Annotated in this window: 39 protein-coding genes, 1 tRNA gene and 1 pseudogene; 24 read left to right on the forward strand and 17 right to left on the reverse strand. The window is 56.2% G+C overall.

Annotated elements, in window-relative coordinates; all coding sequences use genetic code 11:
• Window positions 1-95: 95 nt before the first annotated feature.
• From QN377_RS15235 to QN377_RS15250, 4 genes are all read right to left on the reverse strand, one after another.
• The gene (locus QN377_RS15235; protein WP_095001623.1) at window positions 96-1397 is read right to left on the reverse strand and encodes an NAD(P)/FAD-dependent oxidoreductase; all 1302 of its coding nucleotides are present in this window, start codon (window positions 1395-1397) and stop codon (window positions 96-98) included.
• A 66-nt stretch (window positions 1398-1463) separates the two neighbouring features.
• On the reverse strand, window positions 1464-1637 hold the full coding sequence (locus tag QN377_RS15240; RefSeq protein ID WP_088378952.1) for a DUF3094 family protein: 174 nt from the start codon (window positions 1635-1637) through the stop codon (window positions 1464-1466).
• Between the two features lie 54 nt (window positions 1638-1691).
• A complete protein-coding gene (locus QN377_RS15245) occupies window positions 1692-2219 on the reverse strand; it encodes an MOSC domain-containing protein (RefSeq protein ID WP_095018261.1) in 528 nt (175 codons plus the stop codon).
• Complete coding sequence (locus QN377_RS15250) at window positions 2216-2845, reverse strand: DUF1780 domain-containing protein (RefSeq protein ID WP_095001620.1); 630 nt, start codon at window positions 2843-2845, stop codon at window positions 2216-2218. The genes QN377_RS15245 and QN377_RS15250 overlap by 4 nt, the downstream gene beginning before the upstream one ends.
• Before the next feature lie 109 nt (window positions 2846-2954).
• Here QN377_RS15250 and QN377_RS15255 point away from each other — a divergent pair, with 109 nt between their 5' ends.
• Window positions 2955-3644 carry an energy-coupling factor ABC transporter permease gene (locus QN377_RS15255; protein ID WP_095001619.1) on the forward strand — a complete coding sequence of 230 codons (690 nt, stop codon included), beginning with the start codon at window positions 2955-2957 and terminating at the stop codon, window positions 3642-3644.
• A gap of 112 nt (window positions 3645-3756) precedes the next feature.
• On the opposite strand, the gene yacG is transcribed toward QN377_RS15255, so the two are convergent.
• Genes yacG through QN377_RS15275 form a run of 4 tightly spaced genes read right to left on the reverse strand, consistent with a single transcriptional unit; the run spans window position 3757 to window position 6662 of the window.
• The gene (gene yacG / locus QN377_RS15260) at window positions 3757-3960 is read right to left on the reverse strand and encodes a DNA gyrase inhibitor YacG (RefSeq protein ID WP_016779444.1); all 204 of its coding nucleotides are present in this window, start codon (window positions 3958-3960) and stop codon (window positions 3757-3759) included.
• The gene (gene coaE / locus QN377_RS15265; RefSeq protein WP_095018262.1) at window positions 3957-4580 is read right to left on the reverse strand and encodes a dephospho-CoA kinase; all 624 of its coding nucleotides are present in this window, start codon (window positions 4578-4580) and stop codon (window positions 3957-3959) included. Before coaE ends, yacG begins: the two co-directional genes overlap by 4 nt.
• A 1-nt stretch (window position 4581) precedes the next feature.
• Window positions 4582-5448, reverse strand: a complete 867-nt coding sequence (locus QN377_RS15270; RefSeq protein WP_176464272.1) for a prepilin peptidase — start codon at window positions 5446-5448, stop codon at window positions 4582-4584.
• Window positions 5445-6662, reverse strand: coding sequence for a type II secretion system F family protein (locus tag QN377_RS15275; RefSeq protein ID WP_095018264.1), 1218 nt, complete (start codon window positions 6660-6662; stop codon window positions 5445-5447). Before QN377_RS15275 ends, QN377_RS15270 begins: the two co-directional genes overlap by 4 nt.
• A gap of 211 nt (window positions 6663-6873) precedes the next feature.
• Between QN377_RS15275 and QN377_RS15280 the strand changes: the two genes are divergently transcribed.
• The 6 genes from QN377_RS15280 (at window position 6874) to trfA (ending at window position 10840) form a co-directional block, all read left to right on the forward strand.
• A complete protein-coding gene (locus QN377_RS15280; RefSeq protein ID WP_095001615.1) occupies window positions 6874-7281 on the forward strand; it encodes a pilin in 408 nt (135 codons plus the stop codon).
• A 157-nt stretch (window positions 7282-7438) separates the two neighbouring features.
• Window positions 7439-7514 (forward strand) — tRNA-Thr (locus QN377_RS15285).
• A 165-nt stretch (window positions 7515-7679) separates the two neighbouring features.
• Window positions 7680-8900 carry a tyrosine-type recombinase/integrase gene (locus QN377_RS15290; RefSeq protein ID WP_048359254.1) on the forward strand — a complete coding sequence of 407 codons (1221 nt, stop codon included), beginning with the start codon at window positions 7680-7682 and terminating at the stop codon, window positions 8898-8900.
• Entirely contained in the window at window positions 8893-9642 is a 750-nt protein-coding gene (locus tag QN377_RS15295) for a hypothetical protein (protein ID WP_323567639.1), read from the forward strand. The genes QN377_RS15290 and QN377_RS15295 overlap by 8 nt, the downstream gene beginning before the upstream one ends.
• Before the next feature lie 106 nt (window positions 9643-9748).
• Window positions 9749-9952: a helix-turn-helix transcriptional regulator gene (locus QN377_RS15300; protein WP_074836734.1), complete on the forward strand. Its 204-nt coding sequence runs from the start codon at window positions 9749-9751 to the stop codon at window positions 9950-9952.
• A 15-nt stretch (window positions 9953-9967) separates the two neighbouring features.
• Window positions 9968-10840, forward strand: a complete 873-nt coding sequence (trfA, locus tag QN377_RS15305; protein ID WP_322213603.1) for a plasmid replication initiator TrfA — start codon at window positions 9968-9970, stop codon at window positions 10838-10840.
• 224 nt (window positions 10841-11064) lie between these two features.
• Here trfA and QN377_RS15310 read toward each other — a convergent pair whose 3' ends face one another.
• Entirely contained in the window at window positions 11065-11988 is a 924-nt protein-coding gene (locus QN377_RS15310; RefSeq protein WP_322213602.1) for a phage integrase N-terminal domain-containing protein, read from the reverse strand.
• 1606 nt (window positions 11989-13594) lie between these two features.
• Here QN377_RS15310 and QN377_RS15315 point away from each other — a divergent pair.
• From QN377_RS15315 to QN377_RS15330, 4 genes and pseudogenes are all read left to right on the forward strand, one after another.
• Window positions 13595-13753 (forward strand): hypothetical protein, encoded by a 159-nt coding sequence (locus QN377_RS15315; RefSeq protein ID WP_322213601.1) that lies wholly within the window; start codon window positions 13595-13597, stop codon window positions 13751-13753.
• Between the two features lie 237 nt (window positions 13754-13990).
• Window positions 13991-14854, forward strand: a complete 864-nt coding sequence (locus QN377_RS15320; RefSeq protein WP_322213600.1) for a hypothetical protein — start codon at window positions 13991-13993, stop codon at window positions 14852-14854.
• Window positions 14855-15147: 293 nt separating this feature from the next.
• Window positions 15148-15579 (forward strand): hypothetical protein, encoded by a 432-nt coding sequence (locus QN377_RS15325; RefSeq protein WP_322213599.1) that lies wholly within the window; start codon window positions 15148-15150, stop codon window positions 15577-15579.
• A gap of 120 nt (window positions 15580-15699) precedes the next feature.
• Window positions 15700-15848, forward strand: a pseudogene (locus QN377_RS15330) (integrase); the annotation flags it as partial.
• A gap of 232 nt (window positions 15849-16080) precedes the next feature.
• Here QN377_RS15330 and QN377_RS15335 read toward each other — a convergent pair.
• Entirely contained in the window at window positions 16081-16209 is a 129-nt protein-coding gene (locus QN377_RS15335) for a hypothetical protein (RefSeq protein WP_272880781.1), read from the reverse strand.
• Between the two features lie 866 nt (window positions 16210-17075).
• Here QN377_RS15335 and QN377_RS15340 point away from each other — a divergent pair.
• The gene (locus QN377_RS15340; RefSeq protein WP_237146871.1) at window positions 17076-19418 is read left to right on the forward strand and encodes an AAA family ATPase; all 2343 of its coding nucleotides are present in this window, start codon (window positions 17076-17078) and stop codon (window positions 19416-19418) included.
• The gene (locus QN377_RS15345; protein ID WP_323567640.1) at window positions 19415-21361 is read left to right on the forward strand and encodes a UvrD-helicase domain-containing protein; all 1947 of its coding nucleotides are present in this window, start codon (window positions 19415-19417) and stop codon (window positions 21359-21361) included. The genes QN377_RS15340 and QN377_RS15345 overlap by 4 nt, the downstream gene beginning before the upstream one ends.
• A 253-nt stretch (window positions 21362-21614) precedes the next feature.
• Here the strand turns inward: QN377_RS15345 and QN377_RS15350 are convergent, their stop codons facing one another.
• From QN377_RS15350 to QN377_RS15360, 3 genes are all read right to left on the reverse strand, one after another.
• Complete coding sequence (locus QN377_RS15350) at window positions 21615-22394, reverse strand: DUF3987 domain-containing protein (RefSeq protein ID WP_169716048.1); 780 nt, start codon at window positions 22392-22394, stop codon at window positions 21615-21617.
• Between the two features lie 239 nt (window positions 22395-22633).
• Window positions 22634-23164 (reverse strand): hypothetical protein, encoded by a 531-nt coding sequence (locus QN377_RS15355; protein ID WP_016779380.1) that lies wholly within the window; start codon window positions 23162-23164, stop codon window positions 22634-22636.
• A 372-nt stretch (window positions 23165-23536) separates the two neighbouring features.
• Window positions 23537-24463, reverse strand: a complete 927-nt coding sequence (locus QN377_RS15360; RefSeq protein WP_016779374.1) for an alpha/beta hydrolase — start codon at window positions 24461-24463, stop codon at window positions 23537-23539.
• 121 nt (window positions 24464-24584) lie between these two features.
• Between QN377_RS15360 and QN377_RS15365 the strand changes: the two genes are divergently transcribed.
• The gene (locus QN377_RS15365) at window positions 24585-25523 is read left to right on the forward strand and encodes a LysR family transcriptional regulator (protein WP_016779375.1); all 939 of its coding nucleotides are present in this window, start codon (window positions 24585-24587) and stop codon (window positions 25521-25523) included.
• Window positions 25524-25703: 180 nt separating this feature from the next.
• Here QN377_RS15365 and QN377_RS15370 read toward each other — a convergent pair whose 3' ends face one another.
• On the reverse strand, window positions 25704-26615 hold the full coding sequence (locus QN377_RS15370) for an AraC family transcriptional regulator (protein ID WP_016779376.1): 912 nt from the start codon (window positions 26613-26615) through the stop codon (window positions 25704-25706).
• 110 nt (window positions 26616-26725) lie between these two features.
• Here QN377_RS15370 and QN377_RS15375 point away from each other — a divergent pair, with 110 nt between their 5' ends.
• The 4 genes from QN377_RS15375 to QN377_RS15390 all read left to right on the forward strand — a co-directional run bounded on the left by QN377_RS15375 (window position 26726) and on the right by QN377_RS15390 (window position 30304).
• Window positions 26726-27067 carry a carboxymuconolactone decarboxylase family protein gene (locus tag QN377_RS15375; RefSeq protein WP_016779377.1) on the forward strand — a complete coding sequence of 114 codons (342 nt, stop codon included), beginning with the start codon at window positions 26726-26728 and terminating at the stop codon, window positions 27065-27067.
• A gap of 177 nt (window positions 27068-27244) precedes the next feature.
• A complete protein-coding gene (gene rclC / locus QN377_RS15380; RefSeq protein ID WP_016779378.1) occupies window positions 27245-27820 on the forward strand; it encodes a reactive chlorine resistance membrane protein RclC in 576 nt (191 codons plus the stop codon).
• Window positions 27821-28319: 499 nt separating this feature from the next.
• Window positions 28320-29810 (forward strand): DNA-3-methyladenine glycosylase 2, encoded by a 1491-nt coding sequence (locus QN377_RS15385; protein WP_095018265.1) that lies wholly within the window; start codon window positions 28320-28322, stop codon window positions 29808-29810.
• A 2-nt stretch (window positions 29811-29812) separates the two neighbouring features.
• Window positions 29813-30304, forward strand: a complete 492-nt coding sequence (locus QN377_RS15390) for a methylated-DNA--[protein]-cysteine S-methyltransferase (protein WP_095001608.1) — start codon at window positions 29813-29815, stop codon at window positions 30302-30304.
• Between the two features lie 122 nt (window positions 30305-30426).
• Here QN377_RS15390 and nadC read toward each other — a convergent pair whose 3' ends face one another.
• On the reverse strand, window positions 30427-31275 hold the full coding sequence (gene nadC, locus QN377_RS15395; protein ID WP_322213594.1) for a carboxylating nicotinate-nucleotide diphosphorylase: 849 nt from the start codon (window positions 31273-31275) through the stop codon (window positions 30427-30429).
• A gap of 402 nt (window positions 31276-31677) precedes the next feature.
• On the opposite strand from nadC, the gene QN377_RS15400 reads away from it, so the two are divergent.
• The 3 genes from QN377_RS15400 to ampE all read left to right on the forward strand — a co-directional run bounded on the left by QN377_RS15400 (window position 31678) and on the right by ampE (window position 34600).
• Complete coding sequence (locus QN377_RS15400; protein ID WP_416194590.1) at window positions 31678-33120, forward strand: DUF1631 family protein; 1443 nt, start codon at window positions 31678-31680, stop codon at window positions 33118-33120.
• An 83-nt stretch (window positions 33121-33203) separates the two neighbouring features.
• Complete coding sequence (gene ampD, locus QN377_RS15405; protein ID WP_095001605.1) at window positions 33204-33767, forward strand: 1,6-anhydro-N-acetylmuramyl-L-alanine amidase AmpD; 564 nt, start codon at window positions 33204-33206, stop codon at window positions 33765-33767.
• Window positions 33764-34600 (forward strand): regulatory signaling modulator protein AmpE, encoded by an 837-nt coding sequence (gene ampE / locus QN377_RS15410; protein ID WP_095001604.1) that lies wholly within the window; start codon window positions 33764-33766, stop codon window positions 34598-34600. The genes ampD and ampE overlap by 4 nt, the downstream gene beginning before the upstream one ends.
• 57 nt (window positions 34601-34657) lie before the next feature.
• Here the strand turns inward: ampE and QN377_RS15415 are convergent, their stop codons facing one another.
• A complete protein-coding gene (locus QN377_RS15415) occupies window positions 34658-35440 on the reverse strand; it encodes a TatD family hydrolase (protein ID WP_095001603.1) in 783 nt (260 codons plus the stop codon).
• Between the two features lie 2 nt (window positions 35441-35442).
• On the reverse strand, window positions 35443-36438 hold the full coding sequence (gene cra / locus QN377_RS15420) for a catabolite repressor/activator (protein WP_095001602.1): 996 nt from the start codon (window positions 36436-36438) through the stop codon (window positions 35443-35445).
• Between the two features lie 339 nt (window positions 36439-36777).
• Here cra and ptsP point away from each other — a divergent pair, with 339 nt between their 5' ends.
• The 3 genes from ptsP to QN377_RS15435 are packed head-to-tail and all read left to right on the forward strand — an operon-like array spanning window position 36778 to window position 42328.
• Window positions 36778-39639, forward strand: a complete 2862-nt coding sequence (gene ptsP / locus QN377_RS15425; protein ID WP_322213592.1) for a phosphoenolpyruvate--protein phosphotransferase — start codon at window positions 36778-36780, stop codon at window positions 39637-39639.
• Entirely contained in the window at window positions 39639-40580 is a 942-nt protein-coding gene (gene pfkB / locus QN377_RS15430) for a 1-phosphofructokinase (RefSeq protein WP_095020326.1), read from the forward strand. The genes ptsP and pfkB overlap by 1 nt, the downstream gene beginning before the upstream one ends.
• 11 nt (window positions 40581-40591) lie before the next feature.
• Window positions 40592-42328, forward strand: coding sequence for a PTS fructose-like transporter subunit IIB (locus QN377_RS15435; protein ID WP_095018269.1), 1737 nt, complete (start codon window positions 40592-40594; stop codon window positions 42326-42328).
• The last annotated feature ends 84 nt before the right edge of the window (window positions 42329-42412 follow it).

Raw genomic sequence — 42412 nt, forward strand, 5'->3', positions numbered from 1 at the left:
AGCCTGCTCGCGAACGACCTTCGCGAGCAGGCTCGCTCCCACAGTTGCAGTTTTTACTGTCGCAGCCTTCGGCAGCGACTACAGAGTAGTCGCACTTAGTGCAGTTTCAGGCGCGGCTCGGTGCCGCGTCCGATCCTGCTGCCCAGCATCAGCATCAAGGTGCGGAAGGTGCCGTACAGCGCCATCTGGTGCATGCGATATAGCGAGATGTAGAACATCCGCGCCAACCAGCCTTCCAGCATAACGGTACCCATCAGGCTGCCCATCAAGTTACCCACAGCCGAAAAGCTCGACAGGGAAATCAGCGAGCCATAATCGCGGTAGGTGTAGTCCGGCAGCTGAGTTTTACCTTCAATGCGCAATTTCAGCGACTTGGCCAGCAACGACGCCTGCTGGTGAGCAGCCTGGGCGCGAGGCGGCACCAGCTTGTCGGTGCCGGGTTGCGGGCAGGCGGCGCAATCGCCAAAGGCAAAAATATTCTCGTCACGGGTGGTTTGCAGGGTAGGGCGTACCACCAACTGGTTGATGCGGTTGGTTTCCAGCCCGGCAATTTCCTTCAAGAAGCCAGGTGCACGAATGCCCGCAGCCCAAACCTTCAAACTTGCAGGAATCACCTGACCATCTTTGGTTATCAAGCTGTCAGCAGTTACTTCGCTGACTGCGGAGTTGGTCAGCACGGTGACCCCGAGTTTTTCCAGGGTTTTATGCACAGGCCCGCCGATACGGTCCGGCAGGGCAGGCAATACCCGTGGGCCCGCTTCGATCAGGGTGATATGCATGTTTTCCGGCTTGATCCGGTCCAGGCCATAGGCTGCCAGTTCGTGGGCGGCATTGTGCAGTTCGGCAGCCAGCTCGACTCCGGTTGCACCTGCGCCGACAATGGCCACACTGATCTGTTCGAGCGTATCGCTTTGCCCTGCGTGGGCACGCAGGTAATGATTGAGCAGTTGCTGATGAAATTTCTCGGCCTGCTTGCGGGTATCGAGGAACAGGCAGTGTTCGGCCGCGCCTTTGGTACCGAAGTCATTGGTGGTACTGCCCACCGCAATCACCAGGGTGTCGTAACCCAACTCGCGGGCAGGTACCAGTTCCTGGCCGTTTTCGTCGAGGGTTGCCGACAATGAGATCTTTTTCAGTTCACGATCCAGCCCGCTCATGCGGCCCAGCTGGAACTGAAAGTGATTCCATTTGGCCTGGGCGACGTAGTTGAGCTCGTCTTCCGATGAGTTCAATGAGCCGGCAGCAACTTCATGCAGCAGCGGTTTCCAGATATGGGTCAGGTTGGCATCGACCAGCGTGACGCTGGCCTTGCCGCGCTTACCCAGAGTCTTGCCCAGGCGGGTCGCCAACTCCAGGCCGCCGGCGCCGCCGCCGACGATAACAATACGATGGGTCATGGATATCACTCACAAGGCTTGAAAAAAATTCTGTGCCTGAGTGGCCCCGGGCGAGCGCAATGCAGCTCATAGCGCCAGGTAACTCAGGAGGCGGCTCAAAAGGCCCATGCCGATCACCGCGATCACCACTATGGCAAGGAGCAGCCAGGGCCTGAAAGGGCGGCGCTCAACCTGATTTTGTGGCAATTGAAGGTACTCTTCGACACGCTTCAGATCATCGGGGTTCAGGCGACTGGGCATATTTTTGGCCTCGTCAAATAGACGTTGCTGGGTGTGTAAAAGCTACAGCATTGATCAACCGGGATGAAATGAAGCATAGCCGTGCGGGCCTAATGGCTCGACCCGCAGTTCGTCGTCTAGACGAATGATCCCGCTTTCGATTACCCGGGCCGTGATTCCGCCGTGGCCACGTACCGCCTGAAAAGTCCCCTGGCCCAGACGCTGCTCCAGTCGGGCACAAGGCTGACACCAGCCAGTGGTTTCGAAAATGGCCTGGCCAACCTTGAAGCGCCGGCCTTTGAGGCTGAACAGGTTGATTCCGCGGATCACCAGGTTACGGCGCAAGTCCTGCGCCAGGATCGGCTGATCCTCCGTGCGCCCCAGCAGTGAGCTGATAACGGCCAGGTGTTCCCATTGTATCAGCGTCACCTGGCGGGCATTGCGGGCGCCGGGCCGGGCATGATCTCCGGTCAGCCCGGCTTCGCGGCGGGCTTCAACCGCGTCGAGTTCGAGCATGTCTGCCCGGGACTCGGGGCGTACGCCGATCCAGCACACGCGCCCGGTTTGCGGCACATTGGCAATAAGCGCCTGCAACGGGCTCACAGGCTGATACCCACATCAAAAATAATGCTGCGTCCCAGGTTGTTGCGCAAAAAATCCGGTGCGTCCGGTTGGGCAAACAGCACCCGGGCAAAGGTCGGCCCTACCAGCGACAGCGAGCGCCAGCCCTGGCGCAAATATTCAGTCGGCGGCGGAAAGTGGCTGTTAAGGTCCAGCACTTCGCGCTTGAGGCTGGAAAACGCAATGATATCCAGCTGCCCCAGGTCGATATCGCGCTCTTTGTAGTTAGTGGCTTTTTTATGCAGGGTGGGGCCCAGCCGCTGCAACAGCTTGCTCGCCGGAATCCGTTTGGGCCGTGCTTCGCGACGGACCAATTGGCTCAGGGAGTAGGCGCTGCGCCTGCGCTGCAGTTCCGCGCGCCATTCATCGTTCAGGCGCCGGCCCTCATCGAGGACAAAGAACACCTCAAAGCGTGCATCGCCGAACAGCACATCGGGAGGCTCCTGGCCCGCCTGCCGGAAGTCTTCACTGTGGTAGGGGATATTCAGGCCTTGCAACAGGCGCTGGCAGACCCAACGCTCACGCTCCCATTTGCGGGCATTGGATAAAAAGGCATTGGCTTGCTCGGCCTGAATGGTGAGCAGGCGTAAATAATCTGAGTCGTCCATGCACGCAGCTTAGCCTTGAAACAGGTGTTACTGAAAGTCCGGGTGTAGACTCAGTCGCATCCGACAGGGAGGGTTGAACGGTGTGTTTTGACAAGGCAGGGCAAGGCCGATGATAAGTACACAGGTGTTATCCACACAAACGCTGGTCATCGGCTGGCTGATCTATGTTCCCGTTGTGCTGTGGGCCATCTGGCGTGCTCCCTGGGTTGAGCTGTTTACCGATACGCGGCGCCAGCACCTGTTGTTTGGCACGGTGTTCGGGCTGTTTTTGCTCTGGCTGGTACGGCGTGACTTTGAAGGCGGGGTGTCTTACCACTTTATTGGCCTGACGGTGGTCACGTTGCTGCTCGACTGGCCGCTGGCAGTGGTCGGTGCGCTTCTGGCGCAAGTCGGACTGGTGTTGCTGGGGCGTCAGGAGTTGGCCGCGATGGGTGTCAACGGCGTGCTGCTGATTCTGTTGCCGATAGCAGTGACCGAAGGGTGTGCGCGTATGGTCGAGCGTGCGCAACCGCGTAACCCCTTTGTGTATATCTTTTGCTCGGGTTTTTTTGCCGCAGCGTTGGCGGCGTTGCTGTGCATAGGGGCGGTGCTGGGTGTGTTGTGGCTGGACGGGTTGTTCGTCATGCCGTATTGGCTGGAGGACTTTGTCGGCTATCTGTGGCTGATCATCTTTCCCGAAGCGTTTATCAACGGGATGCTGGTAACGGCACTGGTGGTGTTCTGCCCGGAGTGGCTTGAGACCTTTAACCGCACCCGCTACCTGGCGGCGCCATGGAAGGATGATGGAGAAAAGCCGTAATCGCCGACGCAGGCTGCGAGATGGACCGCAGGGCCTGTGCTCTTTAAAAGCACGACCCCTTCGGGCTCGATCGCAGCCTTCGTACCTAGTCAGCGACTACAGGATTTGGCTTTTAATGTAAGCGCTCGCTCAGGTCTTCGGAAAACAGATCATCTTCAGCATCCGGGCTGACCGGGATCTTGTGTTCCTCGCTGGCCCAGGCACCCAGGTCGATCAGCTTGCAGCGGTCCGAGCAGAACGGGCGAAAAGCGTTGGTGGTATCCCATTGCACGGCTGTGCCACAGGTCGGGCAGTCGATGGTCATAGGTTTGGTCATGGTTGGCCTCCACGCAAAGTTAAATAAAAGTGATGCAGGCGCTCGACCTCAGTCTGCAGCGCCTTCAGATCCTTGTCATTGACCAGCACATCGTCAGCGTGACGAAGGCGATCTTCGCGGCTGGCCTGTGCCTTGAGAATGGCCTGGACTTGCTGTTCGGTGGTGTTGTCACGCACAAGGGTGCGCTGCATCTGCAGGGCTTGCGGTGCATCGATCACCAGGACACGTTGAGTTGTGGTGTATTGGCCGGACTCGATCAGCAGCGGCGAAACCAGAATGGCGTAAGGCGATTTTGCCTGTGCCAGATTGTTTGCGATCTCTTCACGAATCAGTGGGTGCAGCAGTGCTTCAAGCCAGCGGCGTTGCTCGGGGTCGGTGAAGATCAGATGGCGCAATGCGCCACGATTGAGTTGCCCGTCGGCTTGCAGCACCTGTGCTCCAAAGTGTTCGGCAATACTGGCCAGCGCCGGGCGTCCCGGCTCAACGACCCAGCGCGCCGCATGATCGGCGTCCACCACATGTATGCCCAACGCGGCAAAGTGCTCGGCAGCGGCACTTTTACCACTGCCGATACCGCCGGTAAGCCCGAGAATCCAGGGTTTGGAGGGTGGAGTCATCATGTCAAACCGAAACCTGCCAATAGAAGCCGGTTATTTGACCACCCCAGAGCAATGCAATCCAGCCGGCAATTGCCAGATACGGCGCAAAGGGGATCGGGGTACTGGTTTTGGCCCGGCGCATGGCCAAAAGCCCCAGCCCCACCGTCGCCCCCAGCAGTGAAGAGAGCAGGAGGGTTAGCGGCAGAACCGCAACCCCGCCCCATGCCCCGAGTAGGGCCAGCAACTTGAAATCGCCGTAGCCCATGCCGTCCTTGCCGGTGACCAGTTTGAATATCCAGAACACCGACCACAGGCTTGCATAGCCAAGCGCGGCCCCCCATACGGCCTGCCCCAAAGTGGTGAACAGGGAGAAGCTGTTGAGCAACAATCCCAGCCACAGCAGAGGGAAAACCAGCACGTCAGGCACGATTTGATGCTCGATATCGATCAGGCAAATGCCGAATAACCCCCAGGTCAGCAGAAGCATCCAGCCCGCCTGGGCGCCAAAACCGAAATGCCAGGCGACAAAAGCCGACAATACCGCGCAGGTCAGTTCCGTAAGGGGATAGCGCAGGCTAATGGCACTTTTGCACTGCGAGCATTTGCCACGCAAAAACAGGTAGCTTAGTAGCGGGATGTTCTCCCGGACGCGCAGCGAATGCCGGCAATTGGGGCAGTGAGAGCGCGGGCGCAGCAAGTTATACACAGGGCCTTTGGCTGGCTCGGGCAAATCCAGCACCTCGCGGGCCTGGGCTTGCCATTCCTGTTCAAGCATTTTTGGCAATCGCCACGCCAGCACATTGATAAAACTGCCAACCAGCAAGCCGAGTATCAGCGCGCAGGCAATAAAAGCGTCGGGGTGACGGCTCAGCAAATCAATCATGCTCATATTACCCGGCCAAGGTTGAATATCGGCAAGTACATGGCGATGACCAGCCCGCCAACCATGACTCCAAGTACCACCATGATTATCGGCTCCAGCAAGGTTGTCAGGTTGTCGACCAGAGTGTCGACCTCGCTTTCATAATAGGCGGCAACCTGGTCAAGCATGCTGTCCAATGTGCCGGATTCTTCGCCAATAGCTGTCATCTGGATTGCCATGCCCGGGAATACTCCGGCAGCGGCCATGGCCACATGGATCTGGCTACCCGTTGCAACCTGCTTCTTCAGTCGTAGCACCGCGTCTTTGTACAGGCTATTGCCAGTGGCGCTGGCTACGGAGTTCAGCGCTTCGAGCAATGGCACGCCGGCAGCCAGGGTCGTCGACAGCGTGCGGGCAAAACGGGCCATGGCTGACATGTGCAGCAGATTGCCCATGACGGGCAGTTTCAGCAGCCAGCGATCAACGCGCTGGCGCCAGGTTGCGCAGTGCTTGTAGCGATGGTGAAGGCCTGCAAGGGTAATGCCGCAAAAAAGCAGCAGCCATAGACCATGCGCCTGGAGGCTGTCAGACAGGCCGATCACCCACAAGGTAAGCACTGGCAGTTGCGCGTCGAATGAGCGGAAAACGCCCTGGAACTGCGGAACCACTTCGATCAGCAAAATGCCGCACACCGCCAGCGCGACCACGAGCACGGCGCTGGGGTAGGTCATGGCTTTTTTGATTTTCTTTTTCAGAGTGGCGGTCTTTTCCCTGTAGGTCGCCACCCGTTGCAGCAACACGTCCAGAGCTCCGGCCAGTTCGCCAGCTTCGACGAGGCTGCAAAACAGAGGATCGAAATGTGCCGGTTTTTTGCGCAGCGCCGCCGACAGGCTGGAGCCTGCGCCGATGTCTTGCTGGAGTTCGGTGACCTGCTGGCGCATGGCACGGCTCTCGAAACCGTTGGCGATAACCTTCAGAGCTTGCTGCATAGTTATGCCCGCGCTGATCAGGGTAGCCAGTTGGCGGGTGAACAGGGTGATATCCAGTGCCGTGACCGATTTGCCCGCATTTAGTGTGTGACTGTAATGGCGGCGGATTTTACTAACGGTAATACCTTGGCGGCGTAGCTGGACCCGAATCATTGTGTGGTGTTCCGCCGTGATTTGCCCGCTGGTTTTAATGCCATTTCGATCGGTGCCTTCCCACCGGTAAAGGCTGTATTTAACGGCCTGTGTTGCCATGCATCGATCCTTGGAGCGCGGCGCGCCCGGCTGTGCTGTAAGTCCAAAGACTAGATGCACCGAGCCTTGACCCGGCAAGTTGAGAGTGACCAGAAGTGTCAGCGATGCAGTTGTGGAGCAACGGCCCACTAACCTTGATAGCCTGTGCGCACTTTTTTGCCTGCACAGCACTGCCTGGCACCTGTGGGTGCCCCTTTTCTGGAGACTTCATGTGAAACAACAACAAGGCTTCACCCTGATCGAACTGATGATTGTGGTTGCAATTATCGGTCTGATTGCTTCGTTCGCATTTCCGGCTTACCACGAGCACGTGATGAAGACCCGTTTTGCCGAGGTGAACACCATCAGCAATACCTACAAGACTGCCGTCGCCCTGTGCTACAGCCAGACCAATGATCTGATGGCCTGTGATGCGGGCACCAACGGCATCCCGGGGCCGGCCGAAGCGACGGAAAACCTGGCAGCGGGCATGACGGTGGTCGATGGTGTGATTACCATGGCGGGGACCCAGGCAGCAGGCGGCTGGGTCAGCGTATTGGTGCCGACCCCGAGCAATTCGGGGGGCACCCTGAACTGGACGCAAAATGGTACCTGCCTGGCCAGCGGTGCGTGCAAATAGCCCGCGATGGTCGTAATGCCGAGTGTGTGAAGCCTGGGCGCCAAGGGCTCAAGAATATCGCGATTTACCAACAACCTTGGTCAGCAGGCCCGCTCCTGCAGCGGCACACATGCGGCAATTGCCGGTTTTTGCCAGCGCTGCTAGTTTTACTGATACCGCCGGTGTAGCTCAGTCGGTAGAGCAGCGCACTCGTAACGCGAAGGTCGCAGGTTCGATTCCTGTCTCCGGCACCAGTTAATAGGTTTAGGCAGTGCCAGGCAGTATCATGTAACCCCAAGAAGCCCGCTTAATGCGGGTTTCCTGTTCAGGCTGGTGCCACCTAGTCCAGCCCGAGCGCTTGTCTTATGAGTGCCCTAACGAGTACCTTTAGATGGTTCAATAATCTATGGGTACTCAGGATGTCTTTGACGGCTTTGCAGGTAAAGAATGCTGCGCCGCGCGAGAGGGACTATGGCCTTGCCGACGGCGGTGGTCTCTTTCTATGGATTCGCACGGTGGGCGGTAAGTCTTGGCGTTTGCGATTCCGTCTCGATGGCAAGCAGTCGCACATTTCTCTTGGCACTATCGATAAGGTAACCCTCGCACAGGCGCGGCAGCTTGCTTCTGACGCTCGCCAGCTTGTGGCACAAGGGCGGCATCCTGGGGTCGAGCGTAAGGCTACGCGAGCCCAAGCCGCAATCTCTCGCGCCAATACGTTCAAGAGCCTTGCGCTGGAGTGGCATCAACATAAGTCGCCACGCTGGTCAGCAGGTTATGCTGATGACGTTACAGAAGCCTTTGAGTTAGATATTTTCCCCCATGTGGGAAGTTTCCCCTTAGCCGAAATCAAGCCCATGCAGTGGCTACAGGTTTTTCGCCGCATAGAGTCGCGAGGTGCTTTGGAGAAGCTGCGCAAGGTCCGGCAGCGCTGCCAGGAGGTCTACCGCTTCGCGATTGCCACTGGTCGCGCGGACTACAACCCAATCGCAGACATCGGAGGGGCTCTTCAAACCCCTATATCTCGACACTATCCCTTCTTGCCTATTTCAGAAATCCCGGCGCTCATACGCAGTTTTCAAGCTTGCTCTGGCCATGACGTAGTTAAGATCGCAACCCGCCTGCTAATTCTCACTGGAGTGCGCACGGCTGAGCTCAGAGGCGCACCTTGGTCGGAGTTTGATCTCGACAAGGCGCTGTGGCTGATCCCAGCTGTGCGTATGAAGATGCGCCGCGCCCATCTGATACCGCTCTGTAAACAGGCAGTAGCTGCACTGCGTGAGTTGGAAAGCATTACTGGTGGTTACACGCTTGCACTACCTGGTCGTAATGATCCGGCAAAACCCATGAGCGAGGCCGCCATCAACCAACTGCTCAAGCGTTCCGGTTACGACGGTCGTGCTACGGGTCATGGATTCCGTCACACGATGTCTACCACTCTGCATGAGCAGGGATACCGCAGTGAGTGGGTCGAAACTCAATTGGCGCATGTGGATAAGAACAGTATTCGCGGTACCTACAACCATGCCCAGTATCTGGAGGGGAGGCGCGAGATGCTTCAGTGGTATGCCGACCATTTAGATATTTTGTCATGCCGCGCTACCGGAGCATCCTCTGAAAGTGGGGAGAGCGCGTATGAATGATGATTTGATGCGTCTGTCTGATTTGGTTCCAGAGTACGTTCGTTGCTACAAGGTCAGCACCCAAGAAGCTGCATTTGCTCTCCATGAACTAATTGAAGAACTATATGTTGAATACGGTGTTAACCAGTGGCTCCCCAGCTCAGTCAATAATTTTTTTTGGGTCGGAAAGTCGGGGAGTGCGAAGCGCTCTCCTAGGTCATACGTGTTCTATTTTCAGTTGCTTAGTAAGTATTTCTACGATCTTTTTGATTCTCCAGCTGAAATCGATAAAAGCCTGGTGAATTGTTACTGTGAGGACGATCAGCAATCTAAGAATATCCCAGCAAGTATTGTATATTTTTCTAAAGCTGCTCTTGGTAAGTGGGCTCTTGATGCAGGAATTGAAGTTCCGAGTTTTCTGCTGAATGGTATCGCAGGTGAGGAAAATGAAGGCGGTGACGAGCGGAAGGGGTTTCAAACAAAAGAGTTAAACTCAATTAGCCTGATCATCAACGGTTTGATTAGCCTGATAAAGGAGGTTGATAAAGTCCATGTCGAGCAGCCCCTTGATGATGCGGCTAGAAGACGTGCAACTAGTATTAAACATCGTGCTTCAAAGCTTCGCTCGTCTCGTAAGAGTTTTGATTTGGGTTTGGCAGTTTTATCTCTCGCAGATGCAGCAGACATTGACATGCCCAAAACTCAAAAAACCCTTCGAAAATATATGGGGGATGATTTTTCCTATGGTGAAGATGAGTCATAGGAAAAATTGGAATTTCCTCTGAAAAAATAGCAATTGCCACGACTCACCGCCCGAGGTGCCATTAAATCCTTAGCCATCCAATCCGGTTCTTAGGAGACCCGTCCAGATGGCTACTCAATTCGCCTCACCTTTACTGCTTCGCCTTCCTAATGTCTGTGCCCAAGTGGGGCTGAGCAAATCGCAAATTTATCGGCTTATTCGGGCGGGCGAATTTCCCGCTGGGATTTCTCTCGGAGCGAATTCTGTAGCATGGCCTTCTGAGCAAGTTAATGCTTGGGTTGCTGAAAAAATCAGTGCATCCACTCGTTAATGATGGCATACCAATATGCCAATTTCTCCCCGTACCTCTGCCATACTAGCAAGGCATGTAAAACGCTCTTGTACAAAGCCGAGAGATGTTGAGGCGGCACATATTCGTAGTGTACTACCGAACTGGTCAGACTCGGTTCGGCGCGTGCCGAACCTTGTTCTTCGTTCAGCGCTATTTAGTGCAATGGGCAAAGATCCACGCCCATATGTGGTGCAACTTGAAATCCATTCACAAGGTGGCATCAGCATCATGTACACAGGAGTTTTGCTTGATCAGCTTGATTTGGATGTATGGGAGGCAGTGCTGCATATTGCGCGCTTTCAGGAGCTCGGCGCTGAATGCAGGATAACAGCCTATCAACTACTGAAAGTACTCGGTAAAACTGATTCTGGGAAAAATCGTAAAGTCCTTAATGGGCAACTTAGTCGAATTACGGCGACCGCACTACAGCTAAGAGTCGGTGACTATGCATATGAGGGAAGCCTGATTGATGAGATATATCGTGATCACGGCGCTCGTAGTAAAAGTTATGTGATTCGACTAAATCCAAAACTCCTTAAATTATTTGAGGGCGACCAGTTCACTGATGTTGATTGGTCTATTCGTCAGGAACTGCGTGGAAAACCAATTGCGAAGTGGTTGCATGGTTTCTATGCATCCCATGCCAATCCATTTCGTTTAAAAATCGAAACGCTGCACCGACTATGTGGGAGTAGAGCCAAATCTCTAGATGACTTCAAGACGGATCTGGTCAAAGCGCTCGATTCCTTGGCACGAGCAAGCAACGCCGCAGGTCAGCCCTTCAGCTATGCAATTGAGGGTGCCTTGGTGCGAGTCAAAACTACTCCGAGCTCTTCGCAGCGTCGACATCTAGCCAATAAGTGCTGATGCCGTTCCAGCGCCCGTTCGATACCGTTCTAGCACCCGTGACTACCGTTCCAGCACTCCGACAATACAGTTCTTGCCCCCCTATGGTTACCGTTCCAGCACTCCTGTATCACGGTGCTGAGATCGGTCCGGAGCCCAGTAGGAATAGGCGTTGCACAGATTTTTGCAGGAGGCACTAATCAGTTTTTAATCATTCTTAATCTTCAGTCCCTAAAGCGCTATTTCTAACGTCCGAGATAATGCGTGGACACGTCCTCACGAGAGTGTCCCAATTCTTCGACAACCGCCATGCGTGCAAAACGATCCAACTCCCAGTTATGGGATCTGAGGTTTCCTCCTTCAATCGGTGAGATGCTACCTGAGTAGTGGGTATAACGCTCATTGGCGAAGGCGTGACGCAGGCCATGTGAGGTAACGCCAAGCTGAGCCTTGGTCAGCCCAGCTTTGGCGACAATACGGCTGTAGTGGCCCAGCGCTTGTTTCAACGACTTGGTTGGATCGGAAGTGCTCGCGGTACGGCAATCTGCATAAGCCTTAGCTCTATCAATCAGCTCTCTGCGCTCAGGAGTATCGATGGGTACTGTACGGTCCCGACCGCCTTTCGTGCCGATGCTGACAGCCAAGTAGCTGCCCTTGTCCGCCAGGTGAGGGCGCAGCATGATTGATTCCTTTACCCTGAGACCAAACCGGAGCTGAAGCTCCACCTGAAGTGCTACACGTTCATCCAGGGCGCGTAGGTCATCCAGTTTTTGCGTCGCACTCACTCCGTTTGCCTCCCAACCCTTGTCCTGAGTATTGATCGAAGTTCTGGCTGCCTCATGGTTCGGAAAATAACGCTCGGTGCTCTCCACCATGCCTTCTTTACCAATCCAGGAGGTGAATGTTCTTAGAGTGGAGAGGCGGTTTTGCAGGGTTGAGGAGGAAAGTTCCCTGCTCAGCCAGTGTCGGGTCAGCGCCTCCACATGTCGGCCTTTGAGCTGACTGACACTGTCGAGCTTGTAGCCCATTTCTCTCAGATCGGTGAATGCCTGATAAAGCACGGTCGAGCGCTTGTGCTGCGTCTCATGACTGGCAACTGTCCCATCTGAGGCCTTGATGCTGTTGTGCTCTTTGAGCACGGATGCCAGTGAGGATTTCCATCCGGCCATAACTGCTCCTGGTGTTTCCAATGAATATGTAGTTGCGCGCAGGGGGATACGTGAAAGCGAACTTGCTGCCAGTAGCACGGTTTCCCGCACACAAAGGCACCCCGGAGGGCGGACAACCCATTTTGGGTTCCGGCCAGCCTGCTGGGCTGGTTTTGCATCGTTGATACGGTCTGCAGTGTGACGAACCCTGTTGCGTCATCATCGAGCCGCGAGCAATGCTCAAAACGTGCAGCGATGAAAAGCGCGATGGGGATTGCCTGCACTCTAACTTCGCACCTGGATGCGGTTACTGCTATTTACGTAACGTGCGCTCCAGGACTCCAACCGCCCTGGTCGTGACGTGATGTGTGCCAGTGAAGCAAGTACGGTTTGCACCCACGTTCACTGTCTGCCCCCGCTGGCAGACCACACCTTGGGCGGGAAGCGCCAGGCGCTCTCAATGGATCATCACTACTGCATCAAGCTCGAACCGAGATCCCAAGCCAAGCGTTGAGATCCACCTCCTTCGTAGATTGGCACCCGTCCAAACTACGACCCAGGGGCGTTGGTACGGACGCCTTTGGTCTGTAGTTGCAGGTCAGGCTGATGACAGCCTCAACCCACATCGACCTTCGCCCTCACTGCGATGACGCGGTGAGGGCGAAGGCGGTTGTTCCAGAGAATCAAACAACCTGTAGCACGAGACTCGTTGCCACGAGTTTCGCCCTTTGCAGGGCTCATCAGTCGTGCGCGAAAATTTTCTTCACCTGCTGTGATCATTTCTCGCAGACCATCAAACCCAGTGCAACCGAACTCGGTGCAGTTGCTTCACCCCACTCTCTTTTCTGGCTTTCAGCTCAGAAAAGAGAGTGGGGCGCCCACACGACGCGCGATGATGGGGATGAGCACACAGGGGCTCAGTAGAGGCAGACCTGACGCTCGTTATCTCGGCTGGTCAGATCAACAATGATGGGACACCATGAGCAGGTTTTTCTCCCCGCCAAATACGCTGGGTTCTGGATAGACTTCCTCAGCGATTTGGTTGCAGCGCGGGCTAGGCATCAACCGATGCAGGAGAGCATGTGAATACTTTTGACGTAGTGCTCTACAGCTCACACGGCGCGTACTCAGGCGGAGAGTAAAAGTTCAGAGCCTTCAGATTTGAAGGGCGAATAGTTTCAGGGCAAGAGGGGCGGCAGCGACCGTCCTGGTGTCGGCGTTGACGTCAGATAGTTGGGGCTCACCGGCACGGCCCACCATATCCAGAAACCTCAGAAACCTCAGAAACCTAACGGCAAACCGCTCGGTAGCATCGTACTGCGTCTGCGCGGCTGCAGAAATGCACTGAGAAATACTGCATTCACACTTCCCAGACGCTGGGAGTTCATCGTGAATCCGCCGCAGCATCCTGGCGAACCCCCCCCCAGCCATTGGGAAACCCGCAAAAACCACTGAGAAGTAAGCGGCCTTCACTGCTTCACCATCAGGGTGCCGTGGTTATTCCCTTCAACCCCGCTGCGGCGCTCTCAAATCCCAGTGCGGGAGCCGACGATTTTTCCCTGCTGCTCGATGACACATAGGGACCACGGGGTAGCGTGGCGACTCATTACGAGCGGAGGTGATCTGTATGGGGCGAATTTTTGTGGGTGTTACCTGCGTAGGCGCGGGCTTCTGGTTGGGCTCCCATCGTCAGGTGCCGTTGTGGGCGATCTTGGTGTTGGCCTTTATCGGAGCTGGCCTGTGGTTGCTGGCGAAATGGCTAGAGCGGCGGGAGAGTGACCGATGATGCGGGCTGATCTTGATGAGCTGATGGTCGTTAGCTGTCTGTGTCCAGCTATGAAGTGGTCGTCCTCCGTGACGCGGCCTGTACTCATCTCTAGAGAAGGCAACGTCCTGCGCCTGTACTGGATGCCCTTGTTGCTGTGCCTGGATGAATATCGCGCCGGGATTTTTATCGGGCAGCTCAACCGAAATGGTGATGCGTTAACTGAGTGAGCGATGCCAAAATGAGATCAATTCGTAAGTGAAGATCACTGCGCCGAAAAAATTAAAAGTAATGAAGGACGTTATGCATACGCTAATAAAATTTGCCACAGCTGCTGTTACTGGAGCTCTCCTCTCTGGCTGCGGAGCCGAAGACTTCACTGGTGCATACCGATTCAAAGACTCAAGCATGAATGGAACCATGGTTCTCAATATTCATGGCTCTGAAGCAGAAGTCTTCGGGGACTTTGGGAAGGGCGGCATCAAACCGCTCGGTAAAATGAACGTGTCGGTTAAAGATGAAAAACTACTTCTTGATGCTGTTAGTGGCACGACTCGTCTGGTTATGAAGCGTAATGTCGATGAGCGGAATCTTGACTGCCTTAATTGCAAGGTTCTAGGCATGAGTGCGGATGAGCATGTTTGGCAGTATGACCCCAAAGGGCCGTATGACGTGGGTCAGATGCTTGAGGAGCAAGCCCGTAGAAAAGAGGAAGCCCTGAATGTCGAGTTGGAAAAAATGCAGAAGAAAACCCTGGAAAAGATACGCCGGGATTCCGAGGCCCCGAAGCTGACACCATATGAAGGTGATTGGGTATATCAGCGCACTACGAAGCATGATCCTTTAACCATCATGGGCATCTGGCGTGCAAAACAGATCAGAGTCTGGTCGTTCAAATTCGAGAATATGGATCGGCTGGGGTATGAGGCTCCAGAATTTGAGGTGACGGATACTGGCTTGAAGGTCGGAGCTGGTTCTAGCGCTGCCCTGTATACCCTTAGCGCGGACAACAATGTACTGATCTGCATGGGCTGTAGTAAACCAGTGAGATGGGTCAAGGCTGATCCGAAGAAGGATCTCAGTGATCGTTATTACGCCCGGAAGATAGCTGGAAACCCGTAGCAACACTTCCAGGTGACCGGCGTCGGTGAATGCTTGCGGGAGCTCGCCGACGTCAGATTAACCCAAGGTACGCAGGTAGATTGGGGGCAATTCAACTACTTTGCCCCATCCGCTGCCCATGCCCATTGACCTACCTCTGCCAGTGCCGGTTGGTACTAGATGCTGGTCGAACTGCGGCAATCTGACGCGAACTCGTGGGTGTGCCGCCGAGTACACGAAACTGCATCAAGTTCGGTGGAGGGCAAGAAGGAAAGTTGATAGGGTTATTTTTACAAATAACTGTGAGGTTTATAATGCTTTTACTACCTATCGATTATGCCGGTTGTATTGAAAATCCTCATTTTTCAAGTATGGATGGACAGTATTATAAAAGAGGTTGGAGTGCTCTTGTTCATAGATCAAATGCAAGAGTAAAGGTTGCAGCATTCCTGCCAAAGGATAAAGAAGGATTAAAAATAAATGTTGTTGGACTTCAGCAAGGTTTGTATGTCGCTTTCGGTGCCACTGATGGTTCTGAAAAGTTACGCTCGTTATATGTCGTGGAAACGGTTACTGCTACTGAGATTTCGCTCAAGCCTATAGAGGAATGCAATGTGCCAGCTATCTACGAAATAGATATTGCTGGGCGATACAGCCTGTATTTGTTGGAGGCCAAGCAGGCTATGCTTGAGGCGCAAATTAACGATATTAGGAAGTGGTTGTTAGAATACAAGGGGAGCAAATAGCGAAATGGATTCGTTTTTTCTAGAGGCTTTTTGGTCTCATCTAAAGTTTATATGTAAAAGAAAATTACTGTGTATGGAGTTTAAGCAATTAGGACGTGTATGGCTGCTAATTTAGATTGTATGAGACGAGCGGAGGCATCACTAATCTATCGCAGAGCGAAGAACCTATGGGCTGTTCAGTTGCTGCTCGGCCATACGAAGCTGCAGAGCACTTTTCGATATCTGGGGGCGATGACGCCTTGGAGATGGAGGAACAGACTGAGGTTTGATCATGCATAGCGACGGTCGAAGTCAAGCCGTCGCTAACCGGCCATAAGTGGTAACTCAGCTTCTTTGCGAAACAAGGGAAACTTAGTCGCCTGTAGTTGAACAAAACTGTACGCAGTAAATCTGGAGTGTCTCTAAAGAAAATAGGGGAATTCAACTCTCAGGCTATATGTTTATCGGCTACAGCCTCCAACAAAAAAAGCTACCATTGCAGTAGCTTATTCCGGCGACAAATTATTTTTTAGAAGATTTACTAGGCTTCAAGTCAGGATTATTACCTGGCGTATCTTTATTGTCACGACGACGCTTATCTACTTCGCCGGTTGTTTTAGCAATAGGTTTCGGTCCTGGTTTAAGCGCCATAAGATTCCCCTTCATATTGAAGTTATTGTTGGTTGTTGCAGAATGGTGCTATTGCCATTGGTATGCGCTTTCAAGATGCGTGAGATACTTGATTTTAGCTACGTGAAAAATGTAACTATATATTACAGCATCCAAGGATTATTTACTGGCAGCCAAGTTTTTGGTTTGCGTCCATTGATGCAGCGTTGCAAGTGCCATAGCGTTTTCAGAGTAATTGCTAGCTCTGGCGCTTTTCTACCCATTTACCATTTCATGAGGCATATAGCAGCATGCGCACGCGGTGGTCAGTTCCAAGGCAGTTAGTCCGTGGCACTGGTAGGTCAGCGACCTCTGGCCCGGTCGTTGCGGTGGCCACCCAAGATTGAGTGCCCGTTTCTGGCCCTTAACCGATAGCCACGAATGACTGCTTAGGGTCGATTCTGTTGAAAAAGTCGCTTATCCAAAACTGCCTCATGATTAACCGGTGAAAACGTCTTTTTTGCACGCTGCTGCGTGAAATCTGTGTCTGGAAACCTCAGCCGAAAGTAAAGATTTTCAATCTCCGACGCGTAGTTTTCAGCGGCGGAAACCATGGCCGACTTTTTCAACAGAATCGGTCGAAAGCGGCCATCCGCTCCATCATGGTGCTCTCCGCCCCAGTCAATAGAGCGGCAAAAGCTCTTGAGTGGGCTCCAGTTGCAGAACGTACGCATAGGTCGAGGCTTGACCCCCGTTCAAGTTGTTGCGCCGCTAAACACTTGTGGAACCGATCTATTGATAGCGGCTAAACGATGGCACTATGGAGGCATGCTCAGTTATGAGCCGCACGACAGATACTGACCAATATAGTTAGCAGCGGCCCAGCGGGCTGGTCGCACGGAGGCACAATGGTTACGAATGACCGATCTACCCTTCAAAAAGGCGCACTGGTCTCGGACTCAGCATCGGAAGCTGTAACCGCAACTGGCACTCCCCCAATTCGGTTGGCCTGTGTCGAGGTCTGTAATTTCCGACGCTTGGCAAAAACTCGACTTGAGGTTGATAAAGACACCACCATCCTGGTGGGAGCGAACAACAGTGGCAAGACCTCTTTACTTACAGTCCTTCGCAATTTCCTGAGCGAGTCCCCAGGATTCCGTGCTTTTGACATCAGCCTCTCCCAATGGAAAAGGTTGCGCCAACTAGGCCAACTCTGGGAGGCGCTCGAAGAAGATCCTACTACCGACTCAAAGGAGAATGAAAAATGGGAGGAGCAGTACCAGCAGCTTCTCGCTAGCATGCCGTTCATCGACCTTTGGTTTGATGCGCAGAAAGGTGCCTACAGCCATGTCGCCCCCTTCATCACTTCGCTGAAATGGTCTGGTGGTGCCGTTGGAATAAGGGTAAGGCTTGAGCCCGTATCAGATGCCAATGACCTTCGGGAGCTGGCGTGGCGCTACCGCGAAGCACGCTCCTCCGTACGCAATCTCCCGAAAGATGGCCATGCCTGGCCGGTGGACTTACTTGACTACTGGCAAAGGCACTCTGCGGAGCTACGTCGTATCGCCGCTTACCGTCTCAACCCCGCACTTGGTCCTATGGTCGACAAAAAATGTCGGGACCCGCAAGAACTGCCGCCAGGCTCTCAGCCGGTGGAGCTATCGCTTTTGCGCAAACTCATCCGTGTGGATTTTGTGCCAGCCCAACGCGGACTTGGTTCCGAGGAGGATGAAGTAAGGTCGGAATCTGCGAACTCACGCCCGGGGCTGTTCTCGAGCCAGCTTTTGAAATTTGCTCGACAACATCTGAACATAGCCCCCGCTGGCCATGAAAATAGAGAAAATCTAGTAGCTGCAATCGCCAAGGCCCAAGCGGAGTTGGATGATTCAATTTACAACGCGCTGAAGCCGGCAATGGAAGACGTCGAAGTTTTGGGCTATCCGGGGCTGCATGACCCACAACAATTTCACTTCCGTACCCGCATCCAGACCTCAGACCTACTTGCCCACAGTACAGCCGTTCAGTATCGGCTAGACAAGACAGCAGTCGATGAGTCATTGCCTGAGCATTCAATTGGACTCGGCTATCAGAATTTGCAGTCGCTCAGCTTCATGCTCGTGTCGTTCCGCACTGCGCGTCTCAACCCGCCGCATGGTAGCCCGGCGGCAGTTCACCTGGTAATGGTTGAGGAACCCGAAGCCCACTTACACGTTCAGGTTCAACGCAACTTTTCATCGAACGCTCACGGGCTCATTCGCCCGAAAGAGCCGGCGCATAGAAACCTTCGCAGCCAGCTGCTAATCAGTACGCATTCGAGTCATCTGGCTCACGGGGATAGCTTCACTCGCCTGCGATATGTGAAACGCATGGTAAATACCGGCGCAGGGGAAAGGCCCAGTACAGATGTCATCAATCTGGGTGACGCCTTTGGCGAAGACACTGAGACCAGAACATTCGCTGAACGCTACTTTCAAGTCCAGCACACAGACCTTCTCTTCTCCGACGCAGCCATTTTCGTGGAAGGCACGGCGGAGCGAATGCTCGTACCGCTCTTCATCGAAAGAGATTTCCCCAAACTCGCCAAGAAATACGTTTCTTTCCTCGACATCGGTGGCAGCCACGCCCACCGTCTGAGACCGCTGGTAGAGCGACTGGGAATTCCTACGGCCGTTATTACCGACTTAGATCCCGTGGTACCAGTAAAAAACAAAAAGGATAAAATCGTCCGAGCGGCGGTGCATATCGCTGGTCAATCGGACCTCGAGTGCGGAAATGACACTCTCACTGCTTGGCATCCGAAGCTTGCTGACTTTCTTAGCTATGGAAGCCCAACGCCGGCCCAGCTGGAATGGACCTCTGATTCGGGAGCGAAGGTTCGTTTTGCGTGGCAGCTTCCCATTGCTGCAGCAAGCGACCAGTGGCCAAGCTCGTTCGAAGACGCGTTAATCCTCTCTAACATTGAGTGGTTCAAAGCGCTGGACGAAGAGATGGACGATGCAACCGGTAAAAAGAAAAAGCACCGCGGCACACTGGCGAAAGTCTTAGGCCTCGTATTAGACCACCCTAACCATACCGAGCTGCTGAAAGAGCTCCATGACATGCTGCGTGGAAGCTTCAGCAAAGGCGATTTTGCCGCAACCTTGTTTGAACGAGTGAGCGCTGGACAAGAACTAGCATGCCCCGGATACATTGCTGACGCACTCATCTGGCTGAGCGACCAACTCAATGTTGATTCCGGAGAAACCCCGTGACTACCGTGCCGCACCACCATAAAAATGACCTTGACGCTCACGTCGTCCAAGACATCTGCGGTTACATCACAGCCATTCCACCAAGCAGTTTCTTCCTTTTCGCCGGAGCGGGCTCTGGTAAAACCCGAACGCTGATTGAGGTTCTGCGCCGGATCACAGGGGTAGTAAAAGACGAAGCCGGCGGACGATATGGAGAGCAGCTCCGATCTCGTGGGCAGTCTGTCCGGGTCATCACGTACACAAAGAACGCGGCTGGGGTGGTCACTTCCCGACTTGGAGAAAATCTTCTCACCACTGTGTCTACTATTCACTCTTTCTGCTGGGAGCTCATAAAGGGTTTTGACGAGGATATTCGAGACGCCCAACTGGCACGTAGCGCTCTAGAGCTTGAAGAAGCTAAGGCTTATGCACGGGGCAAAAAAAGGGGCGAGTCGGACAAGGACCGGGACAAGTACGTCGAAATTGAAGCTAAGGCCGATGCGATCAGGAACACGGAAACGTTTCTCTACCACCCGGACCGGAACTCCTACGGGCACGGCGCGCTATCGCACACCGATGTCCTTGAAGTAGCAGCGTGGCTTATTCGGGAACGACCGACTCTGCAGCGAATCCTTGAAGACCGACACCCCCTCATCCTCGTTGATGAATCGCAAGATACGATGAAGGGAATACTCGACGCACTGTTCGATCTCTCAAAGAGCCGTCCAGGTGGCATCACTCTTGGACTCCTTGGCGATCATCGACAGCGCATCTATCCTGACGGCCACCACGACCTGCCCGCGCACGTACCTGAAAACTGGAAACGCCCCGCGCTACAGATGAATCACCGCAGCCAGGAGCGAATTGTCAGGCTTATCAATACCATTTGGGACGCCGACGTCGAAGGACGTACCCAGCCCAAAACTGGTCTGCCACAACATAATAGGACGGAAAAAAATAGCGGTACCGTTTGCATCTTCGTCGGCGACAGTCAGATAGATACCTCGGAAAAAACTCGGCTTGAAGCGAAGTGTGCGCAAGTCATGCTTGCTGAAACTGCCAGTTCGGCTTGGAGGGATGATGAGCGTGGTTTCAAAACGCTCGCGCTTGAACACAAGCTGGCCGCCAAGCGAGGCGGTTTCTTTGAGGTCTACAGCGCGATGGAGTTGCTAGATAAAGATGCCGCGACGCCTAAAACCAGCGGTGACCGAAGCGGGCCCTCTATGGTTCACCCCCTCCTTGGTCCGTTGCTAGAGCTGGCAGAATGCATGCAACCGGATGGCTTGCTCAATGAGTTTGCCGCTATGGATGTACTGCGCAGGCACGGCGCACTTGCAAACGTGCCCGAGGCCATCGAGGAGCGCGAGCGCGCGCAAGATGACATACACACTGCTGTTACCAATTTCATCAATGCTAGCGCCAATCCCGGAGCGACAGTGCGAGATGTCCTGACTCCGGTTCTCACCGCACGTCTCTTTGAAGCTGATTATCGACTGGTCCAAGCATACGGTGATCCATCACCTCCGCCGGAAAAGGCAAGAGGTGAGTCTAAGGAGGACCGACGTAAGCGAGGTTGGCATGACCTTTTCAATGCCCCCTGGCAGGAAATTTCTCGTTATCGCAGCTATCTCGGGGGAGAGGCGGAACTCGCAACTCATCAGGTGGTGAAGGGCTCCGAGTTCAAGCATGTCATGGTCATCATGGACGATGAAGAAGCCGCCGGTACGATGTTTTCCTACGACAAACTCTTTGGCGCTAAAGAGTTGAGCCCGACCGATCTGGAAAAAGCTGAAGAGGGCCAAGAGACTATCATTGACCGGACCCTGCGGCTTCTATACGTGACCTGCAGCCGCGCAGAGGAAAGCCTAGCCTTAGTACTATGGGCGAACAACCCTACCGCTGCAATTGACTCAATCAGAAGTTCCGGTTGGTTTTCAGTAGGTGAGGTTCGCACATTGAAATGACGGCGATCAAAATCCGGAATCGCTCCCAGTTTTGTGGACGGTGAGTGACCACTTTTGGCCGACTCCGGCCTGATTCGGCAGATTCAAAGCGGTCGGCTAGCAGGTACTGGCGGTTGTTTCCAGCGTTCAGGTACGTCAATTTGAGCGCTGAATTACTTCTCCCAACTAGGAAACGGTGCCTACAAAACCTACAGAACTTAGTTTCGTAGGTTTTGTAGGTGGCTTTGATGGTCTTTTGAGTGCACCCGTCGGGTCAAGGCAACGTTTTTCGCCAGACATAGCGTGTCGATGGGCGGCCACCTTTCTCACCGGCAACCTTGTAGCCAACGATGAAGTCGTGTTCAACCAGAATTGCGAGCGCATTATTCACGGCGTCTTGCGAGCCCAATCCCGTCCAATCCTTCTGACGCACCTCTCGGGCAGTAAATGCCTCGGGCAATTTCTGCTGGCGCTCCAGAATCAGTCGCGCAGCGATTAGTGGTGCGTTGATTGCCGCTCCGTACAGCCGCTGGGCGTGGCTCATCAGGTATTTCGCCCAGCTGATGGCGCGTTCAGTGGACTTAGCGCCCACGGCTTCCCGTCCGCCTTCAATCAGCTCAAATAGGAGGGCCAAGCCTGCAATGGTTTTCGGCATTTTCAGGTAATGGGATTGCAATGCGGGGTGAAGATGATCGCTCCGGCTTGCTTGCATGTGGGAGGTATACCAGGCGATAAACTTCTCCTGCGCTTCTGGAGTAAATCTGAGGGCAGAGTGAGGCTCATCAGGTATCTGGTCGAGCTGTTCGATAACCTCCGAGACGCGCTCAGCGGCGATTTTGTTCGGCCAACGGTCGATATAGCGCCACTCTCGAACATCGTCGGGATATACCGCCAGCTGCAGGCGCTGAATCAGGCCGTCATCCAGTTCGCCGCTGACGGCAGCGTTTACGAGGGACGCAATTCGTGAGGGTTGAATTCCACCGATCAACGATAAACAACATGACTTGATATAAATGGTTCCTCGGCCAACACGGTCATAGGTGAATGAGCCGATTTCTGCCTGTCACCAAGAGCTGCAATCGACCCGTAACGGACACTACGTTTCACCAGCGCTCAGGGGAGAAATTGCTGTCTGCCGATTCCATTGATTCGGCTGCCTTCCGCGGTTTTGGTGTCCAGCGTACTGGTCCGATCATCAGCAGCGATGATCTAGCCGGTGGCCTGGCCCTGGTTCGCGCAACGCGCCATGCTTGGCACTTGGCGGGGTTCTGGATAGCTCAGGAAGCAAATGAGCTATGCTTCCGCTGCAAGGCAACTACTGATGGCGCTGCTGATGCTGTCTGCTTTGGCGCGGGCGCTATCGACGTATTGGTTCGCCTCACTCGTTCCCGGCAGGGGAGCTTCATTAGCAGTCCACGTTCCTCTAATTTTCAGATTCGTGAATTCGTAAACTTGACCTACAGCAGACTGGCTTTGAGTCAGGGAAAAGGCTATTGCATAAGTTAGAGGCGTACCCATCGTCATTGGGACAATGAACGTCACCTGATCCTTACCCTGAACAGTGATTCTGGTCTTGGAGGGGTTGAACAACGGGGCGCCGTTAATCCCAGGCACATTCTGCGCAAAGCAGAACTGAAGTGCATCAGTGCCCGCCTGCTGGCCTGCCTTTGCGATCCTAATGGACTCTACGCTGTAACTGCCGTATTGATTTTTGACAATAGAAACGCCATCAGGCGCGGGCTGATAGGGTTTCACTTCCATTGCAGCACAGCCCACAAGCGATGCTGTGAGGGCGCAAACACCCAGAGCTGGGAAAATTTTCATGAAGTTCCATTTCCAAAAGATCCAAGAACCCGAAGGTATCAAATTGCCAGCTATCTGGTCTACGCCTACTCAGTAGTGTCGGTGCGATATGAGATCGATACCGGCAAGATAGTGGTCGCGTAGCCCGCAAGCGATGCTGCGGTGGCCAGCGGTGACCGCACGATTGCTGCCGTCGTGACCGTCAGTAATCGGCCAATAGCGGTCATCGACCGTCAACTAAAGCAGGGGCGACTCAACATGAGCGCCGGAAAAACTCTAGCTTTGGGCCTCGTCGTCAGCGCAGGCTCATACCCATCCTGGGTTAGCACCTTTGCTTTAATGTCAATGTGTTAACTGCGACAGCCGGGATAGTTGTCGCGGCTGATCTACGCGTTAAGGATTAGCCTCGGCCAAGCCTGCTTCAATGAAGCGCACCGAACTCTCCATGGCCTGCTGACCTTCTGGCAGCATGGTGGCGTAGAAGTGCCAGGCGTGGAACATCGCAGGCCATACTTCCAGGTTTACGCGAACGCGGTTATCAGCCAGGTGAGTTGCAAGGCGCATTGCATCACTCAACATCAGCTCGTTCTCGCCGATCTGCACCAGGATTGGTGGAAGACCGGTGACGTCCGCGAACACAGGTGAGGCCAGAGGATGATTGGCCAATGTGTCGCCTAGGAATGCTCTGGCGAGGATGTCCAGGACAGGCTTGGAGTTCAGAGGATCCAGACCTTCACGGTTGCTCATGGAAGCACCGGTGTGTTCAAGGTTCGCCCATGGTGAGATGGAGGAGCCAACCGCAGGCAATGGAAGCCCTTTCGACTTAGCAGCAACCATGATGCTGACAACCATCGCGCCGCCAGCCGACTCGCCAGAGAACGCAATTTTGTTAGCTGGGATTTTCTGCTCAAGCAGCCATTCGTAGGCGCGCAATGTGTCGTCAACAGAGGCTGGGAACTTGTGCTCAGGAGCAAGACGATAGTCTGGCATGTACACACGAGCACCGAGCATTTTCGCGTAATTGCCTCCGATGCCGTGGTAGCCGTCTGGACGACCTACAATGTAGGCGCCGCCGTGGATATACATCACTACTGCGTCAGTTTTGATCTCGTCCGGAGTAACCAGTGTGCCGGGTACGCCGCCCATGTTGACTGCTTCGAATTTAACGCCAGCTGGCGCTGGATTTTGCGCGAGCATTTTTGCGTAAGAGTCGCGGATGTCGCTCATTTTTGTGGTGGTATCAATTCCCTTAAGAACGGGTACCAGATCGCTAAGGCTGTTGGCCCAGGTTTGGACGGCTGCTTGGACTTTAGTGTTCATAATGACCTCAATTGATCGATGGGAGTGGATTAGCTAATTGAGATACTATGCTTAGTATTGGGGAATAGGGTTCCCCATAACAGGTGCTAAGCCGCCCGAACGTTGAGATCCTTGAGGCCCCATGGAACTCCATAACCTGAATGATATCGCAGCGTTTGTAAGCTCGGTAAACGCTGGAAGCTTCACTGCGGCGGCCAAGCAGCTTGGCCTTACGCGCTCTGCAGTGGGGAAGTCGATAGTCAGGCTCGAGGCTCGTTTACAGGTACGTTTACTGAATCGTACTACGCGCAGTTTAAGCATGACGGATGACGGCCAGGTTCTGTATGAGCGTTGCGTGGGCGTTCTTCAGGATCTGGACGACGTGGAGGATGCCCTTGCGTTTCGTCGTTCAACACCCAGTGGGCGACTGCGGATGAGCCTGCCGGTAGCATTAGGCAGACTTCATGTCCTTCAGCACATCGAGTGCTGTCTTAAGGATTGGCCCTCCTTGAGCGTCGATATCACATTTTCCGACAGGCTGGTCGATCTGATCGATGAGGGATTTGATTTGGCCATGCGCATCGGGCCACCGAAGGAAGACTCTCGGTTGCTCACGCGTACCGTGGCCTATCAACAAATGATTACCTGCGCTTCACCCAAGTATCTGGCTGAGCATGCCGAGCCCAAAACGCCTGAGGATTTGTCCGAGCACCAGTGCCTGCATTTCGTGAGCGGTGGGAGATTGCTTCCTTGGAATTTTCGCGTGAATGGTAGCTCCGTGCCCGTTACTCATGGTGGAAGGCTACAGATGGACAGTGCTGAGTCATTGCACCAGTCAGCTGTCGCTGGCCTAGGCATCGCGACTCTTCCTTCCTATGTGGTAAATGACGATTTGAGGAGCGGCAAACTCGTTCAATTGCTCGCAGGGTATGCAGAGGCCGCAGAGCCTATTCGGGTGATTTACCCTAGCAAGCGACATCTCTCTCCAAAAATTCGTCTCTTCATCGATAAGCTTGTGGAGGCTTGGTCGCCTTGTCCGCCATGGGAGCGTGATTCGGCAATTCCTACGTTTGCACCCTAAGCGAAGCCGTCTGGCTGAACCGACGCTCAGACACCCTAGATCACCTCGACCTTAATCATGGCGTCTGTATTTCCAACAGTTTACAACTCAAATATTTGAAGGGACGCTATTGGCCGCTCTCCGCCGATCACAACAGGCAGAAAACGGCCATCTCTGGTCACCCCTACCTAAGTGACAGCTCTAAATTCTGCGGCGCATTCTCCCTGGAGGCGCCCCATAAACCTCCTTAAATTTTTTGCTGAACGCCGCCTGCGATTGGTAACCAACCTGCAAGGCAATATCTTTTAATCCCAGATGCGAATGACTCAGCAGGCTGAACGCCAATTCCATACGGACTTGCGTAAGCAATACCCATGGCGACACACCAGCCACACGAACGAACGCCCGCATGAAAGATGCTCGGGACATGCACGCGATATCTGCTAGATTTTGGATGATCCACTCGTGCGCAGGATCAGCCAACATCGCCTGCCATACGGGGCCCAGACGTTTATCGCTGAGCAAGGCGAGCGTGCCGATGTCTTGGCCATGGCTAGATAGATGGGCGCGAAGGATCAGGGTGAATAACGCCTGAGAAAGAGCATCGAGCAAAAATTTTGCTCCAATCTGATCGCCGTCTGCTTCCCCGCGTAATAAATCGACCAGAGACTGTAATGGTCCATCCGCTGGGAGCGTGCCGCTGGGTATCAACAGGTAGTCAGGTAATGAAGCAAATAGCAACGAAGTTCGGTTGAAGTGAAAGCAGCCGCATAGCATGTCCAGATCCGCACTCACGCCGCCAATGCGATGTATGGGCAATATGCCAGCGTCGATACGCTTTGCCGATACCAATGTTGGCGCAACAGCTTTGCCCGGACTATGCAGCACATGCGGCGCACCACCCGGCAGGAGCAGAACGTCGCCGGCGCGCATAGAAAGACGCTGCCCGCTTGGAAGCTCCACCCGACACTCACCCGACAGCACCACGTGGTATGGCGCTTTGCCCAGCGCTTCCTGCTCATGCTCCAGGGACCAGTCACCCTGAAATTGGCAACGTAAATCCAGACTGCCACGAACATTGGCGAGGCTGATGAGCTTGTCGATCGAATTCATTTGAGCGCATCGCAGAAAAAACAGAGCGTATCGAACTAATCAAAATAGGACTAGGGCATACACTAAACAAGGTTAAACATTACACCCAACCCCCCTCAGGAGTTACCGCAATGTTCATTAACTGGTCCGAATTATTACCCTCCATCCAGAAAGCTTTCGGCGCGCTGGGCAAAAGTAATCCAAAAATGGTCAAAGCCTACATGGCCCTCGGAGAAGCCTCTGCCGAAAACGATGTGCTCGACACCAAGACCCGCGAATTGATCTCCATTGCAGTCGCCATCACTACACGCTGCGACGGCTGTATTGCAGCTCACACTGATGCGGCCATTAAGGCTGGTGCGAGCCGCGAGGAAGTGGCTGCGACCTTGGCCACTGCGATCTCGTTGAACGCAGGCGCCGCTTATATTTATTCACTGCGCGCTCTTGAGGCGTACGACACCTTGAAAAAATAGCTCTTTCGCCATAACTCCACCGGCCCCGCACACTTAAACGTGCCGGGGCTTACCTGATACATCCAGACGTCAGCCACTTGTTGAGACGATCGAACAATAACTTGAGCATGACGCACAAAAGCGTCTCGCGGCTAAGCCTCAGACTGGTTTCACATTCCAAATATTCGGATAAGTCTGATGCTCGCTTCATTCACTACATGGCTGCAATTCATCAGCAAGCTCGACACCCTTGGCACACACCTCATGAGACTGGCGATCGCCGTAGTTTTCTTGTGGATCGGGGCGCTCAAATTCGCGCCTTACGAAGCCGATAGCATTACCCCATTTGTCGCCAACAGCCCGTTTATGTCTTTTTTTTATGAACATCCCGAGGATTACAAGGCACACCTGACCCACGAGGGTGAATTGAATGCGGAAAAGCGCGTCTGGCAGACCGCAAATAACACATACATCTTTTCCAACGGCCTGGGCGTAGTAGAAATTCTGATCGGTCTGCTGGTGCTTTCCAACCCGATCTCGCGACGCGCCGGTCTGCTTGGTGGGGCGCTGGCCTTCGGTACACCGCTGGTGACCTTAACCTTCCTGCTCACCACACCTGAAGCCTGGGTACCGGATCTTGGTGATGGTGAACATGGCTTTCCATTCCTGTCTGGTGCAGGACGCCTAGTGCTCAAAGATCTCTTGATGCTGGCCGGCGCTCTTCCGGTGATGGCTGATTCCGCCCGTCAGTTATTGCAAGAGCGGCGCCCCTAGTTTTCTTTTAAAGCCTTGAAATCTGAATCGCCTCAAGCTTCGTAGATACCTCCGAGAGGCTGCTTGTGGCCGATTGCTGCATTTCGTAACGAGCAACAAACAACCGCTTGGGGTGAAGCAAGCGCCAAGGTCGATCCGTGGCATGCCGATAAGATACGGAATCGCTAGGATGACGAACACATGCGCAGCCTGACCGTGATGCTGGAGCAGCAGCACAAGTGCAGCAGCTGGACAAAGCATATGTGCCTCACCAGTTAAGAACTGGCTGTAGGCCTTGGTTTTTACTGAGTCCCTTAATGAGTACCTATTTCGTTTTTGTAGCTGCAAGTATTCAAGATTTTAATGGTCTTGGTTAAATTAGTTCGATTCCTGTCTCCGGCACCATTTAAAAAGCCATCCGGTCAATGCCGGGTGGCTTTTTCGTTCAGGGGCAGCACCAGGCACTTTGACGTCCGAAAATGGCGAGAATCGGCCAAAACGCGGTGCTATTCTGCGGACCATGAATACAGATAACCGCCTGTCAACGCCCAGTACCGCTGCCTGCGAAATCGCTCGCCTGAGCCGTGATGCGCGGTTTGACGGGGTGTTTTTCACTGCCATACTCAGCACCCGGATCTACTGCCGCCCCGTGTGTCCGGCCCGTGCGCCAAAAGCCGAAAACGTGGTTTATTACCCCAGCGCGGCAGCGGCTCAGGCCCAAGGCTTTCGCCCCTGTTTACGTTGTCGGCCCGAGCTGGCACCGGGTAATCAGCTTTGGTTGCAGGGCGAGCATCTGGTGTCGCGCGCCTTGACGCTGATTAATGAGGGTTACCTGGCAGAGCACTCGCTGGAAGAGTTGGCTGAGCGCATGGACATCGGTGCGCGGCAATTGCGTCGTCTGTTTGTTCACTATCTCGGGGCGCCGCCGATGGCCGTGCATTCCACCCGGCGCCTGCTTTTTGCCAAGCAACTATTGACCGAAACCGACCTGTCGATCACTGAAGTGGCAATGGCTTCCGGCTTTGGTAGTCTGCGTCGTTTCAATGCGGCTTTTGCCGAAGCCAATCATGCCGAACCCCGTGCCTTCAGGCGCAGTCCGAAGGCACGGGCAGACAAGGCGCTGGTGTTGCGCCTGGGCTATCGCCCGCCTTACGACTTTGCAGCCTTGCTGGGCTTTCTGCAGACCCGGGCCTTGCCCGGTATCGAACGGGTCGATGGCCACAGTTATCAGCGGGTGTTTGGCAGCCCTGAAGCTCCCGGCTGGCTGAGGGTCAGCGCCTGGCCGGGTGAGCAGCATGCATTGCAGCTGGAGCTGCGCAATGTGCCACCGGGGCAGATGCTGGCGGTGGTCACGCGGATTCGGCGCATGTTCGATCTGGATGCCGACCCGCTGGCCATCGCCCGTACCTTGAGTGCCAGTCCGCTGCTGGCGCCTGTGATCGGGCGTTATCCGGGGCTGCGATTGCCGGGGGGCTGGGACGGTTTTGAAGTGGCGGTGCGGGCCGTGCTCGGGCAGCAAGTCAGTGTGGCTGCAGCGCGCACCCTGGCCAGTCGAATCGTGCAGCGCCATGGTGTTGCCATTGAAGCCGACAAGGGCTCGGGGCTGGATCGTCTGTTTCCCGGCCCTGAGCAGCTGGCGCAAGCCGATCTTGGGCAAATGGGCATAACCCAGGCGCGCATCAATACGATCCAGGGCATCGCCCGCGCCCTTGCACAAGGGCGTGTCGACTTCGCCGTGGAGCAACCCCTGGAGCGTTTTATCGAGCGCTGGGTACAACTGCCCGGTATTGGCGAATGGACCGCGCATTACATCGCCATGCGCGTGCTCAAACACCCAGATGCATTTCCGGCCGCCGATCTGATTCTGCGCCGTGAAGCCAACCCCCAGGGTGAGCCGTTAAGTACCAAAGCGCTGCAGGCACTGGCTGAAAGCTGGCGCCCGTGGCGGGCCTATTCCGTGATGTATTTATGGCGCGCAGCTACCGATTCGATTACAGCGCGCAAGGTGTGAACATGACGCAGATTTACTACGAACAAATGCCATCACCGATTGGGCCACTGTTTCTGGTCGCTGATGATGAAGGGTTGCGCGAAGTGCGTTTCGAGCTGGATCGCCGGCCCCATGTACCACAGGACGGGTGGGTGCATTCGCCACCAAAGCTTGCCGAAGTTCGCCGTCAACTGGAGGAGTATTTTGCGGGTGAGCGTCAGACGTTCGACCTGTTTCTCAAGCCGCTAGGCACCGACTTTCAGCAGTCGGTATGGCAGGCCCTGACCACCATTCCCTTTGCGGTAACCACCAGTTACGGCCAGATTTCACAGCAGATCCATCGGCCCAAGGCGTCCCGGGCAGTGGGAGCGGCGAACGGGCGCAATCCGATCCCGATCATCATCCCGTGCCATCGGGTGATTGGCAGCAATGGCACCTTGACCGGTTTTGCCGGAGGTCTGGCAGCCAAGCAATGGCTGCTAGAGCATGAGATCAAGTGCCGCCGGCACGGCTGATGCAAAACCTGTGCTTTTTGTGGGAGCGGGCTTGCTCGCGATGCGGGCACCGCGGTGTATCTGGCGAACCCCAGTGATGCCATCGCGAGCCAGCCCGCTCCCACAGCAAAGGTGTGCAGGGCTTACAGGCTCAACCGCATCGACAGATCCACCGCCTTCACATCCTTGGTCATGGCGCCAATCGAGATGTAGTCCACGCCGGTTTCGGCGATCGGACGCAAGGTCGACTCGTTGATACCGCCGCTGGCTTCCAGCATGGCCTTGCCCGCGTTCAGGCGTACCGCTTCGCGCATGTCATCCATGCTCAGTTCGTCGAGCATGATGATATCCGCACCTGCCACCAGCGCTTCATTCAGTTCTTGCAGGCTTTCCACTTCGATTTCAACCGGCTTGCCAGGGGCAATCTTGTGCGCGGCACTGATGGCTTGCGCGATACCGCCGCAGGCAGCGATATGGTTTTCCTTGATCAAAAAGGCGTCGTACAGACCAATACGGTGATTGTGGCAGCCACCGCAGGTCACCGCGTATTTCTGCGCCATACGCAAACCCGGCAGGGTCTTGCGTGTGTCCAGCAGCTTGACCCGCGTATCGGCCACCTGATCAGCGAGGTGCTGGGCATGGGTGGCGACGCCTGACAGCATTTGCAGAAAGTTCAGCGCGCTACGTTCACCGCTGAGCAGCGAGCGGGCCGGGCCTTCAAGATGAAACAGTACCTGGTCGGGGCTCACGCGATCGCCATCGGCCACCTGCCAATGCACGGCAACCCGAGGGTCAAGCTGGCGGAACACAGTGTCGACCCAGGCTGTGCCGCTGATCACTGCTGCTTCACGGGTAATGATCGTGGCTTTGGCCAGGCGCTCGGCCGGGATCAGCCGTGCGGTGATATCGCCGCTGCCAATATCTTCGGCTAACGCACGGCGCACGTTGGCTTCTATTTCGGCAGTGAGGTCGGCCAGGCGTAAATTCGGCATAACGAGCTCCACAAACAAAGTGCGCCGATTATAGGGGCATGCCACCGGTGAACCCAAGGTGTGCGAAGAGTCACATGCAAATACCTGCAATGTGCTGTTTTCGGCACTTTGAACATTAATTTGCACCTGCAATCACTCAAATGAAGAGTCCGCTGGTACAAGCGCCATCTTTTACAAGATAATCCGCCTTGCTATTGGCGCCATAGCTTTGACGTGCTGCCATTGCCCTAAATTCCGATTCACCGGCCAGTGCCCAATGCACTCGCCGGTTTCTGTTAGTGAGCGGCAAAAATGGCTCTGACCACGCGCGTTCACTGGCAAACGAAGAAATCCTTCCGGGAGGCCAGGATGCAAAATGACGGGAAAGTGGGGCCTGGGAGCAGGACCACTAAGGAGTTGGCGATGCACTCGCCGCTTACCCGCCTGCCTGTGATCCTGCTGCAGGTGCATGACAAGGCTGCGCAGCAGTTGCGCAACGAACTGCAGGTGCTGTTCGAAAATGCCGACCAGACCCTGTTTGAAATGGCCGACAAGGCGCAGAGCGATACCGATCAGAGCCTGTTCTTTGAGGCCATGCGCGATGTGCGGCTCAAACGAAAAAGCATTGAACGCGGTTTTCTTGAGCGTCTGTTCGATGCCTTTATCCGTCTGACCCTGCCTGATGTCAGTGAGCCAGCCCTGCAGGTCGTTCCCGCAGGGCATGCGGTGTTCTCGCTGATGGCCGATAACATTGAGCGCGCTCAAGTAACCAATGCAATGGTGACGAAGGTCCTGAGCCGTAACCAGCTGGCTTTGTGTCAGTTGAGCACACGCCTCAACACCCTGAGCTGCATGCCACTGGATGAACAGAACAACCCGCTGGGGCCGGCGATGCTGTGCGAATATTTTTTGCAGGCCGAACGTGACCAGGGCATGGACATCAAGGTCAAGCTGATCATGCTGCGCCTGTTCGACAAGTACCTGCTCAGTCAGACCGGGCAGCTGTACGCCGACGCCAACCAGCTGTTGATTGCCACCGGAGTGCTGCCAGATCTGTCGGACAGGGAGTCGTGCTGCGCCGCCAAAGCCGATATCCATGCCCAGGAGTTGCCAGGGGCGGGTGAGGATGCGAGTAACCTGATCGGGCTTTTGTTCGACTACATCAGCGATGATCGCAACCTTTCGCAGCCTTTGAAAAAACTGCTGGGCTTGTTGCGTGAACCCATGCTCCAGATCGCCCGGCGTGATCAGAACTTCTTCAGCTGTGACAGCCATCCGGCCCGGCGTCTGCTCAATGTCATGGCCGATGCAGCCATTGGCTGGGACGCCGGTGCCAATAGTTGCAACGATCCGCTGTACCGCAAGGTCGAGCACGTGGTGCTGCAATTGGCCCGGTACGCGGGCAATAATCCGGCGCTGCTTGAGTCGTTGCTGCATGATTTTTCGATGTTTACCCGCGGCGAGCGCAGCCGCACCGAGCTGCTTGAGCAGCGCACCCGTGATGCCGAACAGGTGCGCTGCCGCCCTGCGGTGCAGCACAACCCGGTGCGCTCATGGCCTTCACCGGTTCTCGATGAGCAAGCTCAGTTGGGGTTGTTGTTGGTCAGTCAGTTGCGGGTTGGGGCCTGGATCGAACTGCAAGAAGATGAGACCACCCGCCTGCGTTGCAAGCTGATTACGATTCTTGAGCCGGACGGTACGCATATCTTTGTAAACCGTATCGGGGCCAAGGTGCTGGAAAAAAGCCGCAACGATTTAATCGTGCACCTGCGCAATGGCAGTATCCTGCTGGTTGATGACCGCCTGTTGATCGATCGGGCTCTGGAGTCGGTGATAGACAGTTTGCGTCAGGCTGGCGGCGAGTAATCGCGTATAGCGCAGATTGCTCCCCATCGATGCGCGCATCGCGGCATACTGGGCCTTTGGTTTTGCCTGTTAAAGGAGCCTGTATGCAGATGGACCCCGCGAGCGGCTGGTTTCAAGGCGTGCGCCATTGCCCGTCACCCAACTTCAATGCGCGCCCGGGTGATGAAATCTCCCTGCTGATCATTCATAACATCAGCTTGCCGCCGGGGCAGTTCGCCACCGGTAAGGTCCAGGAATTCTTCCAGAATCGACTGGACGTCACAGAACATCCTTACTTTGAAGGTATAAGTGCCCTGCGCGTGAGCGCACATTTTCTGATCGAGCGTGACGGCACTGTTACCCAGTTTGTCTCCTGTTTTGATCGCGCATGGCATGCTGGCGTTTCGAGCTTCGAAGGACGTGAGACCTGCAATGATTTTTCTCTGGGCATTGAACTTGAGGGCACCGATGAGCTGCCTTTTACGGATGCCCAGTATCAGGCTCTGACAACCTTGACCCGACAATTGCAGATGCAGTTTCCTGCCATTACCCGGCACAGGATTTGCGGCCATAGCGACGTGGCGCCGGGACGCAAGACGGACCCGGGACCGGCTTTTGACTGGACGCGTTTTCGCAGCGCGTTGCAGCACACAGGAGATAAACAATGAGTTTTGTGGTGTTACTGCTGGCGATTGTGGTCGAGAAATTCTCGGGGCTGCGTCAGCGTCTGCAGCGTGATGGCGGCTGGTTGCGCGAGTTGCACAAACTTGAAACCAGCCCAAGGCTTGGCAACAAGCCATGGTGGGTGTTGTTTATCCTGATTGCCTTGCCTGCGGCGGTGCTGGGCTTGCTGCTGGTGGTACTGCATCCGGTGGCTTATGGCCTGTTGGCACTGCCGATACATTTACTGGTGGTGATCTACAGCCTTGGGCGTGGAGACTTGCTGGGGGGGCTCGGGCCGTTTCGTGATGCCTGGCGTCGTGGTGATTTGCAGGCCGCCGCCCATGTTGCCGAGCGTGACCTGAGCATAAATGCGGACAGCGGTGAGCAATTGCTGGAGAGGGTGCAGGGGCATTTGTTATGGCAGGCCTACCAGAGCTTCTTTGCGGTTATTTTCTGGTACTTCCTGCTGGGGCCGGTGGTGATCCTGAGCTATCGCCTGCTGGCCCTGGCGCAGGAGCACAGCCAAAACCCGGCGCTGGTGGAGCGTGCCGGGCAATTGCGCCATGCTTTTGACTGGTTGCCGGTGCGGTTGCTGGCCGCGAGTTTTGCCCTGGTGGGTAATTTTGCAGCGGTTAGCCGGGTGATGTTGCATGAGTTGCTGAGCTGGGACATCAGTGCTGCGCAGCTGATCAATAAAGCCGGCTGCGCAGCTGCTGAAATCCCTGCGCCACAGGCCGGGCCTGAGGGCGTGAGCAGCCTCGACACCCTGTGGGCCTTGCTGCTGCGGGCGGCGGTGTTGTGGTATGCGTGCTTCGCGGTGTGGGCGTTGTTGCTCTGAGATTACACAAGATCTGTAGCAGCCTCGCTCCTTCGGCAGCTGCTACAGGGGTATAAGTCAGCGCTTCCAGCCAAAGACTTCGCAGGCATTGGCTGTTGTCGCCTTTGCCAATTGCTCGGGGCTGATGCCCATTATCTCGGCCAGCGCCCGGCAAATATCAGGCAGGTACTGCGGGCTGTTGCGCTGGTTGGGGTACATGGCCGGGGCCATGCCGGGGGCATCGGTTTCCAGCACGATGGCGTCCAGCGGCAGATCAGGTAGCACTTTGCGCAAGCGCAAAGCTTGTGGCCAGGTGGCAGCCCCCCCCAGGCCCAGCTTGAATCCCAGTTTTATATATTCACGGGCTTCTTCGCGACTGCCTGAAAAGGCATGAACAATCCCGCCACGCTGAAGCTTGAAACGCTTGAGGGTGGCGATTACCTGCGCATGGCTGCGCCGAACATGAAGTAGGGCGGGCAGATTAAAGTCGGCGGCCAATTGCAACTGGGCTTCAAACAACTGTTGCTGGATCTGGCGGTCCAGCTCGGGCAAAAAGTAGTCCAGGCCGATCTCGCCCACAGCACACACCTGAGGATGCCCTGCCAGGCGGCTCAGCCATTGCCCCAGTTCAATCATATGCTCGGGGCGATGCTCATTGATGTACACCGGGTGCAGGCCAAACGCGGCATACAGTTGGCTGTCGGTTTGGATCAAGTCCCACACGCTCTGCCAATTACTCTGATAAACCCCCAGAACCACCATGCTTTCAACCCCCAGTGCCCGACTGCCCGCCAGTACCTGTGGGCGGTCGGCGTCGAACTCAGGGAAGTCGAGGTGAGTGTGGGTGTCGATCAGCTGCATGCTCAGGCCTGATGGATACGTTGTTTGAAGTTACGGGCAATGGCATGGATGCCGGGTACGTAGTTTTGCTCTTCAATCGCCGCCAGGGCCAGGTTCAGGGCTGTTTCGGCAATCAGCTTGTGTTGTTGGCCCATAGCATTGACTGGCAGCGGCAGGAAGTCCAGCAACTGGGTGTCACCAAACGTGGCAAGGCGCAATGGCGGGCGCTGGGTCGGGTGCTCCAGCAACGCGTCGAACATCCCTTGCAACAGCACATATGAAGTGGTGATCAGCGCTTCGGGGAAGTGGCCCTGGCGTGCCAGCAAATCATCAATGATCCGCCGTCCACATTCACGGCTGAACGCACTGCCGTGTTCGATCAGGACCTCGCCCTTGAACCCTTCGACCGCTTGCTTGAAACCCGCTTCACGGGCCTGGCTGACGCTCAGTTCGGGGCGCGCACCGATCAACACAATCTGGCGCGGCAAAGGCTGCAACAGACTGCGGGTCAATTGCAGGCTGGCTTCGCAATCATCACTGATTACCGAGCAGAAGCGCTCCGGCTCCAGGGTCCGGTCGATGGCGATGATGGGCATGCCCAGGTCCTGCAACTGGCGGTAGCTGTCATCTTCTGCGGGCAAGCAGCTGGCTACGAACAGGGCATCGCAGCGACGGGCACGAAACAGCTTGAGCAATTGGCGCTCACTGTCCGGTGCATCGTCGGAGCTGGCGATCAGCAACTGATAGCCGCGGGCACGGGCGCCTTGTTCGAGCTGCTTGGCCAGGCGCGCATAACTCGGGTTTTCGAGGTCCGGCAGGATGAACCCCAAGGTGCGCGTGTGTCGGCTGCGCAGCCCGGCTGCCTGCGGGTTGGGAGTAAAGCCGTGCTCCTCGACCACCGCACGTACGCGCTCGACCGTGCTGCTGCTGATGCGCTGCTGTTCGGCTTTTCCATTGATGACATAGCTGGCAGTCGTTACGGAAACACCTGCCAATTGAGCGATATCACTGAGTTTCACGCCGAAAATTCCTTATTTTTTGTAGTACATGTCGACATTGTGAACAATCCTAACCGATAAAGGCAGCCGACCATCGTCTGTCATGGGTGCGCTGTATTTATTTGCGACATCTACCCGCTGCCGCCAGGCAATACGACAAGTTGGACTTCAAGCGCGGGCAATTATGCAGTAACGTGCCGGGTATTCTTGATTAAACGTTTCAGCCTGCGCATTTAAAGGCCTCGAACCCGGCAGTGATGTGCTTGCCACGCATCAACTGACGCAGCACGGGAAGAGCGACCTAAGCTGACTTAATTCAAAACAATACCGGTTGCCATTGAGTACCGGAAAGGAGAACGCATGCTCGAGCTCACCATAGAGCAGATATCCATGGGCCAGACGGCTATGGACAAGTCTGCGGCGCTGCAATTGCTTGCCGATAAACTGGTCGCCGATGGCTTGGTAGCCGAAGGCTATCTGAGTGGCTTGCAAGCGCGTGAGGCTCAGGGTTCGACCTTTCTGGGTCAGGGCATTGCCATCCCCCACGGCACGCCCGAAACACGTGAGCTGGTGTTCACCACGGGCGTGCGCCTGTTGCAGTTCCCCGAGGGGGTGGACTGGGGTGATGGCCAGATGGTGTACCTGGCCATCGGTATTGCCGCAAAGTCCGACGAACATTTACGTTTGCTGCAACTGCTGACCCGTGCCCTGGGCGAAACCGATCTGGGTGAGGCCCTGCGTCGCGCCAGCTCCGCCGAAGCCTTGCTTAAACTGCTGCAGGGCGCACCACAGGAACTGGCGCTGGATGCACAGATGATCGGCCTGGGTGTGTCTGCCGATGACTTTGAGGAACTGGTATGGCGTGGTGCCCGTCTGTTGCGCCAGGCTGATTGCGTGAGCAATGGCTTTGCTGCCGTACTGCAGCAAGTCGATGCGCTGCCGCTGGGCGATGGCCTGTGGTGGCTGCATAGCGAGCAAACCGTCAAACGTCCGGGGCTGGCGTTTGTGACACCGGACAAACCGATGCGCTATCTGGGCCAGCCGCTGAGCGGTCTGTTCTGCCTGGCCAGCCTTGGCGAAGCGCATCAGGCCTTACTGGAGCGCTTGTGCGCGCTACTGATTGCCGGTCGTGGCCACGAACTGGGCAGTGCCACCAGCCGCCGTGCCGTGCTTGAAGTATTGGGCGGCGAGCTGCCGGCCGACTGGCCAAGTGCCCGTATTCCCTTGGCCAACGCCCACGGCCTGCATGCGCGGCCGGCCAAAGTGCTGGCGCAACTGGCGAAAAGTTTTGAAGGCGAAATCCGCGTCCGGATCGTCGATGGCCAGGATTCGGCGGTATCTGCCAAGAGCTTGAGCAAGCTGCTGAGCCTGGGTGCCCGTCGCGGTCAGGTGCTGGAATTTGTCGCCGAGCCGAATATCGCCAACGATGCGCTGCCTGCACTACTGGCTGCGGTCGAGGCGGGTTTGGGTGAGGAAGTCGAGCCGTTGCCGGCGTTGGCTGAAGCCGTGCCCGGTGTCGCCGAAATTGCCACGGTGCTTACCGCCCCGGCGGCTGGCAGCCTGGTGCAGGCGATTGCCGCATCGCCCGGCATTGCCATTGGCCCTGCCCATATACAGGTGCTGCAAACGTTCGATTACCCGCTGCGTGGCGAGTCTTCCGTGGTCGAGCGCGAGCGTCTGCAAAAAGCCCTGAGCGAAGTGCGCAAGGACATTGAAGGCCTGATTACGCGCAGCCAGTCCAAGGCCATTCGCGAAATTTTCATTACCCACCAGGAAATGCTCGACGACCCTGAACTTACCGATGAAGTGGATTCGCGCCTCAAGCAGGGCGAAAGCGCCGAAGCGGCGTGGATGTCGGTGATCGAGGCCGCTGCGCGTCAGCAGGAGTCCTTGCAGGATGCGCTGCTGGCCGAGCGGGCAGCGGACCTGCGGGATATCGGCCGTCGCGTGCTGGCCCAGCTGTGTGGCGTCGAAACCCCGGCCGAGCCTGACCAGCCTTATGTGCTGGTAATGGATGAGGTCGGCCCTTCTGATGTGGCGCGCCTTGATCCGGCGCGGGTGGCAGGCATTTTAACCGCCCGTGGTGGTGCGACCGCGCACAGCGCCATTGTCGCCCGCGCGCTCGGTATTCCGGCCCTGGTTGGCGCGGGCGAAGCGGTGCTGCTGCTGGCGCCGGGCACTGAATTGTTGATTGATGGCCAGCGCGGTCGCCTGCACGTCTCCCCGGATGCCGACGCCTTGCAGCGTGCCACCCAGGAGCGCGACAGCCGTGAGCAGCGTTTGCTGGCAGCCTCTGCCCAGCGCCACGAACTGGCCGTGACCCAGGATGGTCATGCGGTTGAAGTGTTTGCCAATATCGGTGAGAGCAAGGGCGTCGCCACGGCAGTGGAGCAGGGCGCCGAAGGCATTGGCCTGCTGCGCACCGAACTGATTTTCATGGCCCATTCGCAAGTACCGGACGAGGCGACTCAGGAAGCCGAATACCGTCGTGTACTCGACGGCCTGGCTGGCCGGCCGCTGGTGGTACGCACGCTGGACGTGGGCGGCGATAAACCGCTGCCGTACTGGCCGATCGAGAAAGAAGAAAACCCGTTTTTGGGTGTACGTGGCATTCGTCTTACGCTGCAACGGCCGCAGATCATGGAAAGTCAGTTGCGCGCCTTGCTACGTTCAGCCGACAACCGCCCGCTGCGTATCATGTTCCCGATGGTGGGCAGCGTGGCCGAGTGGCGTGCCGCCCGCGACATGACCGAGCGTTTGCGCCTGGAAATTCCAGTGGCTGACCTGCAATTGGGGATCATGATCGAAGTGCCGTCGGCTGCCTTGCTGGCGCCCGTGCTGGCCAGGGAAGTGGACTTTTTCAGCGTCGGCACCAACGACCTGACCCAATACACCCTGGCCATCGACCGTGGCCACCCGACCCTGTCGGCCCAGGCTGACGGCTTGCACCCCGCGGTATTGCAACTGATCGATATCACCGTGCGTGCGGCCCACGCCCACGGCAAATGGGTGGGCGTGTGCGGCGAGCTGGCGGCTGATCCGCTGGCCGTGCCTGTGCTGGTGGGCCTGGGCGTGGATGAGCTGAGCGTTTCGGCGCGCAGCATCCCCGAGGTCAAGGCGCGGGTACGCGAGTTGAGCATGGATCGTCTGAAAACCTTGGCCGCCGAAGCGTTGAGCGTGGGCAGCCCGGATGAAGTTCGTGCGTTGGTGGAGGCGCTCTGATGGCCCGTATTCTGACTGTCACCCTCAACCCGGCACTGGACTTGACCGTGCGTCTTGGGCAACTGGCCCCGGGGGAGGTTAACCGTAGCCCGCTGATGCTGACCCATGCTGCCGGCAAGGGCCTGAACGTGGCGCAAGTACTGGCCGATCTGGGCCACACGCTGACGGTAAGTGGCTTTTTGGGTGAGGACAATGCACAAGCATTCGATGCCCTGTTCAAGCGTCGCGGTTTTGTCGATGCCTTTATCCGTGTGCCGGGCGAAACCCGCAGCAATATCAAGCTGGCTGAAGACGATGGCCGCGTCACCGACCTCAACGGGCCGGGGCCGCAGGTTGACGCACAGGCGCAGCAAACCTTGCTCGATACCCTTGAGCGCATTGCTCCCGGGCATGACGCGGTCGTGGTGGCTGGCAGTTTGCCCCGAGGCGTCAGCCCGCAATGGCTGCACGATCTGCTGCTGGGCTTGAAGGCTCAGGGCCTGAAAGTGATCCTGGACACCAGCGGCGAGGCCTTGAAGCAGGGCCTGGCAGCGGGGCCGTGGTTGATCAAGCCCAACACCGAAGAACTCAGCGATGCGCTGGGCCGCGATATCAGCGACCTTGCAGCCCAGGTTGCAGCCGCAACCGCTTTGCAGGCACAGGGCGTTGAGCACGTGGTGATTTCCCACGGTGCAGAAGGCGTGAACTGGTTCAGCCGTGGGCCGGCCTTGCAAGCGTTGCCGCCCAAGGTCAGCGTCGCCAGCACGGTGGGCGCAGGCGACTCGCTGCTGGCGGGCATGGTCCACGGTTTGCTCAGCGGCCATAGCCCCGAGCAGACCCTGCGCACCGCCACTGCCATTGCGGCAATGGCCGTTACTCAGATCGGTTTTGGTATCAGCGATGCAGCGCACCTGGCGACGCTCGAAAGCGGCGTTCGCGTTCGCCCCCTGACAGAAGAATAAAAGGAATCCACATGAAATTAGCCATTGTGACGGGCTGCCCCAACGGCATGGTGACCAGCGTGCTGTGCGCCCGTTTGCTTGATGCGGCGGCTCAGCGTCAGGGCTGGAGCACCAGCGTTGAAGTCCACGACCCCAAGCACCCTGAACGTCAGTTATCGGCGGCGACCATCGATGAAGCCGAGTGGGTGTTGCTGGTCAGCAGTACGCCGCTGGATATGCAGCGTTTTATCGGCAAGCGTGTGTTCCAGAGCACGCCTGCCCAGGCCCTGCAAGATGTAGAGGCGGTGTTGCAGCGTGGCGTGGAGGAGGCCGAGGTCTACGTTGCACCTGCGCCAACAGCTGCAGTTGAAAACGCGCAGAAAGCTCCAAAAATCGTCGCCATCACCGCCTGCCCGACAGGCGTGGCCCATACCTTTATGGCAGCCGAAGCCTTGCAGCAAGCGGCCAAGCGTTTGGGCTACGACTTGCAAGTCGAGACCCAGGGTTCGGTAGGCGCGCGCAACCCGTTGAGCGCCGAAGCCATTCGCGACGCCGATGTGGTGTTGCTGGCGGCGGATATCGAAGTGCCGACCGAGCGTTTTGCCGGCAAGAAAATCTACCGTTGCGGCACAGGCATCGCCCTCAAGCAAGCCGAAGCCACCCTGAACAAGGCGTTGAGCGAAGGCAAGCAGGAGAGTGCCGCCGCTGCGGGCGGGGCGCCTGCCAAGCAGGAGAAGGCCGGGGTCTACAAGCACCTGCTGACGGGTGTGTCCTTTATGCTGCCGATGGTGGTGGCAGGGGGGTTGCTGATCGCGCTGTCTTTCGTATTTGGCATTGAAGCTTATAAAGAGCCCGGCACGCTGGCGGCGGCGCTGATGCAGATCGGTGGTGACGCCGCCTTCAAACTGATGGTGCCGTTGTTGGCGGGTTATATCGCCTACTCGATTGCCGACCGCCCGGGCCTGGCGCCGGGGATGATCGGCGGGCTGTTGGCGAGCACCTTGGGGGCCGGGTTTATCGGCGGGATTATTGCCGGTTTTATCGCCGGTTACTGCGCCAAGGCGATCAATCGCTATGCGCGTCTGCCGCAAAGCCTTGAAGCGCTGAAACCGATTTTGATCATCCCGTTGTTCGCCAGCCTGTTTACCGGTCTGGTGATGATTTACGTGGTGGGCAAGCCGGTTGCCGGGATGCTTGAGGGCCTGACCCATTTCCTCGACAGCATGGGTACCACCAACGCCATCCTGCTGGGCGTATTGCTGGGCGGGATGATGTGCGTTGACCTGGGTGGGCCGATCAACAAGGCGGCCTATGCGTTTTCGGTGGGGCTGCTGGCTTCGCAAAGTTATGCACCGATGGCGGCAACGATGGCGGCGGGCATGGTGCCGCCGATTGGCTTGGGTATTGCCACGTTCCTGGCGCGCCGCAAGTTCGCCCAGACTGAGCGTGAGGCGGGCAAGGCGGCGCTGGTGCTGGGGCTGTGCTTTATTTCCGAAGGTGCCATTCCATTTGCTGCCAAGGACCCGCTGCGGGTGATTCCGGCGAGCATCGTGGGGGGCGCGTTGACGGGGGCATTGTCGATGTACTTCGGTTGCAAGCTGATGGCACCGCACGGTGGCTTGTTTGTATTGCTGATTCCAAACGCGATCAACCATGCGCTGCTGTACTTGTTGGCGATCGTGGCGGGCAGCTTGGTGACGGCGGTGGTGTACGCGGTGATCAAGCGTCCGGAGCCGGTTGAGATGGCGCTGGAGACGGCCAAAGCATAACTCAATCCCCGCTCCCACAATGTCACCGCAAATCCAGTGGGAGCTGGTTCGCCTGCGATGCAGGCACTGGGGTCTGTCAGGCAA

Origin of the sequence: Pseudomonas sp. CCC4.1, assembly GCF_035019225.1 — a bacterium.
GTDB classification, from domain to species: Bacteria; Pseudomonadota; Gammaproteobacteria; order Pseudomonadales; family Pseudomonadaceae; genus Aquipseudomonas; species Aquipseudomonas bubulae.

Excerpts from the sequence above, each read along its gene's own strand:
- QN377_RS15325 (WP_322213599.1), top strand. The coding sequence starts at position 15,148 with ATGCTTTTACTACCTATCGATTATGCCGGTTGTATTGAAAATCCTCAT.
- QN377_RS15310 (WP_322213602.1), bottom strand. The coding sequence starts at position 11,988 with ATGGCCGGATGGAAATCCTCACTGGCATCCGTGCTCAAAGAGCACAAC.
- nadC (WP_322213594.1), bottom strand. The coding sequence starts at position 31,275 with ATGCCGAATTTACGCCTGGCCGACCTCACTGCCGAAATAGAAGCCAAC.
- QN377_RS15365 (WP_016779375.1), top strand. The coding sequence starts at position 24,585 with ATGGAACTCCATAACCTGAATGATATCGCAGCGTTTGTAAGCTCGGTA.
- rclC (WP_016779378.1), top strand. The coding sequence starts at position 27,245 with ATGCTCGCTTCATTCACTACATGGCTGCAATTCATCAGCAAGCTCGAC.
- pfkB (WP_095020326.1), top strand. The coding sequence starts at position 39,639 with ATGGCCCGTATTCTGACTGTCACCCTCAACCCGGCACTGGACTTGACC.
- QN377_RS15335 (WP_272880781.1), bottom strand. The coding sequence starts at position 16,209 with ATGGCGCTTAAACCAGGACCGAAACCTATTGCTAAAACAACCGGCGAA.
- QN377_RS15240 (WP_088378952.1), bottom strand. The coding sequence starts at position 1,637 with ATGCCCAGTCGCCTGAACCCCGATGATCTGAAGCGTGTCGAAGAGTAC.
- QN377_RS15370 (WP_016779376.1), bottom strand. The coding sequence starts at position 26,615 with ATGAATTCGATCGACAAGCTCATCAGCCTCGCCAATGTTCGTGGCAGT.
- coaE (WP_095018262.1), bottom strand. The coding sequence starts at position 4,580 with ATGATGACTCCACCCTCCAAACCCTGGATTCTCGGGCTTACCGGCGGT.
- QN377_RS15315 (WP_322213601.1), top strand. The coding sequence starts at position 13,595 with ATGGGGCGAATTTTTGTGGGTGTTACCTGCGTAGGCGCGGGCTTCTGG.
- QN377_RS15385 (WP_095018265.1), top strand. The coding sequence starts at position 28,320 with ATGAATACAGATAACCGCCTGTCAACGCCCAGTACCGCTGCCTGCGAA.
- QN377_RS15375 (WP_016779377.1), top strand. The coding sequence starts at position 26,726 with ATGTTCATTAACTGGTCCGAATTATTACCCTCCATCCAGAAAGCTTTC.
- QN377_RS15300 (WP_074836734.1), top strand. The coding sequence starts at position 9,749 with ATGGCTACTCAATTCGCCTCACCTTTACTGCTTCGCCTTCCTAATGTC.
- QN377_RS15255 (WP_095001619.1), top strand. The coding sequence starts at position 2,955 with ATGATAAGTACACAGGTGTTATCCACACAAACGCTGGTCATCGGCTGG.
- yacG (WP_016779444.1), bottom strand. The coding sequence starts at position 3,960 with ATGACCAAACCTATGACCATCGACTGCCCGACCTGTGGCACAGCCGTG.
- QN377_RS15360 (WP_016779374.1), bottom strand. The coding sequence starts at position 24,463 with ATGAACACTAAAGTCCAAGCAGCCGTCCAAACCTGGGCCAACAGCCTT.
- QN377_RS15295 (WP_323567639.1), top strand. The coding sequence starts at position 8,893 with ATGAATGATGATTTGATGCGTCTGTCTGATTTGGTTCCAGAGTACGTT.
- ampD (WP_095001605.1), top strand. The coding sequence starts at position 33,204 with ATGCAGATGGACCCCGCGAGCGGCTGGTTTCAAGGCGTGCGCCATTGC.
- QN377_RS15435 (WP_095018269.1), top strand. The coding sequence starts at position 40,592 with ATGAAATTAGCCATTGTGACGGGCTGCCCCAACGGCATGGTGACCAGC.
- ptsP (WP_322213592.1), top strand. The coding sequence starts at position 36,778 with ATGCTCGAGCTCACCATAGAGCAGATATCCATGGGCCAGACGGCTATG.
- QN377_RS15390 (WP_095001608.1), top strand. The coding sequence starts at position 29,813 with ATGACGCAGATTTACTACGAACAAATGCCATCACCGATTGGGCCACTG.
- QN377_RS15355 (WP_016779380.1), bottom strand. The coding sequence starts at position 23,164 with ATGAAAATTTTCCCAGCTCTGGGTGTTTGCGCCCTCACAGCATCGCTT.
- QN377_RS15250 (WP_095001620.1), bottom strand. The coding sequence starts at position 2,845 with ATGGACGACTCAGATTATTTACGCCTGCTCACCATTCAGGCCGAGCAA.
- QN377_RS15415 (WP_095001603.1), bottom strand. The coding sequence starts at position 35,440 with ATGCAGCTGATCGACACCCACACTCACCTCGACTTCCCTGAGTTCGAC.
- QN377_RS15275 (WP_095018264.1), bottom strand. The coding sequence starts at position 6,662 with ATGGCAACACAGGCCGTTAAATACAGCCTTTACCGGTGGGAAGGCACC.
- trfA (WP_322213603.1), top strand. The coding sequence starts at position 9,968 with ATGCCAATTTCTCCCCGTACCTCTGCCATACTAGCAAGGCATGTAAAA.
- QN377_RS15400 (WP_416194590.1), top strand. The coding sequence starts at position 31,678 with ATGCACTCGCCGCTTACCCGCCTGCCTGTGATCCTGCTGCAGGTGCAT.
- QN377_RS15235 (WP_095001623.1), bottom strand. The coding sequence starts at position 1,397 with ATGACCCATCGTATTGTTATCGTCGGCGGCGGCGCCGGCGGCCTGGAG.
- ampE (WP_095001604.1), top strand. The coding sequence starts at position 33,764 with ATGAGTTTTGTGGTGTTACTGCTGGCGATTGTGGTCGAGAAATTCTCG.
- QN377_RS15290 (WP_048359254.1), top strand. The coding sequence starts at position 7,680 with ATGTCTTTGACGGCTTTGCAGGTAAAGAATGCTGCGCCGCGCGAGAGG.
- QN377_RS15340 (WP_237146871.1), top strand. The coding sequence starts at position 17,076 with ATGGTTACGAATGACCGATCTACCCTTCAAAAAGGCGCACTGGTCTCG.
- QN377_RS15270 (WP_176464272.1), bottom strand. The coding sequence starts at position 5,448 with ATGAGCATGATTGATTTGCTGAGCCGTCACCCCGACGCTTTTATTGCC.